The organism is Bradyrhizobium sp. HKCCYLRH3073 (assembly GCF_051167995.1).
Lineage (GTDB): Bacteria > Pseudomonadota > Alphaproteobacteria > Rhizobiales > Xanthobacteraceae > Bradyrhizobium.
The window spans coordinates 398839-444093 of sequence record NZ_JBNPUD010000005.1 but is presented as its reverse complement, the minus strand read 5'-3'; the positions used below and the strand labels follow the sequence as shown (position 1 = coordinate 444093).

Annotated in this window: 25 protein-coding genes (1 of these 25 only partly in view); 12 read left to right on the top strand and 13 right to left on the bottom strand. The window is 68.6% G+C overall.

What is annotated here, in order from left to right; genetic code table 11:
* The 6 genes from ACQR1X_RS15740 to ACQR1X_RS15715 form a co-directional block, all read left to right on the top strand.
* The coding region (locus ACQR1X_RS15740; RefSeq protein WP_434899178.1) for an amino acid adenylation domain-containing protein at positions 1-9627 on the top strand (9627 nt) is incomplete at its 5' end.
* Positions 9624-16016: an SDR family NAD(P)-dependent oxidoreductase gene (locus ACQR1X_RS15735; protein WP_434899177.1), complete on the top strand. Its 6393-nt coding sequence runs from the start codon at positions 9624-9626 to the stop codon at positions 16014-16016. The genes ACQR1X_RS15740 and ACQR1X_RS15735, both read left to right, overlap by 4 nt.
* Positions 16013-19990, top strand: a complete 3978-nt coding sequence (locus tag ACQR1X_RS15730) for a type I polyketide synthase (protein WP_434899176.1) — start codon at positions 16013-16015, stop codon at positions 19988-19990. The genes ACQR1X_RS15735 and ACQR1X_RS15730 overlap by 4 nt, the downstream gene beginning before the upstream one ends.
* Positions 19987-21174 (top strand): cupin-like domain-containing protein, encoded by a 1188-nt coding sequence (locus tag ACQR1X_RS15725; RefSeq protein WP_434899175.1) that lies wholly within the window; start codon positions 19987-19989, stop codon positions 21172-21174. The genes ACQR1X_RS15730 and ACQR1X_RS15725 overlap by 4 nt, the downstream gene beginning before the upstream one ends.
* 13 nt (positions 21175-21187) lie before the next feature.
* Entirely contained in the window at positions 21188-26752 is a 5565-nt protein-coding gene (locus tag ACQR1X_RS15720; RefSeq protein ID WP_434899174.1) for a type I polyketide synthase, read from the top strand.
* Positions 26745-27968: a trans-sulfuration enzyme family protein gene (locus tag ACQR1X_RS15715; RefSeq protein ID WP_316239057.1), complete on the top strand. Its 1224-nt coding sequence runs from the start codon at positions 26745-26747 to the stop codon at positions 27966-27968. Before ACQR1X_RS15720 ends, ACQR1X_RS15715 begins: the two co-directional genes overlap by 8 nt.
* A 3-nt stretch (positions 27969-27971) precedes the next feature.
* On the opposite strand, the gene ACQR1X_RS15710 is transcribed toward ACQR1X_RS15715, so the two are convergent.
* Together ACQR1X_RS15710 and ACQR1X_RS15705 are read right to left on the bottom strand one after the other, a co-directional pair.
* On the bottom strand, positions 27972-28553 hold the full coding sequence (locus tag ACQR1X_RS15710) for a DUF697 domain-containing protein (RefSeq protein WP_434896274.1): 582 nt from the start codon (positions 28551-28553) through the stop codon (positions 27972-27974).
* Positions 28550-29197, bottom strand: a complete 648-nt coding sequence (locus ACQR1X_RS15705) for an AAA family ATPase (protein ID WP_434885972.1) — start codon at positions 29195-29197, stop codon at positions 28550-28552. Before ACQR1X_RS15705 ends, ACQR1X_RS15710 begins: the two co-directional genes overlap by 4 nt.
* Before the next feature lie 225 nt (positions 29198-29422).
* Here ACQR1X_RS15705 and recQ point away from each other — a divergent pair, with 225 nt between their 5' ends.
* Positions 29423-31228: a DNA helicase RecQ gene (gene recQ / locus ACQR1X_RS15700; protein WP_316239060.1), complete on the top strand. Its 1806-nt coding sequence runs from the start codon at positions 29423-29425 to the stop codon at positions 31226-31228.
* A gap of 87 nt (positions 31229-31315) precedes the next feature.
* Here recQ and ACQR1X_RS15695 read toward each other — a convergent pair whose 3' ends face one another.
* From ACQR1X_RS15695 to ACQR1X_RS15680, 4 genes are all read right to left on the bottom strand, one after another.
* The gene (locus ACQR1X_RS15695) at positions 31316-32218 is read right to left on the bottom strand and encodes a biotin/lipoyl-binding protein (protein WP_434892465.1); all 903 of its coding nucleotides are present in this window, start codon (positions 32216-32218) and stop codon (positions 31316-31318) included.
* Positions 32219-32420: 202 nt separating this feature from the next.
* Positions 32421-32987 carry a cytochrome b gene (locus ACQR1X_RS15690; protein ID WP_315804979.1) on the bottom strand — a complete coding sequence of 189 codons (567 nt, stop codon included), beginning with the start codon at positions 32985-32987 and terminating at the stop codon, positions 32421-32423.
* An 81-nt stretch (positions 32988-33068) separates the two neighbouring features.
* Complete coding sequence (locus ACQR1X_RS15685; protein ID WP_434899173.1) at positions 33069-33977, bottom strand: sigma-70 family RNA polymerase sigma factor; 909 nt, start codon at positions 33975-33977, stop codon at positions 33069-33071.
* Positions 33974-34732: an SDR family oxidoreductase gene (locus ACQR1X_RS15680; RefSeq protein ID WP_434899172.1), complete on the bottom strand. Its 759-nt coding sequence runs from the start codon at positions 34730-34732 to the stop codon at positions 33974-33976. The genes ACQR1X_RS15685 and ACQR1X_RS15680 overlap by 4 nt, the downstream gene beginning before the upstream one ends.
* A 143-nt stretch (positions 34733-34875) precedes the next feature.
* Here ACQR1X_RS15680 and ACQR1X_RS15675 point away from each other — a divergent pair, with 143 nt between their 5' ends.
* On the top strand, positions 34876-36081 hold the full coding sequence (locus ACQR1X_RS15675) for a M20/M25/M40 family metallo-hydrolase (protein ID WP_434899171.1): 1206 nt from the start codon (positions 34876-34878) through the stop codon (positions 36079-36081).
* 769 nt (positions 36082-36850) lie between these two features.
* Positions 36851-37396: a GNAT family N-acetyltransferase gene (locus ACQR1X_RS15670; protein ID WP_434899170.1), complete on the top strand. Its 546-nt coding sequence runs from the start codon at positions 36851-36853 to the stop codon at positions 37394-37396.
* Between the two features lie 225 nt (positions 37397-37621).
* Here ACQR1X_RS15670 and ACQR1X_RS15665 read toward each other — a convergent pair whose 3' ends face one another.
* Positions 37622-37774: a hypothetical protein gene (locus tag ACQR1X_RS15665; RefSeq protein WP_315804983.1), complete on the bottom strand. Its 153-nt coding sequence runs from the start codon at positions 37772-37774 to the stop codon at positions 37622-37624.
* A gap of 416 nt (positions 37775-38190) precedes the next feature.
* Here ACQR1X_RS15665 and ACQR1X_RS15660 point away from each other — a divergent pair, with 416 nt between their 5' ends.
* Positions 38191-38568 (top strand): hypothetical protein, encoded by a 378-nt coding sequence (locus ACQR1X_RS15660; protein WP_315804984.1) that lies wholly within the window; start codon positions 38191-38193, stop codon positions 38566-38568.
* Positions 38569-38838: 270 nt separating this feature from the next.
* On the opposite strand, the gene ACQR1X_RS15655 is transcribed toward ACQR1X_RS15660, so the two are convergent.
* The 3 genes from ACQR1X_RS15655 to ACQR1X_RS15645 all read right to left on the bottom strand — a co-directional run bounded on the left by ACQR1X_RS15655 (position 38839) and on the right by ACQR1X_RS15645 (position 40566).
* On the bottom strand, positions 38839-39294 hold the full coding sequence (locus tag ACQR1X_RS15655) for an RbsD/FucU family protein (protein WP_434899169.1): 456 nt from the start codon (positions 39292-39294) through the stop codon (positions 38839-38841).
* Positions 39295-39363: 69 nt separating this feature from the next.
* Positions 39364-39702: a hypothetical protein gene (locus ACQR1X_RS15650; protein WP_316239065.1), complete on the bottom strand. Its 339-nt coding sequence runs from the start codon at positions 39700-39702 to the stop codon at positions 39364-39366.
* Positions 39703-39918: 216 nt separating this feature from the next.
* Positions 39919-40566: a hypothetical protein gene (locus ACQR1X_RS15645; RefSeq protein WP_316239066.1), complete on the bottom strand. Its 648-nt coding sequence runs from the start codon at positions 40564-40566 to the stop codon at positions 39919-39921.
* 171 nt (positions 40567-40737) lie between these two features.
* On the opposite strand from ACQR1X_RS15645, the gene ACQR1X_RS15640 reads away from it, so the two are divergent.
* Entirely contained in the window at positions 40738-41475 is a 738-nt protein-coding gene (locus ACQR1X_RS15640; protein WP_316182713.1) for a hypothetical protein, read from the top strand.
* A 24-nt stretch (positions 41476-41499) separates the two neighbouring features.
* Positions 41500-43080, top strand: coding sequence for an endonuclease/exonuclease/phosphatase family protein (locus ACQR1X_RS15635; protein ID WP_434899168.1), 1581 nt, complete (start codon positions 41500-41502; stop codon positions 43078-43080).
* A 163-nt stretch (positions 43081-43243) separates the two neighbouring features.
* Here the strand turns inward: ACQR1X_RS15635 and ACQR1X_RS15630 are convergent, their stop codons facing one another.
* The 3 genes in view from ACQR1X_RS15630 to ACQR1X_RS15620 are tightly spaced (each overlapping or abutting the next) and all read right to left on the bottom strand, a layout consistent with a single transcriptional unit that may run on beyond the window.
* The gene (locus ACQR1X_RS15630; protein ID WP_315805006.1) at positions 43244-44254 is read right to left on the bottom strand and encodes an ABC transporter ATP-binding protein; all 1011 of its coding nucleotides are present in this window, start codon (positions 44252-44254) and stop codon (positions 43244-43246) included.
* Complete coding sequence (locus ACQR1X_RS15625) at positions 44251-45246, bottom strand: ABC transporter ATP-binding protein (RefSeq protein WP_434892472.1); 996 nt, start codon at positions 45244-45246, stop codon at positions 44251-44253. Before ACQR1X_RS15625 ends, ACQR1X_RS15630 begins: the two co-directional genes overlap by 4 nt.
* Positions 45246-45255 carry the 3' portion of an ABC transporter permease gene (locus tag ACQR1X_RS15620; protein WP_434899167.1) on the bottom strand. Its footprint extends 896 nt past the window's final position, so 10 of the gene's 906 nt are visible here — the last part of the coding sequence; its start codon lies off the right edge, out of view; it ends in the stop codon at positions 45246-45248. Before ACQR1X_RS15620 ends, ACQR1X_RS15625 begins: the two co-directional genes overlap by 1 nt.

Sequence of the window (45255 nt, the reverse complement as noted above, 5' to 3'; positions counted from 1 at the left end):
CGTCCGCAGCCCGATGACCTCGCCTACGTCATCTTCACCTCCGGCTCCACCGGCCGCCCCAAGGGCGTCGCCATCCCGCAGCGCGGCCTCGTCAATCTCGTCCATGCCCAGACGGTCGCGTTCGAGATCGGAGCCGGCGACCGCGTCCTGCAGTTCGCCTCGCCGAGCTTCGACGCGTCGGTCTCCGAGATCGCCACGGCGCTCTCGAAGGGCGCCGCGATCGTCACCAGCGACGCCGACACGCTGCGCCCCGGACCGTCCCTGGCGACGCTCGTCCAATCCTGCGCGGTGACCCATGCGACGCTGCCGCCGACAGCGCTCCGCGTGATGGAGCCGGACGATCTCGCCGGCTGCCGCGTCCTCGTCGTCGCCGGCGAAGCCTGCCCCGGCGACCTCGTCGCGCTGTGGTCGCCGCATCGCCGGATGCTGAACGCGTACGGGCCGACCGAAGTCTCGGTCTGCGCCAGCATCAGCGCGCCGTTGTCGGGCGACGCGCCGCCGCCGATGGGCGCACCGATCGAGAACGCGCGCATTCACCTGCTCGACGCCCAGCTCAACGAGGTACCGATCGGGGTTGCAGGCGAGGTGTATGTCGCCGGCGCGGGGCTTGCGCAGGGCTATCTCAACCGCCCGGATCTGACGGCGGAGCGCTTCATCGCCGATCCGTTCGGACCGCCGGGCACCCGGCTGTACCGCACCGGCGATCGCGCGCGCAGGCAGGCCGACGGCACGTTGGAGTTCCTGGGTCGCGCCGACCAACAGGTGAAGATCCGCGGCTTCCGCATCGAGCCCGGCGAGATCGAGACGGCGCTGCGACGGCACGACGGCGTCGCCGCTGCCGCGGTGGTGCCGCAGGAGCATCCGCACGGGCGGCGCCTCGTCGCCTATGTGGTCGGACGCGACGGCGTTGCGCCGTCCGTCACAGAGTTGCGCAGCCATCTCGGCAGCCTGTTGCCGGACTACATGGTGCCGGCGTTGTTCGTCAGCCTCGATGCGCTGCCGCTCACCCCGAACGGCAAGCTCGACCGCAAGGCGCTGCCTGAGCCCGATCTCGCTGCTGCGTCCGAGGCACCCCACCGCGCGCCGCGCTCACCGTCTGAGCAGGTGCTCGCCGCGATCTGGGCCGAGCTGCTCGGCCACGACACGATCGGCATCGACGACAATTTCTTCGCGCTCGGCGGCGATTCCATCACCAGCATCCAGATGGTGACGCGCGCGCGACGCGCCGGGCTCGTGATCACGCCGCGCGACGTGTTCCAGCAGGGCACGATCGCGAAGCTCGCGAGCGTTGCAACCGCGGCCCAGCAGGTCACCGCCGACGATCGCGCGGACGGCGGCCCCATTCCGCTGACGCCGATCATGCGCTGGCTGCTCGAGCGCGGCAGGAATGTCGACCGCTTCAGCCAGAGCATGACCGTGCGGCTGCCGCGCGGCCTGACGTCGCAGCAACTGATCGCCCTGCTCGATGCCACGTTGTCGCGCCATGCCATGCTGCGGTCCCGCCTCGCATTCGATCCGATCGATGGCAGGCCGTCGCTGCACATCGCGCCCTCCGACACAGCGCTGGCGCGGCGCCGGCTGCGCGAGATCGACGTCGCCGCGTTGACGCCGGAGCAGCGCGCGCAGCGGATCAGCCAGGAGATCGGCGCTGCCGAGGCGCGTCTCGATCCCGCAGGCGGCGTGATGCTGCAGGCGGTTCAATTCACGGCCAGCGTAGCTGATAACGACGCGCTGCTGCTCGTACTGCATCATCTCGCCGTCGACGGCGTGTCGTGGCGGATCCTGATCGAGGAGCTCGCCGCGTCGTGGCACGCTACGACGGCCGGCCAGCCGGCTCAGTTGCCTGCGCTCGGCACCAGCTTCGGGCAGTGGTCGCGGCTGCTTCAAGCGCGGTCGCGATATTCCTCCGTGCAGGCAGAGCTGCCGCATTGGCAGCGAACATTGGCGGCAAGCGCCGCTCCCCTGCGGCTGACGCCGCCCCGCCAGCCCGTTGCGAACAGCGTCAAGCATCTGACGCTGACCTTGCCGGCAGCGGTGACTGCGCGCGTGATGAGCGAGGCGCCGCGACGGCTCGGCGCGCGGGTGCTCGACATCCTGCTTGCGGCTTTCGTCACGACGCTCGCCGATGGCGATGCGGCAGCGCAGACCATCGTGATCGACCTCGAAGGCCACGGCCGCAACGAATTCGACCCTGCCATCGACCTGTCGCGCACCGTGGGCTGGTTCACGAGCCTCTATCCCGTTCGCTTCGACCTTCCCGCCGGAGATTCCACGACCACCGCCGGCGACGCCGAACGCCTGCTCGGCGCGCTGCACGCCGTGCAGTCCGGTCTCGCCGACGTCCCTGACGACGGGCTCGGCTTCGGCCTGCTGCGCTACCTGGACGAGGACGCGGCGCGGACGCTCGCCCGCCTGCCGACGCCGCAGGCGGGCTTCAACTATCTCGGCCGTTTCTCGACCGATCATGTTGCGGATTGGAGCATCATCCCGACGGCACTGCCCGGCGACCTCGTCGAGCAGGCCGAGTTGCGTCCGGCCCATGCGATCGAATTGAACACGGTGGTGATCGGCCAGGGCGCCGACGCCCGCCTCAGCGCCACCTGGTCCAGCGACCGAAGCCTCGTCGATGACGACGTCGTGCAGGTGCTCGCGACGCGCTGGTTCGCCCTGCTCGAGCGCCTTGCCGAACTGACGCCGGCCGCGCCGCATCCGGCCGCAAAGCCGTCGGTCCGTCAGCTCCGGCTGTCGCCATTGCAGCGCGGCCTGCTCTACGAGAACCTGTCCGATCCCGTCCGTGCCGACGTCTATGTCGTCCAGCTCGAAATGGAGTTTGCAGGTGAACTCGATCGCGACCGGCTGCGCGGCGCGATCGCCGCGCTGATCGCGCGGCACGACAATCTGCGCGCGGCGTTCCGGGCCGACGACAGCAGCGGCTTCACACAGAGCGTCGTGTCGGCGGTCGATCTGCCCTGGCGTCAACTGACGGTCGACGCTGATAGGAACTTGCAGGCGGCTCTGGATCAAGTCCGCCACGATGACCTGACGCGCCGCTTTGACCTGGCGGCTCCGCCATTGCTACGCAGCAGCCTGGTCAGCGCCGGCACGACCAACGTCCTGATCCTGACGCTGCATCACATCCTGATCGACGGCTGGTCGATGCCGATCGTGCTGCGCGAGCTGATGCAGCTCTATCACGGGAAAGCCGAGCTGCCGCCGGCGGTGCCGTTCAGCCGCTATCTCGACTGGCTCGACCGTCAGGATCGCGCCGCGGCGCTGACAGCCTGGCGCACGGCCTTCGACGGCTGGAGCGGGCCGCTGCTGGTCGCGCCGAACCTGCCGGGCCAGATCACGGCAACGCAGACCGACGTCGCGCTCGACGAACACGAAACCCAGCGGCTGGTCGCAGCCGCGCGCTCGCTCGGGATCACGCTTGCCACCCTGATGCAGGGCGCCTGGGCGCTGTGGCTCGCGGCGCGCACCCATCGCGACGATGTCGTGTTCGGCATCACCGTCGCCGGGCGCGACGCCGCGCTCGACGGCGCCGACCAGATCGTCGGCCTGCTTGCCAACACCGTCCCGTTGCGCGCACGCGTGTCGCCCGCGCGCACGATCAAGGCGTTTCTCAGCGAGCTGCAGGATCGCCAGGCGGCGCTGATCGCCCATCAGCATCTCAGCCTCGGCGAGATCCAGCAGATGCTCGGCACCGACGCGCTGTTCGACACGCTGCTGGCGTTCGAGAACTATCCGCTCTCGGCTGATGCCATCGACAATGCCGAAGCGTTGCGCATCACCCGGGTGCAGGGGCGCGACGCCAACCACTATCCGCTGAGCCTGGCGGTGCTGCCCGGACCGCGGTTGACGCTGCGGCTTCACGTCCGGCCCGGTCTGTTCGACGGCGCGTCCGCGACCGAGCTGATTGCGGAGCTGCGCAGGCTGCTCATGGCTCTCGCTGACGATGGCGACATGCCGATCGGCCGCGTGCTGGGAGCCCACGCGAGCCGCGATCCGCGGATTGCGGCCTGGAATATGACCGCGCAGCCGGAGCCGGCAGGACACGTCCTCGATAGCTTCCTGCGGCAGGCCCGCGTCGCGCCGTCCGCGCCCGGCCTGATCTGGCGCAACGAGACGTATGACTATGCGCGGCTGGATGCGATGTCCGGCCGGCTCGCCGGCCAGCTTGCGGCGCGCGGCATCGGTGCCGACGATCTCGTCGCGCTGCATCTGCCGCGCTCCCCCGCGCTGCTGATCGCGATCCTCGCGGTGCTGCGGATCGGTGCGGCCTACCTGCCGATCGATCCATCGCTGCCGCGCGATCGCATCGGCTACATGCTGGATGACGCCCGGCCCGCGCTTGCCATCACTGCCGACGCGTCGGCGGATCTGCCAGCCCCGGTGCCAGTCCTCGCGATCGATCTCGGCGCTGCGGCTGCCGCGCCCGCCTTGCATCAGGCGAATCCGCTCCAGGCCGCCTACCTGCTCTACACATCCGGCACGACCGGCCGGCCCAAGGGCGTGACCGTCACCTATCGCGGCTTGGGCAACCTGCTGGCGGCCGTACAGTCGGAGCTCAAGCTCACGCCCGACGATCGCTTCGCCGCCACCACCACGGCGGCGTTCGACATCTCGATCGTGGAATTGCTGCTGCCGCTCGTCACCGGCGGCTGCGTCGTGCTGGCGGCCGAGGACGAGGCCACCGCTCCCGACCGGCTGGCGGCGCTGATCGCCGCGGCCGGCGTCACCGCGATGCAGGCGACGCCGACGGTCTGGAACATGCTGACCACCGCAGCGCCCGGCGCACTCGCCGGGCTGAGGGTCGTGAGTGCCGGCGAAGCGCTGACCGAGGCGACATTGCGCCGTCTCGCCACCTGCCGCGTTGCCAGCGTTCATAACTACTACGGCCCGACCGAGACCACGATCTATTCGACCATGATGCGGTTCTCGGCCGACGACGGCGGACGGCCGCCGATCGGCGCGCCGATCGCCAACACCGTCATCCGCATCCTCGACGACTGGCTGGCGGACGTCCCGGCCGGCGTCGAAGGCGAGATCTACATCGGCGGCGTCGGGCTCGCGCGCGGCTATTGCAACCGGCCCGGTCTCACGGCCGAACGCTTCATCGCCGATCCCGGCGGCCCGCCCGGCGCGCGGCTCTATCGCACCGGCGACCGCGGCCGCTGGCGCGACGACGGCGTGCTCGAATGCTTCGGCCGCGTCGATCACCAGATCAAGATCCGCGGCCTTCGGATCGAGCCCGGCGAAATCGAGCACGCGTTGCAGCGTCATCCGGAGATCGCCGACGCCTGCGTGATGGTGCGCGAAGCCCGCGGCAATCCGCAGCTCGTCGCCTATGTGGTGCCGCGACACGGCGACTGCCCTTCGCTCGACGCGTTGCGCGGCCATCTCACCTCGTTCCTGCCGGACTACATGGTGCCGTCGCGCATCATCGATCTGCCGGCGCTGCCGCGCAGCCGCAGCGGCAAGGTCGACCGCGCCGCGCTGCCCTGGTCCGAAGCGGAAGCGGCCGAGCGCGCGCGCCGTGCGCCGGACACCGTCACCGAGAAACGCCTCGCGGAGATCTGGGCGTCAGTCCTCGATCAGGATCACATCGGGATCGACGAGGATTTCTTTGCGCTCGGCGGCGATTCCATCCTCGCCATCCAGGTGGTGATGCGCGCGCGCCAGGCCGGCCTCGTCTTCAGTGCGCGCGACATCTTCCGGCAGCCGACGGTCGCGCGCCTGGCGGCCCATGTGCAACATCAGGCCGCAGCGGCGCCGGCGGTCCGCACGCCGGATATTTCGTGGCCAGAGACGGAAGAGCTGCAGCTCACACCGTTGCAGCTCGGCCTGCTGCGCCACAGCCTCGATGACGACGCGGCCGGCGCCTATCGCATGCAGACCGCGATGATCATCACGGGCAGCCTCGATGAAGCGGTCCTCCACGCCGCCTGGAAGGCGGTCGTGGCCCGCCATGCCGTGCTGCGGACGACGATCGGCGAGCGTGACGGCCGCTACGTCATGGTTATCAGGCCCGATGCCGAGGCACCATGGCAGACGCGCGATCTCAGCACTGACGACGATCCCGAGCAGACGCTGCGCGATCTCCTGGCGCATGACATGACGACGCCGTTCCGGTTCGACGGCACGCCGCTGCTGCGGCTGATGCTGCTGCGCCTCGCGCCGGATCGCCACGCCCTGGTGATCAGCAATCATCACGTGCTGCTCGATGGCTGGTCATTGTCGCTCGTGCTCGAAGACCTGTTCGTTGCGCGCGCGGCCCTTGCCGCCGGCCGTATCGAGGCGCTGCCGCCGCGCGCGCCGTTTGCCGCGTTCGTCCATTGGCTCGCCCAACGGGATCGCGAGGAGAGCGCAAGCTTCTGGCGCCAACACCTTGCCGACGCGGCGACGATGGCGCGCATCTCGCTGCCGACGCCGGCCCGAGGCAGCGGCCAGCGCGCCTTGAAGCGGATGCTCGGCGAGGACAGGTCGACCGCGTTGCGCCATGCGGCACGGCGGCACCATGTCAGCGCCAACACGCTGCTCCAGGGCGCCTGGGCGATGATGCTGTCGCGCCTGTGCTCGTCCGAGGAACTGGTGTTCGGGACCACGATCGCCTTGCGCCCGCCGGAAGTGGAGGGCATCGCGCGGATGGCGGGGCTGCTGATCAACACGGTCCCGGCGCGGATCAGGCTCACGGAGCAGGCGAGCGCCGGCGAGTGGCTGGCGCGGCTTCATGCCGAGCAGGCGGAACGGATGAGCTACGCATATGCTGGCCTCGGCGACATCATGCGCTGGACCGAGCGCGCGGAGGGCGAGCTGTTCGAGACCCTGATGGTGTTCGAGAACCAGCCGGCCACGTCGATGGACGGGATGCTCGACGATCTCTCCATTCGCGCGCTGCCCGTGGAACAGCATACGCATTATCCCCTGGCTGTCGCCGTCGTGCCGGGCGACTCCTATGAGCTCGCGTTCAGCTACGACGCCGGCCGGTTCGCGGCGGAGGATATCGCGCGACTGGCCGACGACTTCATCGCCGTCATCGAGCGCCTGGCCGCGGCGGACCGCGATCTGCCGCTGCATCGCCTGCTCGGTGCCGACGCCAGGGATCTGCAGCAGATCGCTGCCTGGAACGCGACCACGCCGGTGGTCCTTGCCGAGGAGACGCTGACCGAGCTGCTCGACGAAACCGCCCGGGACCATCCCGACGAGCCGGCGCTGATCGGCGATTTCGGCCACCTGACCTATCGTGAGCTGCACGACGCCGCCGATCGCCTGGCCGGCCGGCTGCGCGATGACGGCGCGCGCCCGGGTGAGTTCATCGGCATCGCCTGCGAACGCCGGGCCGGCTTCGTGACCGCCGCGCTGGCAGCTCTCAAGGCCGGACTCGCTTACGTGCCGCTGGATCCGTCCTATCCGCCCGACCGCCTCGGCTTCATCATCACTGACAGCCGCGTGCAGCGCGTGCTGACCGATGGCGCGGCGGCCTGGCTCCCTCCGGCAGTCCGCCGCATCGGCATCGACGAACACGACGTGCCTGCTGCGACCGGCGATAAGCCTCGCCAGCCGCGGCCCGCGATCTCGGCCGACGACCTTGCCTACTTGATCTACACGTCCGGCTCGACCGGACGGCCGAAGGGCGTCATGGTTCCGCATCGCGGCGCCGCTAACCTGATTCGCGCCCAGCGCGCCGCGTTTGGCGCAGGGCCTGGCGATCGCGTGCTGCAATTTGCCTCGCCCAATTTCGACGCCTCGGTGTGGGAGATCTGCATGGCGCTCGGCAGCGGCGCCGCGCTCGTGGTCGGCTCGCCCGATGACCTGCTGCCGGGAGACGCTCTTGCCGACTTCGCCCGGCGGCACGGCGTCAGCCATGCCACCCTGCCGCAGAGCGCGCTCGGCGTCATGGCACCGCGCGATCTCGACGGTTGCCGCGTGCTGGTGGTTGCCGGCGAGGCCTGCCCGGCCGAGACGGCACGGCTGTGGGCTCCCGGCCGGACCTTCATCAACGGCTACGGCCCGACCGAAACGACAGTGTGCGCCTCGCTCAGCGCTCCGCTCGCCGGCGACCGCACGCCGCCGATCGGCCGCCCGATCCTCGGCCTGCGCTGCCACGTGCTCGACGACAGGCTCACTCCGCTGCCGATCGGTGCCGCGGGCGAACTCTACGTCGCCGGCCGCGGCCTTGCGCGCGGCTATCTCGATCGCCCGGGCCTGACCGCCGAACGCTTCATCGCCGACCCGTTCGGCCGACCGGGCGAGCGACTGTATCGGACCGGCGACCGCGCTCGCTGGCTTCCCGACGGCACCCTCGAATTCCTCGGCCGCAGCGACGCTCAGATCAAGCTGCGCGGCTTCCGCATCGAGCCGGGCGAGATCGAGGCGGTGTTGCGCCGGCACGCGACGGTGGAGGCCGCGGCCGTCGGTCTCGAGGCCAGCCGCGGCGATCAGCGTCTGGTGTGCTGGTGGTCAGCGAAAAGCGGTGCCGACGCTGCGCCGTCCGAACTTCGCCGCCATCTCGCCGAGCACCTGCCGTCCTACATGCTGCCGGCACAGTTCATCCGGCTCGACAGCCTGCCGCTCAACCCGGCCGGAAAGATCGACCGGCGTGCGCTGGCGACGATGCACGGTTCGGATGTCTCATCCGATGGTCGCACCATCGCGCCCCGCGACAACATCGAGTTCCGGCTGCAGGCGATCTGGCAGGAGCTGCTGCAGACGCCGTCGATCGACGTCACCACGAGCTTCTTCGAGCTGGGCGGCGACTCGCTGATCCTGATCCAACTGATCGCGCGCTGCCGCAATGAGTTCGGCCTCAAGCTGCGAGCCGGCGACATTGCCGCCGACCCGACCATCGAAGGCATGGCGCGGCTGTTGCGCGGCACGGTCCCGGCGCAACCGGCGAAGGCACTGGTGACGCTGCGCGGCAACGGCGCCGCGCCGCCGCTGTTCTGCATCCATCCGGCGACCGGAACGGTGTTCTGCTATCTCGACATCGTCTCGCGCCTGTCGGTGCCACGCCCGGTCTATGGACTGCAGGATGTCACCGGCCGCAACGCGGGGCCGGCGAGCCTCGTCGAGCAGGCGCAGAGCTATCTGCGGGAGATCCGCAGCGTTCAGCCGCACGGCCCCTATCATCTCATGGGCTGGTCCTTCGGTGGCGTGGCGGCCTTCGAAATCGCCCGCCAGCTCGCGGCGGAGGGAGAGACGGTGGCGTCGCTGCTGCTGCTCGACGCGCCGGTCAAGCCCGCGGGCGGATGGGAGGTCAGCAAGGCGGAGATCATTGCCGACCTCACGGGCGAGGCCTCCGACGACGCGACGCTCGACTATGCGAGAGCCGCCGCGGTGCTGAGCCGCAGCGGCGAGTTTCCGCCGGACATCACCGCCGCCCAGGTGGAGGAGATCGTCGAGGCTTATGTCCGCTGCGGAAAGCTGCTCGGCACCTATCAGCCCACGCCCACCATGGGACACGCCACCTTCTTCCACGCGCGTGTGCGCGGCAATCCGGCTGCGCCTGCGGGCTGGCGCGAGCTGATCGGCGGAGAGTTCGAGCTGATCGAGCTCGATTGCGATCATGATGGTCTGATGCGCGGCCTTCATGCCGAGCGCGTGGCCCGGCGGGTGGATCAGTCATGACCGAGCATCGTTCCTCACCACTGTCGCATGTGACGCTCGAGGCGCCGATCCTCCAACGCCTGCAGCGCGCCGTGGCCGAGCAGCGCATTCCCGCACCGAGCCCAACCTACGATGAGGCGCGGGCCTGGTTCGCCATCGACACCGGGGCGGATCAGTCGGGCATCGTGGTTCGCGCGGCCCGCGAAACCGATCTCGCCGGCCTTGTCGCACTGGATACGGCCTGCTGGCCGGAGCCGCTGCGCAGCCGGCCGGAACGCCTCCTGCGGCGCATCCACCAGGCTTCTGGCGATCATATCGTGGTGCTGCGGCAGGAGCGCATCATCGGTGCGATCTACACGCAGCGGATCGCAGATGCGCGGGCGTTGCGCGATCTGCCCGCGGAACAGTTCGAGACGCTGCACGCGCCCGACGGCATGGTTGCGCAACTGCTCGGAGTCTGCGTCGATCCTGATCACGCCCAGACCGGCCTCGGCGAGGCGCTGGTGCAGTTGGCGCTGCGGCTCGCCCGCGCCGCCGGCGCGACGACGATCGTCGGCGTGACGCTGTGCCGGGACTTCGCGGCCTCTGACGACGACATCATCGCCGCCTATGTCGCCCGCCGCGATGCCAACGGGCTGCCGGTCGACGCGATTCTGCGTTTCCATGCCGCACGCGGCGCTCGCATCGTCGACGTGCTGCCCGGCGCCTTCCCCGGCTACGCCGCAGGCGGCGAGGCCGGCGTGCTGATCGAATACGACGCGGACCGCCTGGATGCGATCACCACGAGCAGCGCCGGCCAGCCCATCGTCAGCGCGCGCGATCTGCCCGAGATCGTCGCCGCAACCTTGCGCGATGTGCTGGGGCCGGCGCGCGCGAAAGATTTCGCGCCTGGACGCACCTTGCATGCGATGGGGCTGGACTCGCTCGACCTGCACAGCCTGAGGGCCGGGCTGAACCGCGCGCTCGGCACCGCGATCGATGCCACCTTCTTCTTCCGTCATCCGACGCCGGAGCAGATCGTCAACGGCCTCACCGCGCCATCCTCTGCGCCGAAACGTGCGGCCGCCCCGCGCGGCAGCGCCTCATCATCGACCGCTCGCCACCAGCAGACAGGCCAGACCGCGGCGCCGGTGGCGATCATCGGGATGGCGTGCCGCTTCCCGGGCAACGTGACCAGCCCGGAGGAGTTCTGGACGCTGCTCAGCGAAGGCCGCGATGGCATCACCGATGTCCCGGCAACGCGCTGGAATGCAGACGTTCTCTGCAATCCCGCCGGCGGTCCCGGACGCATCACGACGCGGCGCGGCGGGTTCATCGCGGATGTCGATCAGTTCGATCCCGGGTTCTTCGGGCTCTCGCCGCGCGAGGCGTCGGCGATGGATCCGCAGCAGCGCCTGCTGCTCGAATGCAGCTGGGAGGCGCTGGAATCCGGCGGCATCGATCCGACCACCCTCGCCGGTTCGGACACGCAGGTCCTGATCGGCCTGTTCGGACACGACTATGAGCGCATCGCCGCCGCCGCGGGACGGCTCGACGGCCACTACGGCACCGGCAACGCCGGATCGATCGCCTCCGGGCGCATCGCCTATACGCTGGGGCTGCAGGGCGCGGCGCTCTCGGTCGACACCGCCTGCTCAGCCGGCCTCGTTGCCGTGCATCTCGCCGTCAAGGCGCTGCGCGCCGGCGACTGCCGGATGGCACTGGCAGGCGCCGTCAACCTGATCCTTGGCCCCGAGCTCAGCATCGCCTTCTCGCAGGCCAGCATGCTGGCGCCCGACGGACGCTGCAAGCCGTTCTCCGCCGAGGCCAACGGCTATGTGCGCAGCGAGGGCTGCGCCGTGCTCGCGCTCAAGCGGCTCGACGACGCGCTGGCCGACGGCGACCCCGTGCTCGCCGTGATCGAAGGCAGCGCCGTCAACAATGACGGCCCGAGCAACGGCCTCACCGCGCCGAATGGCCTGGCGCAGCAGGCCGTCATCCGCCGCGCGCTCGACGATGCCGGCATCGCCGCGTCCGACATCGACTATGTCGAAGCGCATGGCACCGGCACGCCGCTCGGCGACCCCATCGAGTTCAACGCACTGGCCGCCGTGCATGGCGGCCGCGAGCATCCGCTGCTGATCGGCTCGGTGAAGAGCAATATCGGCCATACCGAAGCGGCCGCCGGCCTCGCCGGACTGATGAAGGCGGTGCTTGCGCTTCGTCACGGCGCCATCCCGCCGCAACTGCATCTCGGCGCCGTCAACCCGCTGCTCGACCTCGCCGCGATCCCGGCCAGCATTCCAATCCAACTGCAAGCCTGGGAGCGGCGCGACGGCCGGCGCCGCCGCGCCGCCGTGAGCTCGTTCGGCTTCTCCGGCACCAACGCGCACGTCGTCCTCGCCGAAGCGCCGCGGCCGGACGACCGTCCCGACGATCCGCGGCAGCACCATCTGCTCGTCCTCTCGGCGCGCTCGCCCGCGGCGCTGCACGAGCTCGCGCGCCGCTACCTCGATCATTTCGCATCCGTCGGCGGCACGCAGGCGCCGGGCGACATCGCCGCGACGGCGGCCGCCGGCCGCAGCGCACAGCCGCATCGGCTCGCGATCGTCGGCAGTGGCCCGGGCGACTGGCAACGCGAGCTGAGCAGCCATCTCGCAGGAGAGCCGTATTCCGACGTGATGGCGGGCACGGCCGGCAACGCGCCCGTGGTCGCCTTCCTGTTCACCGGACAGGGCTCTCAATATCCGGGGATGGCCGAGGAGCTCGCCGGCAGCCATCCGGGTTTTGCTGCCGCATTGCACGAATGCGCTGAGCTGTTTGCGCCGTTCCTCGACAGACCGCTGCTGGAGATCATGAACCCCGCCCCCGGCGAGCCGGACATGATCGCGCAGATGCGCTACGCGCAGCCCGCACTGTTCGCGCTCGAATATGCCCTCGCGCGGCTGTGGATCGACGCCGACATCACGCCGGCCGTGGTGATGGGTCACAGCCTCGGCGAAGTGACGGCGGCGTGCATCGCCGGGGCGCTCGACCTTGCCGAGGCCGTCGAGCTCGTTGCGATGCGCGGACGGCTGATGCAGGCGACGCCTGACGGCGCGATGGGCGTCGTGTTCGCCGACGCCGCCTTCGTCGAGCGCCGCGTGGCCGGCCAGGAGGTCGTGATCGCGGCCTACAACGGCCCGCAGAATTGCGTGATCTCGGGCGCGCCGGCCGCGGTCGAAGCCGCGCTCGCCGATTTCGCCCGCGAGGGCATCGAGGTCCACCGGCTGCATGTCTCGCGCGCGGGTCACTCGCCGCTGATGGACGGCATGCTGGCGCCGTTCGGCGACACCTGCCGCAGGCTGCATCCGCGGCGGCCGCGGATCAGCATCGTCTCCAACGTCACCGGACGATTGATCGATGACGAGCTGATGGACCCCTTGTACTGGGTGCGCCATGTGCGCCAGCCGGTCCGCTTCCGCGACGGCATCGCGACGGCCGCTGCGCTCGGCGCCAATGTGTTCATCGAGATCGGGCCGCGGCCGGTGCTCACCGGTGTCGCCCGCGATTGCCTTGCCGACAATGCGGTCGCGCTGCTGCCGAGCCTGGTGCCGACGGAGTCCGCGTGGCAGACCCTGTCGCGGGCGGCAGGCGAGCTGTTTGTACGGGGCGCTGAGATCAATTGGCGCAGCCTCGATTGCCGGCCGCCGCGGCGCGTCGCACTGCCGACCACGCCGTTCGAGCGCAAGCGCTACTGGATCGACCCGAGCTCGGACGCAGAACCGCAATCATCCCCACGCGTCGAAGTGCCGACACCCGATCCGGCCACCCTGATCGGTCCGATGATCCCGCTCGCGCTGGACGGAGCGGTTCATGCCACCAGGCTCGGCGGCGGCCGGTGGCCGGCCCTGGAGACGCACCGCATCGGCGAGAGCGCGACGCTGTCGGCGGCGGCGATGCTCGCGATGATGATCGAGGCGCATGGCAGCGGCCCCGGCGGAGCCTGCCCGATCAGCCTCGCGCCGCTGCGCCTGTCGTCGCTGGTCTTTCATCGGCCGCTGCATCTGCCGGATCACGGCGTCGACGTGCAGACCGTGCTGCTGCCGCAGGGCGCCGGGACGAGCCGCGTGCGGATCGCAAGCCGTAACGCTGCGGTGAGCTGGACGGTTCATGCCGAAGCCGAGATCGGCGACGTCGTCGTGGACGGGCTTGGCACGGCGACGGCAGAGCTCGACGCGCTCCGGCATGAACTAACAGACGACACGATCGATCGACTCGCCGAACGGCTGCGTGCCCAAGGCTGCGAGCCGGGCATCTCGATCGCGAGTCTCGCGGCTCTTACGACCGGCCGAGGCGAGGCGCTCGGGCATATCGGCGCCGCCGACGTGCCGCCAGCGCTCGCCAGTGCGATACGGCTGGACGCGGCGCTGCTGGCGGCGCAGGCCGCGCTGCCGGTTGCCATCCCTTGCGGCATTCCGGCCGGATGCGAGCGCATCGACCTGCTCGGGGACATAGGGACCATCGCCTGGTCGCACGCGCGGCTGCGCAGCGTCACGGCCGACGGCAGGGCCGCCGTGGTGGACCTCGATGCCTCCACGGCCGATGGCGCACCGGTGCTGCGCATCAGCGGCCTGACCTTCGTCCGTGCCGTCTCGGCGCGTCCGGCCGAGACCCTCACACGCAACTTGCACGTGGTCGAATGGATCGACGCGCCGCAGCGCAAGCTCCCGCCGCGCCCCGCCGCGTCGATGGTACGGCCGTGGCTGCTGCTGGCCAATCACGCCGCGCAGGCTCTACTGCTCGCGACATCGCTCGGCCGCCGCGGCGTCCGCTGCATCGTCGCGACCGACGATGTCGACGGCTTCCGCCATCTCGACGACGGCGTCGAGGCCGTGATCGATATGCGGGCGTCGTCCGCCGAATTCACGGCCGAAAGCACGCCGGCCGAGCGGCTGACGACGATGGGACCACGCCTGCTCGCATTGTTGCAGCGACTGACCCGGCTCGCGCGACCGCCGAGGCGGCTGTTCTCGCTCAGCCGAAGCGCCATGGCGGCCAGCGCAGAGGACCGGGTCGACGTCGCGCTCGCCGCTTTGCAGGGCCTCCCTCTCGTGCTCGGCCGTGAGCAGACCTGGCTCGGCATGCGGCTGGTCGACATCGACGCCTCGGCCCTGAGCGACGCCGCCTTTGCCGACTGGCTGATCGGCGACCTCAGTGACAGCGCGCCGGCGGAATGGCTGATGGCATGGCGCAACGGCCGCGCGCGCGTGCCGCGGCTCCGCGCGTCCGGCGCAACGGCCGCGACGAGGCCACTGGATCTTACCGGGCGAACCCAGCTGATCGCCGGCGGCGGCGCGCTCGGCGCCGCACTCGCCCGCTGGCTCGCCACCAGCGGCGCCACCCACATCGTGATCGCGAGCCGCTCGGCCGAGGCGGCAGCGCGCGCGCTTGCCGATGAGCTGCGGGCGCAGAACGTCACGGTGATGCTGCGCTCGACCGACCTCGGCCGGCGTGACGAGGTCGGCGCATTGCTCGATGCATGCAGCCGCGACATGCCGCCGCTCGGCGGCATCTTCCACACCGCCGGCAGCCATGATGACGGCGTGATCGAGACCCAGAGCTGGGATCGCATCAGCGCGGTGCTTGCGGCCAAGCTCGACGGCGCCTGGCATCTGCACGAGCGGACCCGCGGCCAGCCGCTCGACCATTTCGTGCTGTTCTCCTCGGCGTTCGGACTGCTGGGTGCTCCCGGCCTCGCCGGCTATGTCGCCGCCAATGCCGGACTGGACGCGCTCGCGCACCATCGCCGCGCGGCAGGGCTCCCGGCGCTCAGCATCAACTGGGGACCATGGTCCGGCCCCGGCATGGTCGGCGCCGGCGAGCGGGCGACGCAGCGTGAATGGACCCGTCAGGGCCTGCGCGAGATGCCGGTCGAAACCTGCCTCGCGGCGCTCGGCGAACTCATCAGAACCGATCTGTCGCAGGCGGCGGTGCTGGACGTCGACTGGGCGAAGTTCGCCAGCGCCTGCGCCGGCGCGCCGCCGGCGCTGGTCGATCCGTTCGTCACGCCGCAGCCCAAGGCGACGGCCGGCGCCGTGCCGTTGCGCGTGGTCCGGCCGGAGCCTTCGGCGGACGACCGGCTGCGGCTGGAGCTTGCGCGCCTGCCGGCGCGCCGCCGCCGTGCCGCGCTCGCCGATCATCTCGCCGATCTGGTCGCCGCGGTGCTCGGCTTCGCTGGTGCTGCCGAGATCGATCGCACGCGCGGCTTCTTCGCGCTCGGCATGGACTCGCTCGCCACGCTGGACCTGCGCAACCGCATCCGCGCCAGCCTTGGCCACCGCATCGAGCAGACCATGCTGTTCAGGCACGGCTCCGTGGACCAGCTCGCAACCTTCCTCGACGCCGAGCTGTTCGATCGGCCGTCAGAGCGGACCGGAGTGCGGGCATGACGCGACGACGCGCCCCCATTGCCATCATCGGCGCCGGCTGCCGCCTGCCGGGAGGCATTGCCGACCTCGACACCTATTGGGATCTGCTCCGCTCCGGCCGCGATGCCATCGGCGAGCTGCCGGCGGGCCGCTGGGACAATGACGCTCTGTTCGATCCCGATCGCCGCGCGCCCGGCCGCACCTATGTGCGGCGCGGCGCCTTTCTCGACGATGTCGACGGCTTCGATCCAGAATTCTTCAACATCAATCCGCGTGAGGCGGCCTCGCTGGACCCGCAGCAGCGGCTGCTGCTGGAGGTCGCATGGGAGGCGATCGAGAATGCCGGCGTGCCCATCGGGACGCTGCGGGGCAGCCGCACCGGCGTGTTCGTCGGCATCGGCCAGCCGCAATATGGACCGCGCGAGCTCTACGGCGGCGATCCCGCGTGCATCGGTCCCTATTCCGGCACGGGCGCCCTGCTCTGCTTCGCGTCGGGACGGCTGTCGCACGAGCTCGGGCTGAACGGACCGAGCCTGTCGCTCGACACCGCCTGCTCCTCCTCGCTGGTGGCGCTGCATCTGGCCTGCCAGAGCCTGGAGAACCGCGAGTGCGACCTCGCACTGGTCGCCGGTGTGCATCTGCATCTGACGCCCCAGGTCACGCTGTTCCTGTCGCGCACCGGCGTGCTCGCGCCGGATGGCCGCAGCAAGGTGTTCTCTGCCGACGCCGACGGCTTCGGCCGCGGCGAGGGCTGCGTCGTGCTCGTGCTGCGCCGGCTGGAGGACGCTGCCGCAGACGACGTGCTCGGCGTGGTGCGCGGCGCCGCGGTCAATCACGACGGACCGGCCAGCGGGCTCACTGTGCCCAACGCAATCGCGCAGGAGCAGGTCATCCGTGACGCCCTGACGGCGGCGGGTGTACCACCGGAGGCGGTCGGCTATGTCGAGACCCACGGCACCGGCACGCGGCTCGGCGACCCGATCGAGCTTGAGTCGCTCGCCGCCGTGTTCAACACGCCGCAGCGCACGACGGAGCTTCCGCTCGGATCGGTCAAGAGCAGCATCGGCCATCTCGAAGCCGCGGCCGGCCTTGCCGGGGTCGTGAAGACGCTGCTGATCCTGAAGCATCAGCAGCTGCCGCCGCAGCCGGGTGTCGGCACGCCGAACCCCGACATTCCCTGGCGCGCCCTGCCATTCACGCTGCCATCGCGTCTCGAGGACGCGCGCGCCGAGTTGCGCTTTGCCGGCATCAGCTCATTCGGCATGAGCGGCACCAATGCGCATGTCGTCGTGGAGCGTTCAGATCCCAGGTCGGAAGCGGAGCCCGTCTCAGTTGCGCATGCGTCGACGCTGCTGTTGTCGGCGCAAGGACCGCAAGGGCTGACGCTGCTGGCCGGTGCGATGCGCGACCGGCTCCAGGGCGTCAACCAGAATGAATTCGCCGGCATTTGTTCGAGTATGCTTCGGCACAGGACGCCATTGCGGCACCGGCTCGCCATCGTCACTGATCAGCCTGACCAGGCGCGAGCCGCGCTCGATGCAGCCGTCTCGGGCAGTCGGCATCCGGCGCTGCTGATCGGCGAGGCCAGCCGCCGCAGCGGACGCGCGGTCGCATTCCTCTTCACCGGCCAGGGCGCGCAGCGCCCGGCGATGGCGCGCGCGCTGCACGGCTCCGAGCCGGTGTTCCGCGACAGCATCGAGCGCTCGATCGCGCTGGCCGCGCGCGAGTTCGACGTGCCGCTGCGTGATCTCCTGCTCGGCGACGTCGACCCCGCACAACTGCGGCGCACCGGCTGGGCACAGCCGGCGCTGTTCGCATTCGGACTTGCATTGGCCGAGCTGTGGCGCGCCTGGGGCGTGGCGCCGGATGTCGTGCTCGGCCATAGCCTGGGCGAGTATACTGCGGCCTGCGTCGCCGGCGCCTTCAGCCCTGAAGACGGCTTGCGCCTGGTGTGCCGGCGCGCGGCCCTGATGCAGTCGCTGCCCGAGGGCGGCGCCATGGCGGCGGTGCGCGCCGATGCCGGGCGGCTCGGCGCGCTGGTGCAGCGCTATGGCGGCGAGGTCGAGATCACGGCGACGAATGCGCCGCGCAGCGTGACCATCGCGGGGCCGACGCGGGCGATCGACGATGTCATCGCGCGCTGCGGCCGCGACGGCGTGGCCGCGCAGCGCCTCGACGTCTCCCACGCCTTCCATTCGCAGGCGATGGAGCCGATCCTTCCGGCGCTGCGGCAAGCAGTGTCCGAGGTCCGGTTCATGACGCCGGCCGTCGAGCTGATCAGCAATCTCACCGGCGCCGCCGTGAACGCCGACGACATCGCTGATCCCGAGCGCTGGTGCCGGCACACGCGCGAGCGCGTGCGTTTCGAGGACAGCCTGCGGCAGCTCGCGGAGCGCGACGTCACGGCCGTCATCGAGATCGGCCCGCAGCCGGCCCTGATCGGACTCGGCCGCCAGACCCTGCCCGATGCGGACATCTTGTGGCTGCCGAGCGTTGCGCCCGGCGCCGCCGATGCCTGGCAGATGCGCCATTCGCTGGCCGCGCTCGCCGTCGACGGATCGGCGGCCGATGTCGCAGCCAGCCAGCCTCCGGCGCCACGCGTGCCGCTGCCCAATACGCCGTTCAACCGGCGGCCGATCCGCCTGGCGCCCGCGGCCGCGCCGGCCACGCCGGCACCGAACAACACGCGGGTGATCGGCCGCAGGCTCGCGCTGCCACAGTCGCATGGCGAGGCGCGGTTCGAGACGGAGCTCGCCGGACGCGATCCGTTCCTCATCGAGCACCGCGTGTTCGGCGAGGTCATCGTGCCCGCCGCCTGGCATCTCGCCATGATCTTCACCGGCCTGCGGACACTGTCTGCAGCCGGCCCGCTGACCTTGCGCGACGTGACCCTGGTGCAGGCCGCGCATCTGCCGCCGCAGGGCATCGTCATGCAGCTCGTGCTGACGCCGGAGCCTGGCGGCCATCGCATCCGCCTCATCAGCCGGCGCGCCGATTCCGATCCGTTCGACGACGAGGCCTGGACCACCCACGTCACCGGTCGCGCCGATCTGCCTCTCAGCGCTCCCCGCGATTGGGAGCGGCACGGCGGCGCGCCAGCTCGATCCGGCGCGCTCGATGGTAGAGCATTCTACGACGACCTCGTGGCACAGGGCTTCGACCTCGGACCGTCGTTTCAATGGGCCGATGCGATCCACTGCGATGGCCGCGAGCTGACAGCCGAGCTGCGGCGTCCCGCGCATCTGGTCGATGTCACGGATGCCATCATTCATCCCGGGCTGCTGGACAGCTCGTTCCAACTGCTCAGCCGCTTCTGGGACCGCCGCGACACCGACATCGCGTACCTGCCCTTCCGCATCGATCAGCTTCGCCTGTGGCCGCAGCGCATCGATGCCGCGCTGGGGTGCGTCGCCTGGCGCGAAGACGGTCTGAGCGCTTCGGGAAATTCTCCGACAGCGGGCGTGCAGCTGATGATGGGCGACACGCCGCTGCTCGAAGCCAGCGGCTTCGTGTTCCGCGCCGCCAGCCGGCGCGTGCTGACCGGCGATACCGCGGCCGCATCCGGCAGAGCACCAATCAAGGCTGCGTCCCCGACATCAGCGATGATCTCCGTTGCGGGGCGCCATGCCACCGACCGCAGCCGCGCCGCGATCGAGCGGCATCTGCGCGAGCTGCTCGGCCATGTTCTTGGACTGGCCGATGCCGATACGATCGCGCCGCGGACGCGGCTGTTCGATCTCGGCCTGGATTCTCTTGCCGCCCTGGAGCTGCGCGAAGATCTCGGCGAGCGGCTGGGGGCGCCGCTGCATGCCACCCTGCTGTTCGACTATCCGACCATCGAGGCGCTGCTCGACCATCTCGGCGGCCTGTTTGTGGATCCCGCTGCACAGTCCGCACCTGCCATGCCTCAACCGGTCGCGACGGCCGAGATCGACGATCTGTCCGAGGAAGAGGCCGAGCTGTTGCTGCGTCAGGAACTGGAGCGACTGCAATGACGTCATCTCGCCATGATCAGCCGGTGATCGCGACCTATGATGCCGCCGATCTGCCCGCACGCCGGGACGAATTGCTCGAGCGCCGCCAGCCGGCGGTCATCTCCGGCCTGTTCAAGGGACAATTGCTCGGCGAGCTGACCGACGCGCAGAAGGTGCGCGAGGCGCTCGGCGACCTCCAGGTCATGATCGGCGTCAACTACATCGATGCGCATCTCGCCAACATCCGCAACTTCGTGCAGGGCAGCGGCGCCCCGATCGCAATCGACAAGAAGCCGGGCCTGCTGCGCGACTATCTCGATCTGATCGAGCGCGAGCCCACGACGCGCGCGCTCACCAGCGAGCAGCCGACGCCCGAGAGAATCCTGGACGATTGCAATCTCGGTGCGGTCGGAATCGAGAAGGTGCATGGCGGCTACGGCAATCCGCTCGCGCAGCGCAGCGCGAGCGAGGCGCATTCGCTGATGTTCGTCGCCAATGCCGGCAACGCCTCCGATCTCCACACCGACTGGGACGGCCGCGACGTCCTGCTGCATCAGGTGTTCGGCCGCAAGCGCATCGTGCTGTTTCCGCCGAAATCCGGCTTCAAGCTGTTTCCCATCGACATCTTCTCGACCGTCGCGGTCAACGCGATGGACGATGCCGAGCGTGCGGCGCTGATCGCCTATGCCGGCGGCGTCGAGGTCGTGGTCGAGGCCGGCGAGACCATCCTGATGCCGGCGTTCTGGTGGCATCACGTCGGCTATGTCGATGCCGCGATGTCGGTGAGCTTCCGTTTCGGCGGCGTAACCGATCCCGACGCGGTCGCCCTGATCGGCAGCGTGCACCGCGATTGCCACATCCAGAACATCGTCGCCGGCACGTTGGATCCACGCCGTGCGGAGGCGAGCAAGGCCGCCGCGCGGCGGCTGCGCGCGGCTGCGGCCGAACCGGCGCCGAGCGCACGCGAGAAGTACCGTGCGATGCGCATACTCGCCGCCGAATGCTATCGCAGCACGCTGCTTCCGGGCGAGCACGCGCCGGCCGAGCCGGTGATCACCGCCGAGGACTTCCTCGATGGCGCGCTGTGCGCCTTCTACCGGCGCCCGCCCAAGGGCCCCGCCTGGCGCCAGCGCCTCTGGCAGAAGCGAGAGGCTTTCAACGAGGCCATCCGCCGCTTCGGCCGGCGGCTGGCCTATCAGGCGTGACGCAGCGATGGTCATGAGCAGTCCAGAGCCCAGAGACCCATCCCTCATCAAGCAGGCGCTGCTGACGATCCGCCGCCTCGAGGCGGAGATCGCGCGCCTCAAGACGCCGGCGCCGATCGCGATTGTCGGCATGGCCTGCCGCCTGCCCGGCGCCGGTACGCCCGCGGAGCTGTGGGACAGTCTCGCCAATGGACGTGACGCAGTGACCGAGACGCCACGGGATCGCTGGGACAACGCCCGCCTCGTCGATCCGGATCCCGCCACGCCGGGGCACATGACCGCGCGCCACGGCGCGTTCTGCGCAGGCGTCGATCGCTTCGATGCCGACTTCTTCAACATCGCGCCGCGCGAAGCCCACGCCATGGATCCGCAGCAGCGTGTCCTGCTCGAGGTGAGCTGGGAGGCGCTGGAGCGCGCCAACCAGGATCCGACCGCGCTCTACGGCAGCCCCGCCGGCGTGTTCATGGGTCTCGGCACTTTCGACTACGCAACGCTGCAGGCGGCGCCCGAGGATCGCGACCGCGTCGGGCCCTATCATGTCAGCGGCACGGTGCTCAGCGTGGCCGCCGGCCGCCTGTCCTATGCCCTCGGCCTCACCGGTCCGAGCATGACCATCGACACCGCCTGCTCGTCGTCGCTGGTCGCGATCCACCAGGCCTGCCGCAGCCTGCAGCAGAACGAATGCAGCCTCGCGCTCGCCGGCGGCGTCGGGTTGATCCTCAGCCCGGTCCCAAGCATCGCCTTCTCCAAGGCGCACATGCTGTCGCCGCGCGGGCGCTGCCGCACGTTCGACGCCGGCGCCGACGGCTATGTCCGTGGCGAGGGCTGCGGCGTCGTGGTGCTGAAGCGTCTCGCCGATGCCGAGGCCGATGGCGACACCATCCTCGGCATCATCAGAGGCAGCGCCGTCAACCAGGACGGCGCCAGCGGCGGCCTGACCGTGCCGAGCGGAGCCGCGCAGGAAGCCGTCATGCGCGAAGCACTTGGCCGCGCGTGCCTCGCTGCGTCCGACGTTGCCTATGTCGAGGCTCATGGCACCGGCACGCCGCTCGGCGATCCCATCGAGCTGCGGGCGATCGGCCGTGTCTATGCCACCGAGCGCAGTGAGCCGCTGCTCGTTGGATCGCTGAAGACCAATTTCGGACATCTGGAAGCCGCGGCCGGCGTTGCCGGGCTGATGAAGACCGTTCTCAGTCTGCGGAACGGCATCGTGCCGCCGCATCTGCACTTCGAGACGCCCAATCCGAACATCGACTGGGATCACTACCGGCTTGCAGTGCCGCGCAAGCCGACGCCCTTGCCGCCGGGCCGACGCGTCGCCGCCGTCAGCGCCTTCGGCTTCTCCGGAACCAACGCCCATCTCGTCATCGAGGTGCCCGTGCCCGCGGATGTGCCGGCCATTCCGGCGCCTTGCGGCGACGAGCTGCTGGTGATCTCGGCAAAGTCCGCCGCGGCGCTGCGCGAGCAGGCCGAGCAGCACGCGGGTCTGCTGGACGCATTGCCGGCGGCCGAGCTCCGCGATTATTGTGCGACAGCCGCGACCTGCCGCGGCGCGTTCGGGCATCGCCTCACGGCGATCGCATCCGAGCCCAGCGAGTTCGCGCGGCAGCTACGCGCCTTTGCACGCGGTGACGCCACCTCGCAGGCCGCTTCCGCGGTCGCTCACAGCGTGAGTGGCGACGGCGAACGAACAACCGACCGCCACGCCGCCGCTGCGGCGTTCCTCGCGGGCCGCAGCGTCGACTGGTCGATGCTCTGGCCGCGGCAGAGCTGGCGCAAGCGCGATGTCGCCACCACGGCGTTCCAGCGGCAGCGTTATTGGTTCGACCTCGCAAGCGGCACGCCCCGCTCTCTGATCGGCGCTCTCGTCCGCTCGGCCGCGCTCGACGCGACCTTGTTTCATTTCCGGCTTGGCCCTTCGCTGCAGCCGCTGCTTGACGATCACGAGGTGCAGGGCGCGATCGTTGTCGCCGGCGCCGTATGGATTGCGGCCGCCCGCGAGGCGGCCATGCGCCTCGGCGTCAGCGGCCTCAGCGACATCAGGCTGCCACAGCCCCTCACGCTGCCGCCTGGCGCTGACGTGGAGGTGGAAATCGCCGTCACTGATGGCGATGCCGATGGCGGCCAGCTCAAACTGATGGGCCGTGCCGCTAATGAGTCGGCATGGCGGCGGTGCCTGACAGCGCGCTTGCAGGACGTCAGCGGGGCTGCGCCCGCGAGCGATCTCGCTGCGCTCCGCGGCGCTTGCCCCGACGCGCTCGATGTCGTCGCGCTCTATGCGCGCGCCCGCCGGTTCGGGATCGCGCTCGGCCCGCGCTTTCGCCATCTGCAGCAGGTCTGGCGCGGCCGAGACCAGGCCCTGGCGCGCTGCGCGCCACTCGATCATCTCACCGCGGATGAAGCAGGTCCGCTGCATCCTGGCTTGATCGATGCGGGCTTTCAATTGCTGCTCGCGGCGCTCGGCGACGACTACAATGCGCCGATCGTCCCGGTGCGTTGCGCCGGCCTGCGATGGACGGGTGGTCCGGACCAGGCGACCGGCTGGTGGCACATGCGCCTGACGCGCCGCGATGCCGACAGCGTCACCGCCGACCTGCGCCTGCTCTCGGACACGGGCGATACGCGGCTCGTGATCGAAGGCTTCGAAGCGCGCGCCATGCCGGCCGACTGGCTGGCCCACGCGGATGCCGCGCCCGACGCCTGGTTCATCGCCGAGCATTGGCGCGCGCAGCGGCTGCACCGGCCCGCCGTCCGCAAGATCGCGGCATCGGTTGCCGCGACAGGCGAACGTCTCGCGGCAACGCCGGCCTACGTCGCCTATCGCGACGGCCAACGGCTGCTCGATGAGGTCAGCCTTTGCTATGCCGCCGGCGCGCTCCATGCGCTCGGCTGGCGCCGTCACCTCGCGCTCGACGGCTCGGTGGAGACGATCGCGGCGCGCTTCGGCATTGCTTCGAACCAGCGCGCCCTGCTCGCGCGCATGCTGTCGATGTTGGCGGAGGCCGGCCTCATCGCCACGACATCCACCGGCTTTGTCGATCGGCCCGACCGGCCGCTGCCGCCGCGCGCGCCCGCCAATTTGCCCGACATCTCGATCGCCGCCGAGTGGCGGCTGCTGTCGCGTTGCGGACCCCGGCTGCACGAGGTGCTCACCGGCAAGCTCGATCCGCTCGAATTGCTGTCGCCCGCCGGCGATCCGCGCCAGCTCGCTGAGCTCTATTCTGAGCCGTTGCCGACGCGCTGTATGAACACGCTGCTGAAGCAGGCGCTGGCGTCCTGGGCCGAACAGGCAGCCCCCGGTCAGATCCAGGTCCTGGAGATCGGTGCCGGGACCGGAGCGACCACGGCCGCCGTGCTCGATGCGCTGCCCAGAGATGCCACACGCTACGTGTTCACCGACATCGGCACCGTGTTCCTGACCGATGCACGCGACCGCTTCGGCGAGCAGATCGAGACGAAGCGTCTCGATATCGAAGCGGAGCCAGCGAGCCAGGGTCTCACGCTGCGAAGCTTCGACATCGTGGTCGCCGCCAACGTGCTGCATGCGACGCGAGACCTTGCCGTCACGCTCGCCCACGCGCGCCAGTTGCTGGCGCCTGGCGGTCTGCTGGTGCTCGTCGAAGCGGTGACGCCGCAGCGCTGGCTCGATCTGACCTTCGGCATGACCGACGGCTGGTGGCGCTTCGATGACGACCGGCGCAAGACCGGCCATGCTTTGCTCGACATCGCCGGCTGGGGCCGGATGCTCACACGACACGGCTTCGACGAGATCTCACCGCTGCTTGGCGCAGAGCCGTTCGGTCAGACCGTCATCCTCGCGCGCGCCGGCCATGTCGTTGCCGAAAGCGAATGGCTTCTCGTGGCCGACGAGGGAGGTGAGGCGGCACGGCTGGCGCAGGTGCTGGCCGAAGCCGGCGCGCAATGCAGCCTGCTGCAACCACCCGAGCTGCATCGCCGCGCGGCCGAAGCGACGGGCCGCGTTCACGTTGTCGACTGCACGGCGCTGGATGCGGCCGGCGCTCCCGACGTCGCAGTCGAAACCATGCGCGCGGCGATCCTCGACACGACGGCGCGCAGTCTCGCCACCTTGCAGCTTGCTGCAAGCCTGTCCTCGCCCGCGCGCGTCAGCATCCTGACCCGCGGTGCGATCGCTGCATCACCGGGCGACCAGGTCGATGGTCTGGTCGCAGCCTCGCTGCCGGGGCTGATGAAAGTGGCAGCGCTCGAGCTGCCGAATCTGGCCGCACGACTGATCGATATCGACGCCAGCACGACCAGCGCCGATCTGCTGGCCGCGCTCGATTGCGACGAGGGAGAAACGCTTCAGGCGGTCCGCAACGGGCGCCGTTTCGTGCCGCGGATTGCGCCAGCCCCGCCGAAGCGGACCGAGGGTTCGCCCGCCACACTTTCGTTCGACGGCATCCAGCTGATCACCGGCGGCTATGGCGGTCTTGGCCTGGCGCTCGCGGAAGCGCTGATCGCGAAGGGCGCGCGCAACATCGCGCTGCTTGGTCGCCGCCCGCCCGATGAGACCATTGCGCGGCGTCTCGCAGGCTGGAGCGCCGCGGGAATCCAGATCCATGCGCTGGTGGCCGACGTCGCGAGCGAGCATGCAATGCAGTCGGTGCTCTCTTCATTGCCCGCCGACGTCCCCATCCGCGGCGTGTTTCACGCGGCCGGCGTGCTCGACGATGCGCTGTTGACTGAACAGTCGCCGGGGCGGCTGGCCCTGGCGTTCGATCCCAAAGTGGCCGGCGCGTTGGTGCTGCATCGGCTGTTTGCGCAGCATGACCTCGGCTGCTTCGTACTGTTCTCCTCCGCCGCATCGCTGCTCGGCTCGGCCGGACAGGCCAGCCATGCTGCCGCCAATGCCTGGCTCGATGCGCTGGCCGCCCATCGGCGTGCGCGTGGGCTTGCCGCAATCAGCATCAACTGGGGCGCCTGGTCGGAGACCGGCGTCGTGGCCGAACACGACCATCAAGGCAATCTGCAGCGCCTCGGCATCGGCGGGATCCGCACCGCGCAAGGTCTCGACGCGCTCTGGCGCATCCTGAAAGCCAATCCGGCGCAGATCGGCGTGGTGCCGCTCGATGTCGATCGCTTCCTGGAGCGCCGCCCGGCGGCGCCTCAACTCGCGGAGCTGCGTGCCGGCCGCGAGCGGCACGTTCCAGCAAAGGCTCGGACGGAGATTGCGGAGCCACGTCCTTCGGATGAGACGCTGCTTGCCGGGGTCCTGGCCGATCTCGCCCGGTCGCTCGGGCGTGATGCAGGCGATGGCATCGATCCCGACCGGCGCTTCGCGGAGCTTGGCCTGGACTCCCTGAGCGGCCTCGACCTGCGCAACCGCCTGCAGGGCCGCACCGGCATCCGCCTGCCGGCCACCGTGATCTTCGACCATCCGACACCGCGGCTGCTCGCATCGCATCTCGAAACGATGCGGGCGGATGCGCCTTCCGCCGAGCCCGTTCCGGCAGGCGACACGCCAATCCTGTCCGACGGCGAGCTCGATGCCCTGTCGGAGGACGAACTCGATGCGCTGATCGACATGCTCGCTGCGGAGGGCACCGGCCGTGACTGACAACAATGCCATCAGACTGAGCCCGTCGCGGACCGGGACCGGGATGCCGGATCAGCCTTGCGGACCACAGCTCCATCTGTCCACCCGTGCCGTTCAAGCAACCGCAGAGCGGCAGACTCCGCAGCCCGCGATCCAGCCGGCCTCGACGGTGTTCTTCGACACTGTCGAGACCCTGCACGAAGCCGAGGCCAATCCGTTCGACGTGTTCTTCTATGGCGGCATGGGCACGCCCGCCGTCAGCAGGATCGAGACGGCGGTCGCCCAGCTCGAGCTCGGCGAACGCGCCATCCTGGTGTCGAGCGGCAGCGCCGCGGTGACCGCGGCCCTGATCGCCTTCGCCCGCGCCGGCCAGCATCTCCTCGTCGCCGACACCGTCGCGTCGAGCACCCGCCGGTTCTGCGAGACCGTGCTGCGCGGCCTTGGCGTCGAGATCGAGTTCTACGATCCGGCCGCCGGCGCCGACATCGCCCGGCTGCTGCGGCCGGGGACCTGCGCGGTCTATATGGAATCGCCGGGCTCGCTGTCGCTGGAGATGCAGGACGTACCCGCCATCGCGGCTGCGGCGCGATCGCACGGCGTCATCACCATTCTCGACAACAGCTGGGGCGCGTTCGGCGCGTTCCGGCCGTTCGAGCACGGTGTCGACGTGGTCGTGGTGTCGCTCGGCAAGCAGGCGGCGGGCCATGCCGACCTGATGCTCGGCGCCCTCGTCACCTCGCACCGCCATGCCGCGCGGCTGAAGGACATCGCCGTGCAGCTCGGGCACGTACCCGGCGCGCTGGAGTCGTATCTGGCGCTGCGCGGCCTGCGCAGCCTGCCATTGCGCGGCGAGCGCCAGCTACGCACCACGATCGAGCTCGGCCGCTGGTTCGCCGCACGCGCGGACGTGCGCCGCGTGCTGTGCCCGGCACTGCCTGGCGCGCCGGGGCACGAGCTGTGGCGGCGCGACTGCAGGAGCGCAGCCGGACTGCTGACGATCGCCTTCGCCGCCGAGGCCCGCGACGACGTCATCGCCGCCATCAACCGCCTCGCTCTGAGCCGGCTCGGCTTCGGCTGGGGCGGCGCCGAGAGCCTCGTGCTGCCGATCCTGGAGCCGCCGCCGCGGCAGTTCGCCAAACAGCCGGCGGATGAATTCTGGGTGCGGCTCTCGACCGGCCTCGAGGAGGCTGCCGATCTGATCGCCGACTGGTCGCGCGCACTCGATGGAGGCGCGTAGCGGTCACGCGCCGAGGTCGGCTAGGCTGCCGCCCTGCTCGAAATGATCGAGGAAGATGCCGCCGAGCACGCGCGTGGTGGTCATCGCCGTCAGCGAGAACACCGCGATCCCGTACAGGTTGGCGCCGGGCACCACACGACTCAGCGCCGCCGTGGTCAGGCCGCCCGCGACCACAGGCGCCGCAGCCGCCATCAGGCTGGCGACGATCGGGCGCGCCTGATCGTATTGGAACGGCACGCTGTACTCCTCGGCGAGCTTCTTCAGCATATGCAGCACGATCAGCCCGACCCCGACGGGGCCGGCGAAGGGAATCGGGATCAGCCCACCCGCGGCGGCATAGGCGGCATAGCGCTCGACGATAAGCTGGCCGCGCTGCCGGTGCGGCGGCACGACCGCCGACGACACGCCGGACACCAGCGCCGGCGCGATCACCTCGTCGACCGGGTCCGAACCGGCATCCGCAGGCGCCGCCTTGGCCTTCACGCTCTTGCCCTCGGCGACCTGCGCGTCGTCGCCATCAGCAGCGCCGGTGCCGCGCATCTCCCCCATGGTCCGGCCGACCGCCTTCGGCAGCTTGCGGCTCATGCCGCGGCCTCGTGGAGGAACAGACGATCGATCTCGTCGGCGATCGCCGCGATGTCCTGCGCCGCGCGCCCGCCCTCGTCGATCAGATCCGGCGTGGCGCCATACAGCGCGGCTTCCGGATAGGCGACGCGGTTCTGCATCTCGCTGTCGAGCAGCGGGAAGCCGGCCTTCATGATCTCCGCACGGATGTGCTTGGCGATCACGGACTCCCGCGTCGTCTGCGTCAGCAGGCAGCGGAACAGCGGCCGCCAGCCCTTGATGCCGTTGACCAGGATCGCAAGCGTGTCGAGCATGGCATCGACATCCAGCGGCGACGGCTTCACCGGAACGATCACGAGATCGGCCGCGGCCAAGGCGCCGAGCGTCGAGGGCGTGCGGAACCCCGGCGTGTCGATGATCACCAGCGCCGATTTTGCGAGCTCCTTGGCGGTGCGCCAAACGCCTTCGGTGGCATCCTCGACGACGCGCAGGCCGGCGAGCGCACGCTCCCGCTCGGCGAGCCGCACCACCGATCGCTGCGGATCGGCATCGACCAGCACCACCCTGCGCCCGGCGAGGTGCCAATGCACCGCTAGGCAGGTCGCGACCGTACTCTTGCCGCTCCCACCCTTCAGCGTGGCCAGCGTGATGATCCGATTAGTCATGTCAGCTCACCCCGGGAGCCCATGCGCGTATCAGGATAGGAGCATAATGCGATGCAAGTCGATTCTGCCATAACTCCTCGGCTTGTCCAACGCGCCCCCTGCCGCTGTCCCCCGCCCCATGCATCGCCTGGCCGAAATGCGCACCAGCGGGCAGCTTTCGCTTGACGGCGGCGGGCTGCGACGGGACTTATCCAGTCCCTCTGTCCGTCGAAGAAGTGCGTTGCCATGGCCGCCGATCCGCTCTCGATCCTCAAGACCGTGTTCGGCTATGACAGTTTCCGCGGACGGCAGCGCGACATCGTCGAGCACGTGATCGCCGGCCATAACGCCTTCGTGCTGATGCCGACCGGCGGCGGCAAGTCGTTGTGCTACCAGATTCCGGCGCTGGCGCGTCCCGGCCTCGGGCTGATCATCTCGCCGCTGATCGCGCTGATGGAGGACCAGGTCGCGGCGCTCCGGCAGGCCGGCGTGAAGGCCGCGGCGCTCAACTCGCGGCTCTGGGGCGCGGAGAAGGATCTGCTGTGGCAGGACATCGAGCGCGGCGAGCTCGACCTGCTCTACATGGCGCCGGAGACGCTGCTCAAGCCCGAGAACCTCGAGCGCCTCAAGACCGCGCAATTGTCGCTGATCGCGATCGACGAGGCGCATTGCGTTTCGCAATGGGGCCATGACTTCCGGCCCGAATACCGCGCCCTCGACTGCCTCGCCGGGCTGTTCCCCACCATACCGCGCATCGCGCTCACCGCCACGGCCGATGCGCCGACCCGCGCCGAGATCGTCGAGCATCTCGCCATCGGCGACGGCAACAGCTTCATCGCCGGCTTCGACCGGCCGAACATCCGCTATGGCGCGGCCGAGAAGGTCAACAGCATGCAGCAGATGCTGGCCTTCCTTAAATCGCGCGAGGGCGAGAGCGGTATCGTCTATTGTCTGTCGAAGCGCAAGACCGAGGAGGTCGCGGCCTCGCTCAGCGATCACGGCTTCCCGGCGCTGCCCTATCATGCCGGCATGGAGATGAAGGCGCGGGAGAAGAATCAGCGCCGCTTCCAGCTTGAGCAGGGCCTGATCATGGTTGCCACCATCGCCTTCGGCATGGGCATCGACAAGCCCGACGTGCGCTTCGTTGTTCATGCCGACCTGCCCTCCAGCATCGAGGCCTACTATCAGGAGACCGGCCGCGCCGGGCGCGACGGGCTGCCCTCCGAGACACTGATGCTGTACGGCGCCGAGGACATCGCGCTGCGCCGCCGCTTCATCGACGAGTCCGACGCGCCCGATGCGCGCAAGCGCACCGAGCGCCGCAAGCTCGACGCGCTGCTCGGCTTCGCCGAGACCTGCCAGTGCCGCCGCCAGGTGCTGCTGCGCTATTTCGGCGACGATTGCGCGCCGTGCGGCAATTGCGATATCTGCCTCGATCCGCCGGAGACCTTCGACGGCACCATCGCCGCGCAGAAGCTCCTGTCCTGCATCCACCGCACCGGAGAGCGCTTCGGCCAGGCGCATGTCGTCGCGGTGCTGCTCGGCGAGAGCGACGAGCGCATCGAGCGGCTCGGCCATGACAAGCTCTCGACCTTCGGCATCGGCAAGGAGCACGATCGCAACGCCTGGCGCTCGATCGTCCGCCAGCTCGTCGCCCACGGCCTGATCAGCGTCGACGTCGCCGGCCATGGCGGCCTGTCGATCTCGCCCGAAGGCCGCCAGTTCCTGCGCGACAGGCCGCAGCTCAGCCTGCGCGTGCTGAAGAAGGCGAAGCGCGACCGCAAGGCCCGGGAGCGGCAGACTGCCGCGGCGTTTCCCGACATCGATCGCGACCTGTTCGACAAGCTGCGCGTGCGGCGGATGGAGCTCGCCAAGGCGCAGAACGTCCCGCCCTACGTCATCTTCCACGACAAGACGCTGGCCGAGATGGCGGCCCGCCATCCACGCTCCGTCGCGGAGCTCGCCAGCATCCCCGGCGCCGGCACGGTCAAGCTCGCGCGCTACGGCGAGGCCTTCGTGGCGGTCATCAACGCGCATGATGCGGGCGATTGAGACCGGCGGCACGTTCGCTGGGCGCGCGCAAGGTTCCTCTCTACCAAGTTCACGGCGGCATTCGAGGTTGCGCAGGGATGGTCATGGTCAGATGCGCCGCTGCATCGACGCGGGTTGGAGATCCTGCTCGCAGCGACAGCTCTTCTGCGCCCTCTCCCGCAGGATCTGCGAAACCATCCGCTCCGTCCCGGTCAGGCCAGTCAGGATCGTCGCACCGACCGCCATGCCTGATCTCAATCCGGTGGGCATCGCCGCCCTCGGCAGGCGGATCTTCAGCGCGATCCGGTCCTCGTCGTCCGAGCCGGACGACGCGCCGATCAGCTCGGCGTCCGCAACATGTCCATACAGTCGGATGGAAGGCAGGCCCGGCACGTCGATCGTGACCGCCTGTCCGATCGCGACATAGGTGATCTCGGAGACCGCGAGGGCAGCGATGATATCGGGCTCGCCCGGCGTGACCACGGCCATCAACGACCGATCTGCCGTCACGACGTCCCCGACATGGAGACCGCCTGCGGCCACGACGCCGGCGACGGGAGCGATGACGTCGTTCAGCGCGACCGTCGCGGCGCGCTCGTCCCGGTGCTCGATCCGTGCCAGAACCTGTCCCGCAACGATCTCCTGATTGTCGGTCACGAGCAGGTCCCTGACCCGGCCGGACACCGCCGACCTGACCGGGACTTCGTTCATCCTGACATAGGCGTCATCGGTGTGGACGAGATACTGGCCGACGGTCACATATTCGACCATCCATGGCAGCGCGACGAGCATTCCGATCATCAGGCCGAGCCCGGCGAGCGGCCACAGCGCACGTCCAGCGGACCCTCTGGGTGTGGCGCGCGGGTCCGCCGGCGAACGCTCCTTATGCACAATGCCCGGCCGGGATCCGCCCGGCGCTTGCTGTCCGTCCACCGTTCGCTCCTCACGACCACGGCATCGGGCGCGTTTGCTGCCTCGGCGCCGTCCTCGTGACGTGAGGGTCGCGCCCACCGGATGCTCGTGACGCCGATGTGGCGGCTCGCAGGCCGGTTGATAATGGCGCCTGGACCGAATTGGGTCTTCAATTTCTCGAAACAATGCCCGCATCGACGGCACCGCGACGCCACCTCACAGCTCGACACGAGACGGCGGTGACGGCCGCGGCGGAAGCGACCGGCGCAATCCACGATTTCCGACAGGCGTGTCGCCTTCCCTAATCGTCCGAGTGAGGCAGCATGCGAAGCAGCGTCCGGTCCCGGAAGATCCAGTGATGGATCAGCGCAGCGGCCGCATGCATTGCGGCCACGATGACAAGGGTGTGGGCGAGAATTTCATGCACTTCCTTGACGTTGTGAGCAAACGCGCGATCCTTGGGCCAGGGCGACGCGATCTCGGCGATGCCAAACAGCGGCAAGGACTCACCGCGCGCAAACTGCAACACGATGCCAATGACGGGCACGGCAAAGAGCAGCGCATAGAGAACGTAGTGCGCGAAACGCGCGGCCGGATCCTGCCACTTTCCCATCCATGTGGCGAATTCGGTCGCTTCCGGCGGCGGAGATGGATCGGCCAGCCGCCAAGCCAGGCGCACCACCAGAAGCATGAGGATCGCGATCCCGGCCGTCACATGGACGAGCAGGCCGGACTCGCGCGGCGCGCCCTTGGGCAGCACGTCACCGAACACCCCAAGCGCCCAGGCGACGGCCACGAGAACGACCGTCAGCCAATGCAGCGTCTGCGGAATCGCGCCGTAGTCCCTCGTCGAGTTGAAGAGCTGCATCTCAGACCTCTGTTAGCAAAAGATGCTCCTGGCGCGACCGTCCCTCGTTGATGTGGATCAAGCCCTTGCAGGTCTGGGTGCTCAGACCGGCGGGACGAGTGCCAGCTCTGCATCGGCCATGACATAGCGGACGTAGCGGTAGTCGCGGATGAAGCTGATCTTGCCGTCGCGCCAGCTCAGCCACATGAAGTAGCTGGGCTGCGGATCGCCCGGGCGTTCGAACACGGCGATCACTTCCCGGCCCTCCAGCCGGGCCGGCGCCAGCCAGACGCCGTCCATCCCGGCATAGATGCTGAAGAACATCCCGACATCGGCCGAGCCGACACGGACGGGATGAGTGGACTGGTGCAGTTTGACGTCGTGCGCCAGCAGCGCACGCAGGCCGTCCCAATCACGCCGGTTGAACAGGCTGACATAGCGTGTCACCGCATCGGAGGCGGGTCTCGCCGCCGGCCGTGCCTCGGCCAGAGCGTTGATCTCGGAGAGCCGCGCCCGGGCGCGGGCGAGATGCGCCTTCACCGAGTCCACCGTCAGGCCGAGCAGCGCCGCGATGTCGGCGAGCGGCTCGTCGAGCACGTCCTTCAGAACCAGGACGCTGCGCTGAGGGATCGGAAGCTCCGCGAAGCGCGACACCGCGGTCCGCACCGCCTCCTCGCGCATCATCATCTCCATGGCATCGGGCACGGTGTCGTCGGCGACGCCGTCGGCCGCCTCCATCGGTTCGGCAGCCCGGATCACACGGCTGCGCAGCAAGTCGAGCGCCCGGTTGTGCGCGACCCGGAACAGCCAGGCGCGCAGCATCGCGACGTCGCGCATCTCGTTCACCGCGACGAGCGCTTTTGTCAGTGTGTCCTGCACGACGTCCTCGCCGTCGATCACAGAGCCCATCAGGCGCGCGCAATAGCGATGCAGCTCCGGCCGCAGCTGCTCCGCCAGGGCCACGAGCTCGGCGCTGCGCACGCCGGGCGAAGCATGTCCGCCGTCACTCAAGCTGCCGCTCCTTCCATCACCGTCACGCCGTCGTCGCCGTTCAGACCGAACACGACACCATCGGCGAAGCGCTGGTCCTCCAGCACGGAGACGACGCGGTCGCCGAACGCGCGCGGCGGCATCGGCGCGCCGAAACGGGCAACGAACGCTTCCGGCGTAATGCCCATCGCGCCCGCATAGGCGCCCGCGGCCGTATCCCCTACTCCCGTGCCGAGGATCATCATGCGCGGCACGATCGCCTGGAAGCGGATGCCGAGCCTGTCGTCCTGCGACACGCCGTTGGCGTATTTCGCCATGAACCAGAGCATGCGCTTGGCGCCGCCATAGCCGCCTGACATCTGTGAACCGCCCACCGCCGCGCCGCTCGATCCGACCAGGACGCGGCTTCCTGATTTCAGGGGGAGCTTGAGCGCCGCCTGGATCCAGTACAAGCCCGCCTTGACGTCCGTGTCCCAGGCGATCGAAAAATCCTCCCACCTCAGCCGATCCAGCCGGTCCATGTGCGGCGTCGTTCCGGCGTTCAAGACCAGGATGTCGGGGCGGATATCGCCGACGATGCGATGCGCGGCGGCCTCGTCGGTGACGTCGGCCGCGATCGTGGCCACGCCGAGGCGGGCGGCGACGGCATTCAACGCGCCGGTTCCGCGCGCGACGACGGTCACCTTGGCGCCGCGATCGACGAGGGCCTCCACGGCTCCCAGGCCGAGGCCGCGGCTTCCGCCGGTGACGATGATCGTCTTGTCTTTCAGGCTCATGATGATGCTCCAATGTCGAGATGACATGAAGACGATCGAGGCATCGGAAAAGAGTCAGGCGGCGAAACCAATGCGAGCCCTCTTGCGCAACCGGCCGCCCGGCTGGATGCTCCGGGCACATCGTTCATCATGGGAATCGCTTCATGTCCGTCGACACCGCCGCCGCCACCGATCGTCTGATGCGTTTTCTCGCCGTGCAGGGCGTGACCGGACAGGAAAAGGCGATCGGGCGCGAGATCATGGCGGCGCTGAAGCAGGCGGGGGTCCCGGCCAAGGCGATGCGGCTCGATGATGCCAACACCCGGATTCCGCTGCCGACCGAGACCGGCAACCTGATCGTCGAGCTGCCCGGTCGCGGCACGATGCACGACCAGCCGCGCATCATGTTCATGACCCACATGGACACCGTGCCGCTGTGCGCCGGCGCGCAGCCGAAGATCTCCGGCCGCAAGATCGTCAATCAGGCCAGGACCGCCCTCGGCGGCGACAACCGCTGCGGCTGCGGCATTCTCGTCACGCTCGCGGCCGAGCTGATCCGCGAGAGGCTCGATCATCCGCCGATCACGCTGCTGTTCTGCGTGCGCGAGGAGAGCGGGCTCTATGGCGCGCGGCACGTCAACACCGACGACCTCGGCGGGCCCGAGATGGCGTTCAACTTCGACGGCAGCTCCGCCTCCGCCGTCACGATCGGGGCTGTCGGTGCCGACCGCTGGGAGGTCGAGATCTTCGGACGCGCCTCGCATGCCGGCGTCGCGCCTGAGCGCGGCATCAGCGCCACCATGATCCTGGCGCTCGCGCTCGCCGACGTCAAAGCCGGCGGCTGGTTCGGCAAGGTGGTGAAGGGCAAGGGCAAGGCCGCGAGGCTTGGCACCAGCAATGTCGGCCCGGTCACCGGCGGCGAAGGCCGCCCCGCGGGCGACGCCACCAACGTCGTGACCGATTACGTCCACGTCCGCGGCGAATGCCGCAGCCACGATGCCAAATTCATCCGCGAGATCACCAAGGCCTACAAGACGGCTTTCGAGAAGGCGGCCAAGCAGGTCACCAACAGCGAGGGCAAGTCCGGCCGCGTCAAGTTCAAGGCCGAGACCGACTATCATCCGTTCCGGATGAAGGAGACCCTGCCCGTCGTCAAGCGCGCCACCGCGGCCGTCGCCGACATCGGCGCCACGCCGACCTTGCGCGCCGGCAATGGCGGCCTCGACGCCAACTGGATGGTCCGCCACGGCATCCCGACCGTGACCTTCGGCACCGGCCAGAACGAGCCGCACACGACAGACGAATGGATCAACCTCGACGAATACGACCGCGCCTGCGCGCTGGCGCTGCGGCTCGCGACGATGGGCTGACACGACGCCGATGCAGGAAGCCTGCGCAACGCCGGCGCGGGACATCGTCACCACCACTTCCCTCCTTCGGGCGATCGATCTGCAGACAAGGCCGAGCGATCTCGCGGCGGCGTACGCCCGAGTTTTGCATGGAGCTGACCTCTTCTTCGAAGAAGAGGCGCAGGGAAGACCGGGTATCGGCTGATACCCGCGGTCCGCGTGCAACAAGAAGCACGCGGCAGAACCACAGGTTCAGCCCAATATCCGGCCTTCCCTGCGCGACGGTTTGACAGCTTATACGAGCTCTCCCCGGGGAACGGCTGTCTTGCCCCCGTCGCCTGCGGATCATCACCGCCGGCTTGGCATCAGCACCGCGATGCCAGGACCACACGATTTCGCCGTCGCGTCGCTCCGTTCGTCGGCTCGGCTGTGACACCAGGCTGCGGAGCAACACGCCCATCGCATCTTCCGGCTCGACGCTCGTGACGATCGCGAAACGTCCCTCTTCAGCGAGCCGGGATGTCCGGAAATGTGGAGGTGATTTGCCCGACGTGACAAGGGAGAAGTCCGCGACAAACTGGCACGACGGCCAGTTGGCGCATGGAGGGCATGCGAGGATTGCCCGTCGTGCACATCGGCCGGATCCGCGCGCGTGCCGGCGGGCACACTGCGCTTGCGCCTGGCGCGACCAGACGATTCCGTTCGGCCCATGTCAGACGGCGGTAAGCTTGATGACGTTCACATCACGTGGCGCAGGTCGCATAGGCAGCTTTTGGAGCGAGGAGAGCCTTTGACTCATGACATCGGCGAGAGCCGCGTGACACTCGAGATCGCGGACAACCGGAATCTGCAGGACTTCAAGAGAGAGTTGCAGGAGGCCTTCTCGGCCGCCGTGATGGACGAGGTCGGCTCGGTCCCGGACCAATCGATCCCCTCCGACGACGATATCGAACAGTCATTCAACGCGGCGGGCGCCGTGACGTATCATATCCTGTTGGATGGCACACGCGTCGGCGGCGTCGTTCTGACCATCGATCCGATCTCGCATCACAATTCGCTCGATCTGTTCTACATCTCGATCCGGCAGCATGGCCGCGGCATCGGGCAAAGGGCCTGGCACGCGATCGAGGCGCGCTATCCGGACACCAAGGTCTGGCAGACGTTCACGCCCTATTTCGAGAAGCGCAACATTCATTTCTATGTCAACAAATGCGGCTTCAAGATCGTCGAGTACTACAACGCCTACAACCCGCTGCCGCACCAGCCGCCGCTGCAAGGCATGCCTGACGACGGCGACTTCTTCCGCTTCGAAAAGCTCATGCAGGACGGTCGGTGAGCGGATGGAGCACGTTGGCGCTGAGCGATCGATCAGTTGTCTTGCGCACGGTATTTCGGCCGTCAACGCATGCTTTGCGTGGGGGCCGCCGGTGTTGCGGCGACCCGTCGCTTCATCCTCACGGCGCAGGCAAGCGGGCCGGTGCCCCGGCAAGCCCATCGCACGTGTCGCGCAAGCTCATCTAAACGCGCATCTGTTCATGGACGAGCGCTCGTGGTCGGGTCGTCAGCTCTTTCGCTCGAGCGTCGAGACGACTTCGTAGAGGCCAGGGTCGGCCTGGCCGAAAGCGTTGTTGCCCTGGATCAGGCCGCGCGCCATGAGGTGCTCGATGACGCGCGCTGCGGCGTCTTGATCCACGCTTTGCGCGTAGTTCACCACGCGCGTCCCATCCAGGCTGCGATGCAGGCTCGCGGATATCCACCCGTCCGCCTCTCGAGCCGCTTCGGCGGCCCTTGCGAGACGGTCGATCAGTGGCTCCTGCTGACGCCGGAGACGTAACGCCGAGGTTCCAGGAAGTCAATCCGCCGACAGACCCACCTCCACGGCGATTCGACGACGCGCACAAGTTCGGTCGGCGACCCGGAACTCCAAAGGGCAGCAGCGGTTCTCATGCGGTGGACCCTGACATTCACTTTGGGAGCGCCGCTGGCACCTGAAGCGAAGTCGGATCCAGCACGGCAACTGATCATCCGTCTACCGGCATGCCCCGCTTCTGACAGTCGTCAACAGTTCTCGGCAGAGCCGGACACCTCAAGACATCCGCCGATCACGGCGCACTTCACTGGAGGCCTGACATGTCGACCAAGAAATCTCTGCTCGGCCGCACGGCCGCAATCGCTTCATTGACTGCACTCGCGATCGGCGCCTTGACCCCGACCAGCGCCGACGCTCGGAATGGGCGCTGGCACGGCGGTGGTGGCGCTGCCGTCGGCGCGGCGCTGGCGGCCGGAGCCATCGGCACCGGTCTTGCGATCGCCGCAAGCCGCGACGCCTATGATTACTACGATGGTCCGGTCTATGGCGGCCCGGCCTATTACGAGGCTCCCGCCTACTATGGCGTGAACCCCCACGCCTATGGCTACTACCGCAAGGGCGAATACCCCTATCAGGTCTATGGCGGCGACAGCCCGAACGCGGTCTGCGCGCAGGGCACGACCTGGAATTGCCGCTGAGGCCGCTTCTGATTGAAACCTCGGCGCGGCACCGGGCGAGGTCTCGTGGCGCTCGCCCGGCGCTGGACTCCCTTTTCTGCCGTCGTGACCAGTCCCGTAGCCGCCATGAGCGCAGCGACATGCAAGACCGACCTCTCGCCGGGTCGATTCCCCCGACGCCCATTGAGCCGCGGCGGGCGCGACGCGTCGAACGCGAGGCGGATGACCGATCGCGACCTACCGGCATGCACACCCCTGCCCAGATGCGGCGCGCCAGCCCGCATCGTATCGCTATGCGCCATCCAGCGGGATGACGCCCTTGCTGAAGATGAAGCAGCCGTAGAACCGGCGCTCGCCGGTCGCGATCACGCAGTAGGCGCTCTTGGCCATTTCATAGAATGCGTAGCGCTCGACGCCGACCAGCGGCCACGGCCTGCCTTCGGCGCTGTTGGTCACCGCCTGGACCTCCTGCTGCACCGGCGTCACCTCCTCCGGCTTGCCGACGACCTCCATCCGGATGGCGGCATCGTCGATGAAGGTGTCGAGCGGAAGCACCGACAGCACCGCCAGGACGGCCCTGGCCGCACTCACATTGTCGATGCGCAGCAACTCGCCGAAGACGGTCTGCCGCGCGACCGCATCCGCCGGAAAGTTGGTGTCGCAGATCACGAGACGGTCGCCATGCCCCATCGCTCTGAGCGCGTAGAGCACGTCGGCATTGAGCAGCGGATCGATCCCCTTGAGCATGTGGTCTCCCTGTCAGTCTTCATGGACGGACCATGTCGGCAGTTGCGACCGCAGCCATCGCATTGCGGGCTACGCTCGCCTCTCGCCGACCAGCCGAAGATCGATGCTGCCAATCAGGTCCGCGCGCAGCGTTTCAGCGGCAGCCATCGCCGCCATGGTCTGTCGCAAGGTGCTCACGTTCGATCCGAGCGAAACGATGCCGCCGAGCACCGCGGCAATCGCCCCGAGGACGACGACCGCATTGGACCCGAGCAGGCCCAGTACCGCCCCGAGCAGCAATGCGGCGCCGCCGGATATCACGATCTTCGAGGCCAGGATGATCTTTCGACACCGCTCGGCCATTTCGGCAAGCTGTTCGATCCGCCGCTCGATGAGGGAGATTTGATCGCTCGGGTCGTCCTCATCCATCAGACCAACTGTTCTCCACGGTGTTTGCTTTGGGCGAATTCCGTCCCGCCCACCAACGTACGGCCATTGACTGGACATTCCAAGAGATGGTTTGCAGCCGTGAGGAATCGACCTTGATGAAGCTCGCGATCATCCGACATGGTACGGTGTTGGATCACGCCAACACGTGACATTTGGCTTTGCCACGGCGCGACCAAGGCGAGGAGGCTCTCGAGGCTAGGCCGGCACGGGAACCCCGGCCTTCTTCTCCAGCGCGGCCACCCGGTCGCGAAGGCTGCGGATCTCCGCGACCAGGTCGAGGACGTCCGGCGCGGGTTGATGCCCGATCATCCCGACATGGGTCGTGGTCACACGAATGGTCGACGAGTTGATCTCCATGCTGGTGTGGGAGCTCGCAACTGGACCCGGTTGCAGTGCAGGCGTTGCGGGGACTGCGATCGTAACGCCACCGGCCACAATTCCGTCTGGAGCGGCAACAGTTTTCTCGAACCGCGCGGCGCCTTTGACGGTCATGTCTTCGAGTTTCGCAGCACCGTGAATCGAAACGCCCCCCGCGTAATGCTTGCCATCGTTGAGAACAAGCTCGTCTGCCTGGGAGTGCGAGAGCGCCGCGCGCGCCGCCGGGGGCACTTTCGGGCTCTGGAGCTGCACCGTCTCGACGTTGCATACCATCATCGCTCGCCCCAGCCAGGCCGGAGCCAGCAAGAGACGCCCCGCGTGGGCCTCCGCGCCGTCAAACTCGATTCTGAGCATGCCGGGATAGCCCTGCGCGTCGACGGGAATCCTGACGTTGCCGCTCTGCAGCACAGTCGTTGATCCTTCCAGGATGACCGACGTGTCGGTGAGTTTGATGTCGCTCGTCATGTTCGCCGCCTCCCGTTGAAGATGTAGCTTAAAATATCGTCAACTCGGCCGCCGCGGGTTGATTCACGTCAACGCTCCATCGGCTGGCGCCTGCAACCGTTAGCTATCAAGTAGGATGTTCTGGCGCGCGACAGGCCGCGCTCAGAACATGCGAACTGGCGGGGTCTTGAAATGCCCAATGATCTGCACACCGTCCTGAGCGGCATTCACGGATTGAAGGTCGACGCTGTCGAGAGGTCGGTTCCGGCCTGCGCAGACCATGCCTTTGCCTGGGCAGGCAAGCTGCTCGCCGCCCCCCATCCTCGCGCCCGCGCCGATTTCAGCTCGGCTCATCAGCGGGCCTGGCTCGAGGCCATGAGCAATCTAAGTGCATGGAAGACGCGGCAGATCGATCTGAACCTGCCGGCATCGGAGAAGCTGCTGATTGTCGGATGGTACTTCCCGGAGCTCGCGAGCCTGCTCGGCACTGCGAAAGAAAAGCATGTGGTCGTTCTGGTATCGAATGATGCTCCCTGGCTCTCCGAGCTGAAGGATGCGGGCACCACACTGAACTTCCGGGCCGAAGGCGGTGCGTCGGCGCTCGCCGCGTACATGCACGAAGGCCGCAACGTGTTCGCGATGATGGACAACATTCATCCGGGCACCGAGTTCATCCGCAGCCCATTCTTCGGGCGCCCCGCCAAGACCCCGGCCGCCATTCTGAGGCTTGCGATCCGCAACGGCTACACGCTGGCGCTGATAGCGCCCAGGGACAACCGTGTGGAGGTGGTGGCGACACTGCCCACCGCCGGCAAGCAGCCGGAGGATCTCGCTGCCTGGGTGAACCAGAAGATCGAACAGGAGGTCAGACGGGCGCCGGAACGCTGGCTGTCCTGGCCGACGCTTGCCTACCGCTTCCAGGCAAGCTGATTCACCAGTCAGGAGGACGCGCGCATGCCCACCACGTCGTTCAATCAGCTCGCGCAGCAGGCCGACGCACTTCACCCGCCGCAATCGCTGCACAGCCTCTTGTCCAGGCTGCGCTACCCCGGAGCGGCACCGGGAACGACCCTGCCGACGGCTTCGTTCGCCGACGCAGCTTGGCGCCTGTCGGGCCCCTCCACGACACGAATTTCATTTTTGCACTACAACATCTGGTGCCTGCGCGCGAAGATCGGACTGAAGGAGATCGTCGCCGCTGCCGGGGGAGTGGGCCACTTCGCGGCTTGTCTCGGGGTCTCGTCGGCCGAGTTCATCGGCAAGGCATTGGAGATGGTCGGGGCCGACATCGGAGATGTCTGCGACCGCATCTTCCCACCGATCGTGGAAGTCTGCGGCGTTTCCGTCAACCCGCTGAACGATGCCTGCAAGCTGCTGGGCGACTGCCTCTCGCTCGGCGGATACATCATCGAACATCTCAGTTCCGACCTCGACTGGCTGATAAGCCTCTTCTCGATCCCGGAGGAGGTCGTATTCGAGCTGCTGATGCAGATGGTCGCGCCGGTACTTGGCGTGTTCGAAGTGAGCGCCATGGAGAAGCCGGTTATCCCCGAGCGCGCCGACGAAATCGGCCGGAGGGTGTTCGCCTACGACCTCGTATCGCTGGTCGAGGCTTGGGACCAGGATACGAGGGATAAGATCCTGGCACATGGCACCGCGCAGCATGTCGAGGGACCGACCGGCTCCCTCGCCTACAAGCAGCTGCAGAGTGGGATTCTCGTACTCAGCCCGACGCGGACGATCGAGAATGGCGGCGGGCATGTCTATGCCGCGGACGGCGTGTCGCGAGTCATGCCCGGCGGATGCGAGATGAGCTACATGTTCGATTCCGACAAATGGGCGAACAAGGGGGTGCAGCTCACGCGTATCCCGGTTGGCTTTGGTGCGATCGAGCTATATTCGACGCACGTTTATGCCGGCGACGGCGGCCTTCTGTCGCCCGGCCCGACCGACGCGGAGAAGATCGACGTCAGGCGCAGGCAGATTGACGAGTTGATTGCCTTCATCAAGGCGACGCACCTTCCATCCAACGTGGCCATTGTCGCCGGAGATTTCAACATCGGCGCGGACACCGACGAATACCACAATCTGGTCGCGGCGATGGAGCAGGCCGGCTTTTATGACCTGTGGACCGTCCCGTTCGATACGATGAAAAGCGATGGTTTGACCGACCGTCACGGCGAGGGCGACGAGCCGATCTACAACGACTTCAATACCAACTGTAAGGTCTATCGCGCCAGCGAGGCATATCGGCAAGCCTACGATCCGGCCCTTGCCACGCCAACGATGTCGGACGATGTCGATTACTACTGCGACGACATGCAGCCGGACGACGCGAATCCCACCGGATCCAGGATCGACTACCTGTTCATGGAACGTGCGACTGCATTTCACGGCTTCAATCTCGACGTCTCGCGTGTGCGCCGGCGCGCTTTCAAGTCACGCATTCGCTGGGTCGTCACCCCCGGCCCGCAGGACTATCTCTCGGACCACATCGGATTGGAGACGACTTTGTTCGCCAGCCCAAGGCACTGACCCAAGATGCGTTTCGGCGGAAGCGCATCATGATCTCATCCCTTTGTTGGAGCATGATCTCCGCGGAAAACATATTTTTGATTTTCCGAATTACACTCCAGCTGGAGCCGAGCAGGCTCGCGTGCGCCGAGCTGATATCGCGCGATTGCACGGCCCGCTTGTCTCAGGGCAGCTCGGCAGCACGGTGGCACGCAACGTAATGATGTGATCCGATCGCATCCAGAACGGGGAGACGCTGCGAGCATTCGTCGATCGCCATCGGGCAGCGCTGCGCGAAACGGCAGCCGGGCGGCGGATCGACCGGGCTCGGCGGATCGCCCTTGACGAGATAGCGGCGCTTCAGGTCCTCACGCATCGGGCCGGGCGGCGCGGCGGCCGCAATCAGCGACCACGTATAGGGATGACGGGGCGCGGCGAAGATGTCGGCCGCCGGCGCCTGCTCGACGATCTTGCCGAGATACATCACCGCGACCTCGTCGCAGAATTTCTGGATCACGCCGAGATCGTGCGAGATGAAGATGTAAGTGAGATCACGCTCGCGCTGCAGCCGCTTCAACAGATTGAGGATCTGCGCCTGGATCGCCACGTCGAGCGCGGACACCGCCTCGTCGCAGACGATCAGGTCGGGCTCTGGCGCCATCGCCCGAGCGATGCACAAACGCTGGCGCTGGCCGCCGGAAAACTGATGCGGAAACAGGTCGGCGGCTTGCGGCGGCAATCCAACCTCGGCCAGCAGCCTGCGCACCCGCTCGTCGCGCTCGCTGCGCGTCCCGATTCCGAGCAGGTCGAGGGGCTCGCGGATCTGATCGCCCGCGCGGCGGCGCGGATTGAGCGCCGAGAACGGGTCCTGGAACACGATCTGCAGATGCCGCCGCACCTCGCGCAGCGGCTGGCCGGTGAGGCCCGCAATGTCGCGGTTGCCGAACACGATCTGGCCGGATGTCGCCGGCACCAGCCGCATCACGGCCTGCGCGGTGGTCGACTTGCCCGAGCCGCTCTCGCCGACGATGCCGAAGGTGGTGCCGCGGCGAACGCGAAAGCTGACGCCGTCGACCGCGTGCACGAAGGACGGCTTGCCATGGCGGCGGCCGGCCGGAAAATGCACGACGAGGTCGTTGACGTCGAGCAGCACCTCTTGGGCGCCTGTCCCGCGGATGGCTTCCGCCATGCTCATGCCGCGATCTCCGTCCTGCGCCAACACGACACGGCGTGCCCCGGGGCAATCGGCTCGAGCGCAGGCTGCAGCTTCGCACGGCAGATGTCGCGGGCCTGCGCGCATCTTGCGAGAAAGGCGCAATCGGCACCGCGCGCGCCGAGTGGCGGCACCATGCCGGGGATCTCGCCGAGATCGACCCAGGGCCGCGGCGGCTCGCCAAGGGCGAGGTGCGGAACACAGTTCAGCAGACCCCGCGTATAGGGATGACGCGGCGTTGTCGCGATCGCGTCCGCGGCCCCCGCCTCGATGCAGCGTCCGGCATAGAGCACCAGCATCTCGTCCGCGAGCTCTGCGACCGCGCCGAGATCGTGGGTGATCAGCAGGATCGCCGTGCCGGTGCTGCGTTGCAGCTCGGCCAGCAGGTCGAAGATCTGCGCCTGCACGGTGACGTCGAGCGCGGTGGTCGGCTCATCGGCGATCAAGAGCTTCGGCCGCCCGGCCAGCGCCATTGCGATCATCACGCGCTGGCGCATGCCTCCCGAGAGCTGGTGAGGATAGGCATCGATCCGCTGCCCGGCCGCCGGAATCTGCACGGCGCGGAGCAGCTCGATGGCGCGCGAGCGCGCCGCCGCGCGATCGAGCCCCTGGTGCCAGCGCAGCACCTCTCCGATCTGATCACCCACGGTGAACAGCGGATTGAGCGCCGTCATCGGCTCCTGGAAGATCATCGACATGGCGCTGCCGCGCAAGCCCCGCATCTCCTTCGGCGGCAAGGCCAGCACGTCCCTGCCCTCCAGCACGATGCGGCCCGAGGTAACGACGAAATCCTCCGGCAGCAGCCGCATCAGGGCCAGCGCCGTCATGCTCTTGCCGCAGCCGGATTCACCGACCAGCGCCAGGGTCCGCCCCGGTGCGACCGTGAACGACAGGTTCTCGATCACCGGGACGAGGCGGCCGGCCCCGTTGCGCATGCTGACGTTGAGATCATCCACTTCGAGCAGCGCACTCATCACGACCTC

Bases quoted from the DNA above. Each gene is read 5' to 3' on its own strand.
- ACQR1X_RS15735 (WP_434899177.1), top strand. From the start codon at position 9,624: ATGACCGAGCATCGTTCCTCACCACTGTCGCATGTGACGCTCGAGGCG.
- ACQR1X_RS15730 (WP_434899176.1), top strand. From the start codon at position 16,013: ATGACGCGACGACGCGCCCCCATTGCCATCATCGGCGCCGGCTGCCGC.
- ACQR1X_RS15725 (WP_434899175.1), top strand. From the start codon at position 19,987: ATGACGTCATCTCGCCATGATCAGCCGGTGATCGCGACCTATGATGCC.
- ACQR1X_RS15720 (WP_434899174.1), top strand. From the start codon at position 21,188: ATGAGCAGTCCAGAGCCCAGAGACCCATCCCTCATCAAGCAGGCGCTG.
- ACQR1X_RS15710 (WP_434896274.1), bottom strand. From the start codon at position 28,553: ATGAGCCGCAAGCTGCCGAAGGCGGTCGGCCGGACCATGGGGGAGATG.
- ACQR1X_RS15705 (WP_434885972.1), bottom strand. From the start codon at position 29,197: ATGACTAATCGGATCATCACGCTGGCCACGCTGAAGGGTGGGAGCGGC.
- recQ (WP_316239060.1), top strand. From the start codon at position 29,423: ATGGCCGCCGATCCGCTCTCGATCCTCAAGACCGTGTTCGGCTATGAC.
- ACQR1X_RS15690 (WP_315804979.1), bottom strand. From the start codon at position 32,987: ATGCAGCTCTTCAACTCGACGAGGGACTACGGCGCGATTCCGCAGACG.
- ACQR1X_RS15680 (WP_434899172.1), bottom strand. From the start codon at position 34,732: ATGAGCCTGAAAGACAAGACGATCATCGTCACCGGCGGAAGCCGCGGC.
- ACQR1X_RS15675 (WP_434899171.1), top strand. From the start codon at position 34,876: ATGTCCGTCGACACCGCCGCCGCCACCGATCGTCTGATGCGTTTTCTC.
- ACQR1X_RS15660 (WP_315804984.1), top strand. From the start codon at position 38,191: ATGTCGACCAAGAAATCTCTGCTCGGCCGCACGGCCGCAATCGCTTCA.
- ACQR1X_RS15655 (WP_434899169.1), bottom strand. From the start codon at position 39,294: ATGCTCAAGGGGATCGATCCGCTGCTCAATGCCGACGTGCTCTACGCG.
- ACQR1X_RS15650 (WP_316239065.1), bottom strand. From the start codon at position 39,702: ATGGATGAGGACGACCCGAGCGATCAAATCTCCCTCATCGAGCGGCGG.
- ACQR1X_RS15645 (WP_316239066.1), bottom strand. From the start codon at position 40,566: ATGACGAGCGACATCAAACTCACCGACACGTCGGTCATCCTGGAAGGA.
- ACQR1X_RS15640 (WP_316182713.1), top strand. From the start codon at position 40,738: ATGCCCAATGATCTGCACACCGTCCTGAGCGGCATTCACGGATTGAAG.
- ACQR1X_RS15635 (WP_434899168.1), top strand. From the start codon at position 41,500: ATGCCCACCACGTCGTTCAATCAGCTCGCGCAGCAGGCCGACGCACTT.
- ACQR1X_RS15630 (WP_315805006.1), bottom strand. From the start codon at position 44,254: ATGAGCATGGCGGAAGCCATCCGCGGGACAGGCGCCCAAGAGGTGCTG.
- ACQR1X_RS15625 (WP_434892472.1), bottom strand. From the start codon at position 45,246: ATGAGTGCGCTGCTCGAAGTGGATGATCTCAACGTCAGCATGCGCAAC.